The sequence below is a fragment of the Pseudoalteromonas sp. L23 genome, from assembly GCF_021728455.1.
Taxonomy (GTDB): domain Bacteria; phylum Pseudomonadota; class Gammaproteobacteria; order Enterobacterales; family Alteromonadaceae; genus Pseudoalteromonas.
Genome location: NZ_JAKKCW010000003.1, coordinates 57,672 through 115,342, shown reverse-complemented (window position 1 = coordinate 115,342; position 57,671 = coordinate 57,672). Strand labels below are relative to the sequence as shown.

Genomic DNA, 57,671 nt, shown 5'->3' with positions numbered 1-57,671 from the left:
GCAACCAGCCAAAATCTGCTTTACCTCTATCTTGTGCTTTTCGAATATATCGCATGTTTCGCTCCAAACGCATGTTGATGACCTTAGTCTATTGCCTGTTTGAAACGAATAAAATTTGATAATTTAATATCAACCATTCTACTCAACAGAATCTTCTAGCTGCATGCACTGATATCTTAACTCACCAATAAAAGCGCGCGCGGCGGGCCCAAGCCTGTCACCATCTTTAAAAATAAGATGAAGCTGTGCTTTACGCTGACTATGTTGCGAAAGTGGTAGTGGTTTCAAGACGCCAGAGTCTAGTTGCGTTTTAATAGCCGGAATAGGTAACCAAGCAAATCCTAAGCCTTGCGCTATCATATCTATCGAGGTCGTCATATGGCTCACCGTCCAACGTTGATGCGCCCCCAACCAACCTTCATCTTTTTTACGCGAGATTGCAGAGTCTCTCACTACGATTTGACGATGGGATTTTAAGTCTTCGAATGTAAGCGCGCGACCAAATTGATGTAATGCGTGATTGGGATTTGCCACTGCAACAAACTCGATTTGGCACAACTCTTCACTGAACCCGTCTTGTAAAGTAACCGGAGAAATGGCGATATCTACGTCGGTATTTTGTAAAAGTTCTGATGCGCCTGTTAATACTGACTCGACCAACTCGACACGCAATAAAGGGTATTGTGCAGATGTATTTTCTAGCACCTTATAGAGTACCTGCTGTGGGAAAATTTCATCGACCGCAATGCGCAATTGACTCTCAACTCCCTCGCCCAGCGTCTGCCCTACCGCTTCCACTTTTGCCGCTTCTTCCAAGAGATAATTGGCACGGCGCAGCATCATTTCACCCGCTTCGGTTAACAGGGTTCTTCGCCCTTCGACTCTAAAAAGCTTAACACCAAGGCATTCCTCAATTTTATGGACCGCAGTGTGGATACTTGACTGGCTTTTATGCACTTCTTTGGCAGCTTGATTAAAACCACCATATTCAACAACGGCTCTAAACATTCGCCACTGTTCTAATGTCACTCTCAACATACTGATTTAACCTAATATTTATGCGTTATTGTTCAATGGTTGATGGTTTATTTTCACAATCTTCACCATGGCAGGTATTAAGATCTTCTTGCGCTTTTTCGTCCGCCTGCAACACCTGTTTGAGGTCAGCCATACGCTGACGGATCGCAATACCATAGCTTTCATCGTCTCCCCACACATCGGCGAGCATATGCATAGATTCAACATCGTGTTTGGTAAAGAGGTAACCCGCTCGTGCGACATCTTCTTCACTATGGCCCAATAACTTGAGCGCCTGTTCACCTAACTTCACAGCAGAGACAAAGGTTTCTCGCTCAAACGCAGTGACACCCAATTTTATCAGTTGGTAGGCATGGCGACGGTCGGTCGCACGAACTACAAGTTTTAGGTTAGGGAAATGTTGCTGCGCCAACCTGACGATTTCGAGGGTTTTATCTGGCTCATCAATCGCCACGACCAGCATTTGCGCCTCGTGAGCCCCTGCGGCTTCGAGTAAATCTAATCGAGCACCATCGCCATAAAACACTTGATTGCCAAAGCGACGGAGTAATTCAATTTGGCTTGGGCTGTGATCCAAAATCGATAAATGATAACCCTGTGCATGAAGCAAACGCCCTATCACTTGGCCAAAACGCCCGTAGCCGACCACAATAACGTTTTGTGTCGCTTCCATCGTCTCTAAGCTATCTTGTTCTTGAGGAGTATTGGCCTGGCGTTCAACTATTTTGTCATAAAGAATAAAAATGAGGGGCGATCCGAGCATAGATACCGCAACAACCAGTGTAACTAACGCGACTTGATCTGGAGTTAAGATTGCTAAACTGCCAGTAACCGAAAGGAGTACAAACGCGAACTCACCGCCTTGACACAGGGCTGCGGTAAATAACCATGTCGCTCGCTTATGCAGTGAAAACGCCGTTGCCAACAAATATAAAATAACCGCCTTTAACCCCATTAATAGCACCACTGACGCTAAAATAAATAACCATTTTTGTGCCAATAAGGAAAAGTCGATTGATGCGCCTACTGTCATGAAAAAGAGGCCAAGTAGTAACCCTTTAAACGGTTCGATATCGGCTTCTAATTCATGGCGAAATTCACTTTCCGCGAGAACAACACCCGCGAGAAATGTTCCGAGCGCAGGGGATAAACCGATGCTTTGCATCAATAACGCGGTTGCGATAACGATAAATAGCGCCACCACGGTAAATAGTTCGCGCATTCGAGTGCTGGCAATATACCTAAATAACGGCGCGGCAACATAATGCCCAGCAGCGATAATAGCCAAAATGACAAAAACAGAGATAATCACTTGGAGATAAGTCGGAAAAGCGTGTAATAAATTGCCGTGGCCATCACTCACAGCCAAATCACTAAATGCTAACAACGGCATAATAGCGAGAATGGGGATCACGGCTATATCTTGAAATAACAACACCGAAAACGCATTTTGACCGCCAGATTGTTTAATTAAGCCTTTTTCATTTAAGGTTTGCAGTGCAATGGCGGTAGAAGACAGTGCCAACATTAACGCGATGGCTAATGATTGCTGCCACAAAAAACCAAGCGCTAAATCAATCGCGAAATAGAGTACAGCTGTTGTTATAACCACTTGTAAGCCACCGAGACCAACTATAGAGCGGCGCATCGTCCAGAGCCTTTTGGGCTGTAACTCAAGCCCGACTAAGAATAGCATCATCACTACACCAAACTCGGCAAAGTGCATGACGTCCGTTTGCTCCCCCACAAGATGAAGAAGGTGAGGACCAATTAGGATCCCTGCCAATAAGTATCCAAGCACAGAGCCAAGCCCTAGCCGTTTAGCGATTGGCACCGCCAATATCGCAGCAGCCAAATAGATAGTCGCGAGCAGTAACATAATAAAGACACCTGTTATTGTTATCGTCTTTATTATGTTCAGGGTAAGTGCATTTATCCAGTCTTCGTTCTAAAAAACAAAATATAAATGACCGAAATCCTGCAATTAATCTTGTAAATCCGAATATATAGTGGGGTGGCAGATCTGCATCAAAATGCTCGGATCTGGCACCGCTGCAAAGCCGAATTTTTCATATAGAGTATGCGCATCAAAAGTTGCCAGCATAAAGCGCCTTAAGCCTTGTAGCTCTGGATGTTCAACCACGGCTTGAACAATCGCTTTGCCTACCCCTTTACCTCTGGCACTTTCATCAACTATCACGTCAGCAAGATAGGCAAAGGTGGCATAATCAGTTATCACGCGACAAAAACCCTGAAACTCGCCTTTGTCATCCAAACACATGAAACTCAGGCTATTTTGAATGGCTTTTTCTAGCAATGCTTTAGGCATTTGTTTTGCCCAATAAGAATTAGAGATCAGTGCATGGATAGTATCAAGGTGGCGCAAAATAAGAGGAGTATCAGTGGTTATCATTATTGTCCCGGTTAACAGCAAGAGTAGAGCTAAAAATTAAGCGATTTTTAGCAAGAAGCAAAGTGAAATTTTCACAGTCATAAATCTTTCATTATTGCGTAACCCTTAGGTCAATAAAGCGGCGTAATCTCCTTTACGAAGACTCCCCTTGATTGATTTAGAGTTGTTGGCAGTGTTGACTCAGTTGACACTGCCTTTTTTTGCTTGATACCAAAAAATAATAAAAAACGGCGCTCTAAGCGCCGTAATTAACCAAACTTTTGAATAACTAACCTAAATTTATCTGATAGGTTGGTGGTTGGTTAAGTTTATTACCCAGTCTGGATAACCCTTTCCACCATGCAAATCCAAACAACAACATCGCTATAATCCAAAGTGAAGCACTCGTTGGCGAGGTGCTTAACTGACTAGCTTGGTAAACTAAAGTCGCCATAATATAAGCAATTGAAGTCGTCCAGCCAATAACAAGCCACATCCACTTACCGCCAGATTCACGCTTAATTGCACCTAATACCGCTACACAAGGAGTATAGAGTAAGATAAAGACAAGATAACTAAATGCACCGATTTGACCATTAAATTTCGCGGCCATTGCGGTGAGTAGCACAGTGCCACTTTCAGCACCTGATTCTAATTCGTTAAGTCCTAATGGATCACCAAGGTTTGCGATAAGATCTTTACTATTGTCTACTATGGTCATCAACGCTTCTTTTAACGAAGCCAACAATGAAAACTCTCCACCTTCCTCTTCGGCACCGGTATAAAGCGCATCTAAAGTACCGACGATGGCTTCTTTGGCAAACATACCAGTCACAACACCAACCGTAGCAGGCCAGTTTTCCTCTTTTAACCCAATTGGCTCAAAGATTGGCGTGACCACTTGTGCAGCCTTCGCCAAAAGTGACTTATCTGTATTCTCATTGCCAAACGAACCGTCGGTACCAACCGAGTTTAATGCACTGAGTAAAATAACCACCATGACAATTGTTTTGCCAGCACGTTTGATAAAGCCGCTCAGACGCTGCCAAGTGGTAATGAATATATTGCGCCAAATTGGCATATGATACGCTGGCATCTCGGTAAACGAGGGTAATTTTTGCGTTTTGAATACTTGCTTTCTAAATAAAAAGCCAGAACCTACCGCGACCACTATGCCAAGCAAATACAGACCAAAAACAACATTGGCTCCGTTCGTTGGAAAGAAAGCCGCTGCAAATAACGCATATACCGTCAAACGTGCGCCGCAGGACATAAATGGCGCCATAATAATCGTCAGTAATCTATCGGACTCTCGACCCATCGTTCTTGACGCCATAACCGCAGGCACATTACAGCCGAATCCAACGATCAAAGGTACAAAAGCATTGCCCGGTAGACCAATGGATGACATCAAACGGTCAATAACAAACGCGGCCCGAGAAAGATAACCACTGTCTTCCAAAATAGATAAGCACAGATACAGCACCGCAATAACAGGGATGAAGGTCGCCACTAATTGAATACCCGCACCAAAACCATCAGCCAATAACACACCCAGCCATTGAGGTGCGCCAATATCTGCCAGCAAGATTTTTACACCATCGATGAGTAAGGCGCCCACGGCGATGTCAAAAAAGTCGATAAATACAGCACCAACATTAACCGCAATGGTAAACATTAAATACATCATGGCTAAGAAAATAGGTACACCAAGCCAGCGGTTGAGCACGATTTTATCAAGCGTTTCTGTCGTATCTGCACGTTTTGGCGTAATGATACTTACGCCATCAGCCAATTTTTTCACTGCTTGGTGACGAGCAACCGCTTTTTCGAGGGGATCGCTGCTGGCACTTTCGGTGTTTGCCGTCACAGGTGCTTTTGGAAAACGCGTGATCTGTGCGAGTTGTTCCAACAACGCTTCTTGCCCTGTACCTTTAGCACCGTGGAATGGCACTACAGGTAACCCTAACTGTTCAGAGAGTCTTTTTAAATCTAACGTTCTTCCACGCTGTGTTGCGACATCAACCATATTTGCAACAACGAGAATAGGTTTGCCTAATTCTTTCAGCTGGGAAGTTAATACTAGATTTCGCTGTAAGTTTGCGGCATCCACGATGTTAATGATGACGTCAGCTTCATTTTGCTTTAGGAAGTCACACGCGATTTGCTCATCTTGGCTTGGCTCAATTTGCTCCATGCTATATAAGCCGGGCAAATCTACCAATTCTACGTTTGTGTTTTCTAAAGCAAAATAGCCGAATTTTTTCTCGACAGTTACCCCTGGCCAATTCCCTACTTTTTGTTTAGAGCCGGTCAGGCGGTTAAATAATGTGGTTTTCCCGCAGTTCGGGTTGCCCACTAACGCAATTTTCATACGTGAGCCCTTAATAACTTATAAAACTTCAATTTCAACGAACTGTGCGTCGGCCTTACGCACACTCACAAAGGTGTCACCAATTTTCACTTGCATCGGGCATCCAAGTGGGGCGACGTTAATGACTTCTATTTGCTCACCAGGAATAATTCCAAGTGCCATTATTCGACTCAGTAACGCAGTATCTGGATGGGTAAGAGAAGTGATGGTCGCTGCGCTATTTTTGGAAAGTTTATCTAATGTCATTGATTATGAGAACAATTTGCAATAAAAGTATGGCGCATCATACCTCATTGACTATTTTCTTTAAACTAGATTGCGACAATAATCTATTATTGCTTGTTATTTAAGGTGTTTACTAGTTAAGATGAACTAAACCATTGCCATATGCCTGACTGTATTAAGGGGTCCTGCCAATGAGTAACGACAAAAAAAAATGGACGCTCAAAAGCATTGCGGCGGAATTAGGTGTGTCAAATGCAACTGTATCGAATGCTTTTAACAGACCAGATCAACTCTCTAAATCCAAACGAGAAGAAATCCTAAAAGCCTGTAAAGAATTGGGTTATTTTGGACCTAACAAGGCAGCCCAATCGCTGCGTAAGGGCTCGTTTAACATTGTCGCGCTGGTACTACCCGATAGCGTTGAATATATGGTATCAGATCCCGTTGCAAGTAGCTTTATGCGAGGAGTTGCAAGCGTTTTAGAAGCTCAGCATATTAACCTACTCTTGTTCTCAGGCACCGCAGATAATGTCGGAGACATTGTCGATTTCGTCGACGGCTTAATTTGTTATGGCCGCCCGCGTAATCCCAAGTTAATTGAGCATCTTGCGAATGTTAGCAAACAGGTTGTGACGGTTGACTTTGATTTGCCCGCACATGCCAGTGTTAATATCGACAACCAACAAGCCGCCTTTGATGTAGCGAGTAAAGCATTAAACGACAATAGTGATGTTGCTATTTTTGGTTTGAGATTATTAGACACTGATTTGCTATGCCGCGTATATGAGCAGAACCTAACAGATATAGAGACCTCTATTGCGCATCAGCGTTATAGCGGATATCTCAAAGCCATTGAAGAGCGTGGGTTAACACTTGGCGAAGACAGAGTGTGGAATATTCCTGAAAGCAGCGAAAGGTTTGCAAATATCGCCGCAAAAGAACTACTTAACCTCTCACCAAGGCCTAATACCGTGCTGTGTATGAGTGACTTAATTGCACTACCGCTGTTAAGAGAAGCCAAAAAACTTGGTGTAAAGATACCGCAGGATCTTAAAGTCGTTGGTTTTGATGGCGTTGATGAAGCGCTACGCTTTAGTCCCAGCTTAACTACCATTCATCAAAATAGTGAAGAAAAAGGCCGAGAAGCAGCCAAACTCTTCTTAGATAAAAGCGATGATAAAGTTATGCTTGGCTATACCTTAAAAATGGGGCAGAGCTGTTAATTGCCCCCTATCAATTAGACTCGCCTGGGTAATCTGCAGGAAATGATCCCTGCCAACAACAACATCACACTTGATACCACTAAACAAGCCACCAAACCATACTCCAAAAAGATCCAACCTGATAGCACAGTACCGAGTAATCGCCCGATAGCGTTCGCCATATAATAGAAGCCCACATCAAGTGACACTCCATCACTATCGGCCAAACTCACAATAAGATAGCTATGAAGAGATGAATTGATAGCAAACACAAAAGCAAAGAGCAAAAGTCCACCTACTACGGCTAAGCTTGTCCAGAGCTGCGCTTGAAGTGAGATAGCAATCAACAGCGGAATAGCCGCTAAATACAACGCCCATCCACTGACTTTACTTGGTGTTGATGCAAACTCATCACGACTAATAAACCTAGGAGTTGTTGATTGCACGATGCCATAACCGATAACCCAAGTAGCCATAAAGCCACCAACCCACCAATGATCCCAACCGAACTGCTGCGATAAAAAGACTGGAAGCGCAACCACAAACCAAACATCCCGTGCGGCAAATAAAAACAATCGCGCGGCAGACAGCATATTAATTGCTCGGCTTTTTGAAAATACATCGCTAAATTTGGGTTTGCTTTTAGCCTTGCCTAAATCGCTTTTTAAGCTGATAAGGCTAAACAACCACACTAATAGCAACATGATTGCCATTAACCACATCGCGCCGGTAAAGCCAAGTAAGGTAAGCAGCAGCCCGCCAAGAAAAAATCCGACGCCTTTTAGCGCATTTTTAGAGCCGGTAAGTATTGCTACCCACTTAAACAAGGTCCCTTCTTCACCCGATTTTACGATGGCCTTTATCGCACTTTTGGCACTCATTTTATTGAGATCTTTGGCAATACCTGAGAGCGCCTGTGCTGCCATAACATAAGGCACGGTGAGCCAGTGCGTTGGTACTACCAACATCAATAATGCCACTATTTGTATGCCTAACCCAATATTCATGGTGCGGTTTAAGCCAATGCGTGCGCCAAGCCATCCTCCAATTAAATTGGTGACAACACCAAAAATTTCATAAAAGAGAAATAGCATGGCAATTTCAAGCGGGTTATAACCCAATTGATGAAAGTAAAGCACCACCAACATTCTGAGCGCACCATCCGTTAAGGTAAACGCCCAATAGTTGCCTGTCACAATGAGGTACTGCTTGATATTTTGAGGTATATTGCGCAGCTGCATAATGCTTTATTCGCCTAACGACAATCCGACTTTACGTACTAATTCCGCGGTACGATTTGCATAGCCCCACTCGTTGTCATACCACACGTACAACTTAACCTGAGTACCATTAACTACCATTGTAGATAACGCATCGACGATGCTAGAGCGAGGATCCGTTTTATAGTCAATAGAAACTAATGGTCTTGATTCATAGCCTAAAATTCCGTTAAGCTCAGTAGCAGCAGCTTGCGCCATCCAGTGGTTAATCTCTTCCACTGTAGTTGGCCGCTCAACCTCGAAAACGCAGTCTGTTAGTGAAGCATTCGCCAACGGAATACGAACAGCGTGACCATTTAGCCTACCTTTTAATTCTGGAAAGATATGGGTAATAGCAGTCGCTGAACCCGTTGTTGTCGGAATTAAACTCATGCCACAGGCCCGCGCGCGGCGTAAATCCTTATGTGGCGCATCCAAAATGGTTTGCGTATTGGTTATGTCATGAATAGTCGTCATCGAACCGTGCTTTATGCCGATATTTTGTTGCAGGACTTTTACCACGGGCGCTAAGCAGTTTGTGGTACAAGAAGCGGCTGTAACGATTTGGTGGGGCATATCGTCATATAGATGGTCATTCACTCCCATCACAATATTCAATACTCCTTCTTCTTTTACCGGTGCCGTAACAACAACACGCTTAACGCCTTGATCTAAATACTGTTGCAGCAAAGCTTTGGTTTTCATTTTGCCGGATGCTTCGATCACGACGTCACATTGAGACCAGTCGGTTTGCGCAATCTCTTTGTTTTGAGTCACCGACAACACTGTTTCACCTATTTGGATCTGTTCATCTTGAAAAGACACACTGTGATGCCATTTACCATGGACAGAATCAAACTCTAGCAAGTGTGCTAGGGTTTCTGCATTGCCCGCAGGATCGTTAATTTGTACAAACTCGATTTCAGGCCAGTCAAAGCTAGCGCGAAGCGCCAAACGCCCCATTCGACCAAAACCATTGATCCCTACTTTAATTGTCATAAGAACTCCAAAATCTAATTATTAGTTACAGCAAGTTGCCATGCGTATTGGCCGTTCGCCCATCGCATTTAGCCTCACTAACTCAGCTTTTATATAATCTGGTTGATGCATAACCGTGGCGTTTATCACCGCCTTCATCCATAGCGGTAGCGTTGGGTTTATAGAATAAAATACCCATTGTTTTTGCTTGCGATCACATAGAATTCCAGCCTTCTTTAGCTGCGCCAAATGCCGTGACACCTTGGGTTGGCTATCTTGTTCAAGCGCAGCCATTAGCTCGCAAACACATAGCTCACCTTCCACCATCAACATGGCAAGCGTTTTTAAGCGGATCTCATCCGCTAAGGATTTATAAAATTGCAAGGGTGTAAGTAGCGTATGTTGTGGCTTACCTTCGCGTAGTAGGGAAATAACTTGTTCATTGATGTCGAACAAGGTTTGCTCATAAGCATTATTGCGATTTCGCTCAGCTGGACTCGCAATATCCCACGCAAGGACATGTTCTCCTTGCAGTTTACCTTCGCATTCAGATTGCACTTCAGAGCATAAGGTTACCACCACATCAAAGTGTTCGTCCTTATACTCATTGAGGTGTTTACTGTACAGATTGTCCGTATTAATCCCTAAACGGCGTAGCATTGAAAGCGTAGTCGCATTCACGGTGCTCGGCTTAGTGCCTGCACTATAGGCATGAACATCCGAACCGCCATGAAAGTTAGTTAGCGCCTGCGCTAAAATTGACCGCGTTGAGTTTCCAGAACAAAGAAAAAGTATCTTCATCATTACATAACAAAATAATTATATAACTTTATTGTTATATAGATAATCCGCTATGTCAATTACGCTTTGTTGATATTTATCTATACATAGCAGCTCAACTAAGATTGCGAGCCGCTACCAAGGATAATCGATGTTGAGGAACTTAAAGCCAGCTTTCTACGCGCAACTTTGGCTCCTCGCTATGGTTAGAAAAGCAGCGATTGAATGTTATAGCTCTGCTCTGTTGCGTTTTCAGAAGTTTTAATCATGGCTTCATCTTTTGCGAGATCAACTCGCAACTCCGCTTTGGCATTATTGCCCTCCCAAGTTATAACCAGATTTGAGCCTTGGCATGTTACTGCAAAATTGCCATCAAATGCGCAGCAAGTATTACGCAGTTTAATTAGAGTTTGCAGACCCTTCACGACAGGTTTATCGAGTGCAGCTTCCACCATCACTACATCCAAATAAGGGCGGTTGATATCGCGCCCAACATTACTTTTTTCAAGGAGCGCCATGTCATTTTCCATCGCCAATAGACCACCGTAATAAACTTGTGGTACTCCAGGGCAAAAGAACTGAACTGCTCTTGCTACTAAATAATAAAAATCATGCTTCCCTAAGGCTTCATAATAACTGCAATTGACTTGATACAAGTCGACATTGCTCGCTGCAGCGCCGGTTGCCTTGCGGCTTTGACCATTACTGTTGCTATGGATCTGCTCAACCAAAGCATCAATTTGATTGGCATCGAGTAACCCTGGTTTATCCCCTTCAGGCCCTGCGTCAATAATGCCAATTCCGTCATGAGTATCCAGCACCGTTAGACAATTACGCGGCGCAATGTCCAACCACTTGGCTAAAGCCGAAAAATCTTTATTGAATAAACTGTGTAAAATAAGCGGAGGGAGCGCAAAATCATAAACACGGTCGACTTTGCTGGCAACCTCTACTTGAGTTTTGTAATAACTGTGAATTTCGGCAATGGTTTCCATGCCAAGTTCATTGGCGCGCTTAGATAATTGATTGATAAAAGCAAAGGCCTCATCAGTCATAAAACAGCTGGTATTTGCGCGTTTGATTGCATATCCTGCGGCATCTAGTCGAATAATTTTCACTCCACTGTCTGCAAACAATGTTAAGACTTTTTCTAAATAAGCGCGCCCCGCTTCTGACTCAACATTAATATCAATTTGGTTATCAGTAAAAGTGGTCCAAAAATCCACAACTTCGCCACTCACTAACACCTTTTTAGAAAAGCAACTTCCTGGCCTCGGACGATAAATTGCTTGCGCTTGTGCTTGCGTGATGCCATCAGGAAAGACATCTTCTTCTTTTAAAAACATCGACCAAAACTGTGACTCTTGGCCATGAGCCAACACATCTGCAAATTCTGCTGACTCTCCTGACACATGGTTAACGATAAGATCTGCCATTACCTCATAGTGCTCAGCAATCAACTTAATATGTTGCCAATCGCCCAATCGTTCGTCGACTTTGGCATGGTCAATCGGGTCGAAACCTGCGTCACTACCATCAATTGGATAGTAAAAAGGCAAAATGTGGACACCACCAAATAGTCCAGCTAACGGGCCCGTTAGTAACGTATTTAATTGTGCAAGGCCGCCGCCAGACAGGCGGTCAGCATACGTGATCAACTGAACTTGGTTTTTCATAATTTACTCATTAAAAAAGTTGAGACTTAATCGATTAAGCTATATCTTTAATCATGAACAAACAATAATCAAGTTTTATCGTAGCGTTCTACTAAAAATAATTCGCTTAATGCAGATTAGTATTACACTCAGTCTTATGTAAAGAAGTAGACCAGCTACATAACAAAGCCCTTCAAGAGGTGAACAATGAGCAGCAAGTCGAATCACACTCAGCTCAACACATTGCGCTGGTTAACTTATATGATGTTTTTGATGTTTGCGATGACATCAGACGCCGTTGGCGTGATCATTCCAACACTGATCAGCGAATATCAACTTAGCATGACCCAAGCCAGCGCCTTTCACTATGCGCCAATGATTTTAATTGCCTTTAGCGGCTTATGTTTAGGATTTTTGGCAGATAAAATAGGTCGTAAGCTCACGGTGTTAATTGGCCTCATGCTATTTTCATCCGCATGTTTCTTGTTCGCACTGGGTGAAACTTTCACCATATTTTTAATGCTTTTATGTGTGATTGGATTAGCCATTGGCCTATTTAAAACAGGGGCCCTCGCTCTTCTAGGCGACATTTCTGACGGCGCACAAGAACATACTCAAACCATGAATAAAGTCGAAGGCTTCTTTGCCATCGGCGCGATAATTGGCCCTGCAATTGTCAGTTATCTATTGATACAGGGGGTGAGTTGGACCTATCTTTATGTGCTTGCTGGTGGGCTGTGCTTAATACTCAGTATCGTGACTTTAAGCACTGAGTTTCCCAAGTTTAATACCGCTCATGCACAAAACAATGCGGGCCTCTCACACACAGCAGCGATGCTCAAGAACAAATATGCACTTGGCTTTTCCCTCGCCATAGCACTCTACGTTGCAACTGAAGTCGCAATTTATGTCTGGATGCCCACTTTATTACAGGATTACCAAGGTGATTTAACTTGGCTTGCAACTTATGCCCTCACCATCTTTTTTATTTTACGTGCAGTAGGTCGCTTTATGGCTGTATGGTTACTCGCTAAGTACCGTTGGCAAAGCGTAATGCTAGCGCTGAGCTTTGCTATATTTGTATGCTATTTTTTAACTTATCTTTATGGTGTTAATGCCGCTATCTATACGCTCCCGCTAAGTGGTTTATTTATGTCTATGATTTACCCAACATTAAACTCAAAAGGGATCTCTTGTTTTGACAAAGCTCAGCATGGCTCTGTTGCTGGTGTGATGTTGTTCTTCACCGCACTTTCTGCTGCGCTAGCACCACTTCTGATGGGTATGGTGAGCGATTACTTTGGCCATGTTAGCTATGGCTTTGTACTTGCGACCGGGTTTGCATTTTTACTCTTTGCGGCCATGCTGTACAACTGGTTAAAGGACCCTGCCCGCTTACTATTGAGCAAAAACGCTAAGTTGCAGCGAGTTTAACCCCTCCAACCACAAATTTTTCGCGGGTTAAAATTCATAAAAACCAAAGCATTAAAATTTTGTTTGAATTATTGATTAATTTTTAATTGCAACCAAATTAAATTGTGCTAAAAATAAACTTAATCGATTAAGTTTATTTTTAATAGACCGCACGAGTTTGACAACGATAACAAGAGGCAAATGATGACAACAATCAAAACCACCCTATTTACACTCAGCGCACTCACGCTTGCAATCTCTCACTCGGCGGCCGCTGAAGAAAAAGCACACACTACGCCTGCCGATGGCTTCGAGAAAATAGTCGTAACGGGTGTACCAAAGCGAACAACCATTATGGCATCGAGTGTTTCTGTTAGCAGCATAGGACTGGAACAAATCTCTGTTGCAACCCCCAGAACTACCGCTGAAGCATTCAAACTAATTCCTGGTGTAAGGTCTGAATCAACCGGTGGTGAAGGTAATGCAAATATCGCTGTACGTGGTCTTCCTGTCGCATCCGGTGGCGCTAAATTTTTGCAGTTACAAGAAGATGGCTTGCCTATTTTGCAGTTTGGTGACATTGCTTTTGGTAACGCCGATATTTTTATGCGCCTTGATAATACCGTGGAGTCAATCGAGTCTATTCGTGGTGGCTCGGCTTCGACTGCCGCCAGCGACGCTCCCGGAGGCATTATCAACTTGATTTCAAAAACGGGTGAAAATGAGTCAGGCAGTGTTGTCACCACGTTTGGTGTAGATTATGACGAGTTTAGAACTGATTTTGAGTATGGGAGTTATTTAAGTGACAACATAAAATTTCATATTGGTGGCTTTGTGCGTCAAGGTGAAGGCCCACGTGACACCGGCTATACCGCAAATAAAGGCGGCCAACTCAAAGCCAATATCACCAAGGAATTTGAAAGTGGCTACGTTCGTTTATATGTAAAACACCTTGATGATAAAACAGCAGGCTACCTTCCTATGCCAATGTATTCTAATGGCGACTCCATCAGCGGCTTTGATGTACTGTCAGATACACCTCACTCTGTTTATTTCACCGCCACGCAAGGCTTAGGTGGTAACAATCAAATTCGTCAAGGGGATATGCGAGACGGAATGCACCCTGTTGTTGATAGTATCGGCTTTGAAGCAAATTTCAAACTAGGTAATGATTGGCAAATCGAAAACAGGTCCAGAAAGTCGAGTATCTCAGGCACATTTATGTCGCCTTTCCCTGCTGAGGTCGCTAATAGCCAAGCAATTGCCGAGAGCATAGCCGATACCGGTGCAACACTCACCTTTGCCAACGGACCAAAAGCAGATCAAGCGTTCAATCAAGCACTACTAATGCGCGTTCATACCTTCGAAGTGGAAATGAATGATTTCGACAACATTATGAATGACCTAAAGCTCACCAAGTCATTTGGTACTGACACGTCACTCACCTTCGGCTACTTCATGTCATCGCAAAATATCAATATGTCTTGGTTATGGAATTCATACTTGCTCGAGGTTAAAGGAGATAACGCAGCGCTTGTCAACGTGGCCGCTGCGGATGGCACTGCATATTCTGAAAACGGATTATATGCCTACGGTACGCCCTATTGGGGAAATTGCTGCCAGCGCAACTACGACACTGAATACGATACTCGTGCCCCATATATCGCCTTTTCAACAAAGCTCGGCGATATTTCAGTTGATGCGAGTGTGCGTCATGATTCAGGTAAAGCGACAGGTACATTTGCAGGTGCTGTAACATCTCGTGTAGATATCAACCGTGATGGCACTATTTCGAAGCCAGAGGAGCAAGTTGCAGCCATCGATCTCGCTAACCCCAATGTAGTTAATTACGATTGGAGCTACACAAGTTACTCTGTCGGCGCAAACTACCAAATGACCTCAAGCAGCGCCATATTCGGCAGATTTAGTGAGGGCGGTCGTGCAAATGCAGACAGACTATTGTTCGGTAAAGTGAATATTGATGGCAGTGTTGCTGATGAAGACGCTGTGGATGAAGTGACACAATATGAATTTGGTATCAAACAAAAGTTTGAACAAGGTCGTCTATTTGCAACTTTATTTTACGCCGAAACAGAAGAGCAAAACTTTGAGGCAACCAGCCAAAAGTTCTTTGACAGGCAATACGAAGCACAAGGTATTGAACTTGAAGGTGTCTATTTTATTGGCTCCTTCGACTTACGAGGTAGCTTAACTTGGACCGATGCTGAAATCGCAAAAGATGCACTCACTCCCGAAGTCGAGGGTAACACGCCAAGACGGCAAGCTGACTTTGTTTATTCCTTATTGGGTAAATATAACTTCGATCAAGGTGCTATCGGTTTAAGCCTAATCGGCACCACTGACGCGTACGCACAAGACAACAACGAGTTAAAATTTGACGGTTACACTCAGGTCAACGCGTTTGCAAGTTATGATCTGACTGAACGCTTCAATATCGCGTTAAACGTAAACAATCTCTTTGATACCACTGGATTAACAGAAGCCGAGGAAGGTGTAATTCCAACTAACAATATTATTCGCGCTCGCAGTATTAACGGCAGAACTACGTCTGTCACTTTAAAATACCGTTTCTAATTAGGGGTAGTAGTTATGCAATTAACATGTTTTGGCGAGATGCTTATCGATTTGTTACCTACCGGCGACGGTAGCTTTAAACCTATTGCTGGCGGCGCTCCAGCGAATGTGGCGGTAGGCTTTGCTAAACTTGGTGGCAGTGCTCGGTTTGTGGGAGGTTTTGCTGAAGATCCCTTTTCGCTGCAATTAAAATCAACCTTGGCGCTATATGCTGTTGGAACCGAATATTGTGTATCCATAAAAGGAGCGCAAACCGCCTTGGCTATCGTCCACCTAGACGCTCAAGGAGAACGAAGCTTTTCGTTTTACCGCAACAGTACCGCTGATATTGCAATCCGCCCAAAAGACTTTGAGCATTTGCAATGGCCAGATCACGGGATATTTCATTTTTGCTCCAACACGCTTACCGATGCAGAAGTGACAAGTACCACCATGGCGTTATTAAAGTCTGCTGCGGCTCATAATCAATTAATTTCATTTGATGTTAACCTGCGCTTGAATCTATGGCAGGACTTATCTTGCTTATCCGAGCGTATAGAGGCTTGCTACCCCTATGTCGACATATTAAAAGTAAGTAAAGATGAGCTGAGATATCTTGCTGAAGAAAAGAACATGAGAGAGGCTAGCTATTTAGATTGGTTACTTAGTGTCGGCGTACAAGCGGTGATCTCAAGCGATGGGCCAAACCCTTGCAGTATATTAACAGCTAAAGACTTTTATTCCGTCGCCTCTCCTACTATTGATGCGGTTGATACAACCGGCGCTGGGGATAGCTTAATGGCAGGGTTTCTATTTCAACTCAGCCAACATGGGATCTCAAAAGATACACTAGTGCAAAACTTCCCAACCGTAAAAAAGGCACTTAGCTTTGCTGTGAAATGTGGTGCGTTTACTTGTGAACACAAAGGTGTCATGCCCTTTATGCCAACGCTTATAGATGTGTCTGAACGGTTTTCTTCCTTCAACCCTGAGGCTTTGTTAGGTTAATACCTAAAGCGGGAAAAGGCTTTCCCGCTGTTTTATTATAAAAGTCGAGACTTAGAACCCTGTTTCATAATCAATATGAGCAGAGTTTGTCGTCTCGTATGTACCATCAGTATAAAGAATAGTTGCAGTCGCATTGTACTGACGATAAGCACGAATGGTCATGTTACACGTCGTACCACCGCTGCAGTTCGCATCACCATTCCAAATTACTTTACTAATCGCTTTAGTGGCATTTGCGATATAGAACTTACCAGAAGTTGAATTACCGAAAGAAAAATCAATTCCAGAACAATAGCTAGTATTATTACCCCACACATTACCGCCTGATTTCACGTTCAAAGAGCATTTTAAATCTGCCGCTTGTGAACTAAAAGACAGACCACCTAGTACAACCAATACTGAAGCAATTAATGTTGATTTCATTATTATTTCCTTTGATTAAGAATAAGTTAAGTAATTTTTAGTGACCAGTTTCATACGAGATACGTGATACATTCGTTTCTTCGTATGTGCCATCTTTGTATAAAATAGTCGCCGTTGCTGCATGTGTTTGATACGCATAAACAGTAAGTGCACATTCAACACCTCCGGAGCAGTTTGCATCACCATTCCAAATCACTTTGTTAATCGGCTTGCTGATATTTGTTAAGTAAAATTTACCTGTAGTTGAGTTGCCAAATGAGAAGTCCATACCAAAGCAGGTTTGTCCGTTACCGATGACGTTGCCACCTCTTTTCACTTGTAGGTCGCAATTCAACTCTGTTGCGCCAACGCTGCAGGTACCAACTAGTGCAATAGCTGCAAGTATCTTAGTTATTTTTTGTTTCATCTTGCTCTCCTTATATTTATTATGTTAACAACCAAGAAACCTTGGTTAAAAAATAAACTACACAATAAAAATAAAAAATTCAATTATTTTAACCCAATAAAAACATAAAATTCACAACAAGTTCAGAAGGCCATGTTCATTCGACTTGATGGCAAGGGATTTAAACGCTGAGAGTCAGCTGTAGAGATTATCGAAATAATAGACTAAATAAAAAAAGGCCGCAGCGGCGGCCAAACACATCATAGGTAAAACAATGAAGGGATGTAAGTGTGAATACACAGGCCATTCTATGCGAATAACCATAAATTAAAATCACATTATAAAGATTGTTATCATCGCTTTTTTCGAACAGTCAATTTTCTACGACACTCGTGATACAATTGCGGGATTAAAAATTACAACTAATTAACCATGCCATTACTTTGGATTGTTACTTTACTTTGGGCGTTCTCGTTTTCTTTAATTGGTGTCTATTTGGCAGGCCAAGTCGATGCTTGGTTTAGCGCTTTATCTAGAACCTTGCTTGCTGCAATTGTGTTTATTCCATTTTTGAAATTGAACTCAGTGAATAAAGAGTTGATAATCAAGCTGATGGCAATCGGTGCAGTGCAGATTGGTCTGATGTATGGCTTTTACTATCATTCTTTTTTATACCTAAGCGTACCTGAAGTGTTGCTATTCACTGTGATGACACCCATCTATATTACTGCACTCAATGACTTACTAAACCGCTCGTTCAATGCCACCTTTTTGCTGTCTGCACTCATAGCTATCATTGGTGCAATCACCATTAGATTTACAGAGCTTACTAGCGATTACCTTTTTGGCTTGCTACTAGTGCAAGGCGCAAACCTTTGCTTTGCGATAGGCCAAGTAAGTTACAAACGCTTAAGTAACCATTACCAGCTGGTACACCATCAAAGTTTCGGTTTTTTCTTTATTGGTGCGTCCCTCGTGCTCGCCATTGGGTTTATGTTATTCGGCAATACCCAGCAACTCCCAAGTACTAATCTACAATGGGGAATACTGATTTATTTAGGCTTGATTGCTTCAGGCGTAGGATATTACGTCTGGAACTTAGGACTGACCCGCGTCTCGGTGGGTGAACTCGCGGTAATGAACAATGTGCTGATCCCAGCTGGGATCATTGTCAATTTGCTGATTTGGAACCGAGAAGCTGACCTCGTTCGCCTTGGTATTGGTAGTGCTATTATTTTTGCAGCCCTTCTGTACAGCAAACTCGGAACTAAAGGCGAAAAATGAGTAAAATAGTACAGCTCTTTCCAATCTGGGCCGTTATTTGCTCAATAGTTGCCTATCTTTTTCCAACTCTATTTAGCGCATTTAAAGGCGGTATTATTCCGTTATTAATGTTGATCATGCTTACAATGGGTTTAACCCTCACTACAAAAGACTTTTTACGCGTGCTCGACAACAAAAAAGCCATTTGCGTTAGTGTGCTACTTCAATTTACTGTGATGCCGAGTGTTGCTTACTTGATTGCAACCACAATGAACCTAGAAACCGACCTACTAATTGGTATGATTTTAGTTGGCACGGTTGCTGGCGGCACGGCAAGTAACGTTTTGTGTTATCTCGCCAAAGGAGATGTCGCGTTATCGATTTCTATGACCGCGATTAGTACTTTACTCGGCGTATTCTTAACCCCACTACTAACCACATTGATGATAGGCCAGGTGGTTGATATTCAGTTTTCTGATATGTTGACGAGCCTGCTAAAAATTGTGCTACTTCCGGTGGCTGTGGGCGTTACTTTCAATACATTGCTTGCCAAGCCACTGGCGCATTCTATTATCAAAACAACTCCGATACTGCCTTTACTTTCAATGCTTTCAATCGTTTTTATCATTGCAGTGATCGTTGCTCTTAATCAACCTAAACTTCAAAGCATCGGGCTCGTTATGCTGGTTGCCGTGATCCTGCACAATACTACAGGACTACTTTTGGGCTATTTCATTCCGAAACGGCTCGGTTTTGACGAGAAGGTATGTCGCACCATGGCCTTTGAGGTGGGTATGCAAAACTCGGGGCTTGCTGTTGCGCTTGCCATGAAGTTCTTTACTCCTACAGCGGCCGTAGCAGGTACCCTATTTTCTATTTGGCATAATGTCAGCGGCTCGATATTAGCTGGAATATGGCGACGAAGCGCCACTAGCTCATCTGGTAACAATAAAGCCTAATATCAAAGGTTAGGCTTTTTGTAATTGCTTATAAAAGTGAATTTTGCAATCCGATGAGCCGTTGATTTGTTCACAATTTACAATCTGGTAATCGCGGCTTATTAACATCAATAGCATGTTTTTGAATAGGTTTCTCGACTTTACTCTAATGGCGCTATAGCCTTGCGCTTTACACCAAGTTTCTTGCATCACCAACAACTGCTTGGCAATACCTTTGCCGCGATATTCGGGGATGACCGCGCCTAACCAGCTATAAAACTCGTTGTTTGGCAGTTCGCGACCTAGCTTATACCCTACAGGCTTGCCTTGAGCGTATGCCACCAGCAATAAATGTTGTTTATCTCGCAGTTTGTCTACGACTTCCTCACCCTTTCTTGGCGTGGCAAATTCAGGAATTTGGTTTTCTATCGCAAGAAGGTCATCTATCGAGCCGACTTTATATTCTAGATTCATATTAATGTCTGTGTAATTGAAAAGGTATCGCCAACAATCACTTCGGCATAAGCGCCGTTAATAAGCGTTAAATTCGGCGCTTGATGGCCTATATCCACATCGTATAGCACGGGGAAATCGCAACCAGTAAAGACTTTTTGCAATGCATCTACGTGCGTCCAGTCACTATCTTGTGCTAGCGGTTCTGGATTTCGACCAATCAAAACTCCAGCGACTTTCGAAAACCAACCTCGTAATTTAATACTTTGCAGCGCACGATAGTATGCCGCTGGCGGCATTTCGCCATTTTCAAAATATAAGATAATCGACTCATCAGGGTGCGCCTGTGAAAAAGCGTCCAGATCAAAATATTCCGTACCAGCCAATAACATGTGAATATCCAAACAGCCGCCTAATAATCGACCAGCAAACTGCTGCCGGTTATTGTCATTGGCCAAAATACGCCATTGAGTGCTCGCGGACAAGTTAAATCCAGCATCGGGAAAATCAACAAAATTGAGTGGCTCAGCTTCAAAATGTGTCGAGGGAAACTGCGTAAAAGAGTTCTTAGGCGCGCGCCTCAAATGGTTAAAAAGTCCAACCGTTAATGCGTCTTGTTGATGGACATTTAATTGCATAAGGTTAGTTGCATGCACACTTGCCCAGCCTAGTTTGCAAGTCACGGCGCTCAGCAAAGTGCTGACATCAGAGAAACCGATGAGCCATTTTGGCTGAGCATGCGCCAACTTTTCCCAATTCAGTAATGTCAGTAAATCCATTGCAATTGCACCGCCCCATGGCGGCATAATCGCGTCTATTGTGTCATCGAGTAAGTATCCCATAAGCTCATTAGCACGGATTTTGACATCCGCGCTAACGTAGTTGTGGTTGTCTCGCAGGCATTCACCAACCACGAGTTCAAAACCTTGTTGCGCGAGATAATCCAAAGCGTTGTCTAATCTCGCGTGCATAGCAGCAGGTACGCCCGCTGAGAATGCCGTGATCGCAATTTTACTGCCCGCTTTTAACGGTTTGGGATACTTCATCATGATTTCCGTTATTTTTTGCTTATCCTACCTGAATTTCCGCTTTTGCATACTTCAAATTCTCCCTTTTCGGGCGAGCGATCAAGTATAGAAAGGTTAACGGCCCCAAGCGTCCAATCAGCATTAAAAATATGATTACCGCTTCACCGGGTTCAGACAATGAGCCAGTGATCCCTCGAGACAAGCCAACCGTGCCCAATGCCGACACAGCTTCAAACGTGATATCCGTTAAATTTGCCTTCTCGGTGATCGTTAAAATAAGGGTTGCGAGCATCACGGTAAAAAAGTAAACCACGGTGAGACTAAGCGCCTTAAATACCGTTTCAGGCGAGATCTGTCTGTGTCCAATAGCGACTTGATCTCTGCGTCTCAAATAAGCGTAAGTTGCCATTAATAGCACCACCACTGTGGTTATTTTAAGACCACTGGCGGTACTCATAGAGCCGCCCCCTATTATCATTAACCAAATGGTCAACACGGTACTTTCGTCATTCACCAGCGCAAAGTCGATGCTGTTAAAACCCGCTGTACGTGGCGTTACCGCTTGCATCCAGGCGGTGATCACTTGCTCAGACACCGGCAAATTTCCAAGGGTCTCTGGGTTATTTGCTTCAAAAAGCCAAAATAAGCTAAATGCCAGCACATTTAACACCGCTGTTGCTATCAACACTAACTTAGTGGCAGATCCAAACCGGCTCCAACGGCGTCTTTTCACTACATCCATCAACACCACAAATCCAAGTCCGCCAATCACAAATAATCCCGATATCACAAGATTAACGACCCAATCACCACGAAAACTGGTTAGGCTGTCATCATGCAATGCAAAGCCGGCATTGTTAAAAGCCGAAATAGTGTAGAAGAAGCTTTGCATTATCGCATCACCAAGCGGTAGCGTTTGATACCAATGGGCAAGCAAAATGGTAAATCCTATAGATTCGATGATCAGTGCATAAACTAACACGCATTTGGCTGTATCAACCAACTGATCAAATCGAGCTATGCCAAAGCTTTCTTTTGCGATAAGTTGTTTACTAATGTCCATTTGCTGCCCCATCCCCCGCAGCACCACAACCGTAATGGTCATAAAGCCCAGTCCACCGATTTGAATAAGACTGGCAATAACGAGATGGCCAAAGGTCGTAAAATCATTTGGCGTACTCAATACCGCAAGTCCTGTTACCGTTACCGCGGAAGTTGCAGTAAATAACGCTTGCATCACTTTGATATCTTGGGTGTGTGCTATCGGTAGCAACAGCAACATAGTACCTAAAGCTATCAGCCCACAAAACCCAATAAACAGAACTGCTGGGGGGCTTACCCTCAGCGGCTTTTTGCGGGCTTTGGGCTGGCTACTTGGATAGGGATAATAATGGGGACTCCATGTTTTCATTACGCCCCCAGTTTTAGCGCGATAGAATTTAACGCTTTTAACTGACCGCTGAGGATCACTTTATCATCTTCGTTGATCAAAAATGACTCTGCCGGATTGCTATAACACGCTTTGCCGCGCTGCACTAACACAGCCTTGATTTCGCCCTTTGCACACTTTAATAGCGTTGCCAAAGACTGCCCGCAGCTTAATTTATTCACGATGACTTCCACCATATAAAAACCATGCCCCAATTGCATATATTGATTGACCATGGGGTAATTCAGTGTTTGTGCGACCCTGATCCCCATTTCTTCTTCAGGGCGGATCACGCGTGTTACGCCTAAGCGGGATAAAATTGTATGATGCGCTTCTGAGCTGGCCTTAACCCAAATTTGCTCAACGCCTAAGTTCTTTAACGACAGTACACATAAAATGCTCGATTCTAGGTTTTCACCTATGGCGACCAATACCGCTTTGCTTCTCGTAATATCTAGTTGGCGTAATGCCGTTTCATCGGTCGCGTCTAAAGAGGTGGCATAATCAATATGCTCAACAACTTGGTTCACCACACGTTCGCGACTATCTACCCCTATCACTTTGTTTCCAAGCCGCTTTAATTCCAAACAAGCCGCAAAACCAAATCGACCTAAACCAATAACTACAAATTGTGCCATAACAACCTCTATATACCCCGTTATGAGAAATGCTTATTGAGCGGTAAAAGTAAAAACCGATAACCAACCCCGGGCTCAGTTTCTATGATTTTTGGTGTAGCAGCATCGTCACTGAGTTTCTTACGTAACTGGCTGACCACAATCCGTAAATAGTGACTATCTTCCACATGGCTTTCGCCCCAAATTTGCTTTAATAAGGTTTGCTGACTGACTAATTCTTGTGCTCTTTGTGCAAGCATACTAAGTAGTGCAAATTCCTTTTTCGATAGTGCTAATGGTGCGTTATCCATAATGACTTGATGCTTTTGTAGATCTATCATCAACTTGCCGTAGTCAATGGCGAGCAAGCGTTTGTTTGGTACTAAATCTCGTAATAGTACTTTGACGCGCACCACCAGCTCTTTGATGCTAAAAGGCTTCGTCAGGTAGTCGTTTGCGCCGCCCTCCAGCAGTTTAATCTTCTCAGCCTCTTGATCTCGTGCAGTTAAGATCAATACAGGTAGCTTGCTGGTTTCTCGGATCTTCTTCAAAATGCTATATCCATCAAAATCTGGTAGCCCAAGATCTAAGATTACTAAGTCTGGAAGCTCACCTTTTAGCACCGACATGGCTTCCTTTCCGGTGCTGGCTTCCACATAATTCAGCCCTTCAGCTTTTAATGCTAAGCGGATAAAACGACGGATCTCTTCTTCATCGTCAATCAATAAAATGGTGTGAGTCATCAATGCGCCTCCTCTTTTGGCAAACTAACTTCCATTGTGCAGCCTTGCGTCGTCGGCAAAATGCGAATATCACCGCCATGCGCACGAATAATACCTCTCGCCACACTCAACCCTAAGCCACTGCCACCGTCTTTGCTGGCGCTTTGTCGAAACGAACTAAAGGCGGTAAAGACTTCTTTTTGCCGAGCAACGGGGATCCCTGGACCATTATCCTGAATAAATATCAACAACGCTTGCTGCGTTTCTCCAAAGGAAATCTCAACCCGCTCTCCATCGGGACTAAAGGTGACTGCATTTTCAATTAAGTTAAACAGGGCTTGTTCAATGAGTGCAGCTTGTATCGTGAGAATTGGACTCATATTCTGTGGCATTCTCGAGACGCATGGCGCGCCTAGCCGCAAAATCACGTTATCGATCAAGATATCAATAGACGTAGGTTGCTTCAAAAGCGAAAGCTCATCCCCTTGATGCTGTAACTTGGTGGCTTGCAAAATGTTTTCGATATAGCGAAACAAACGGTGGCTTTCTGATCGTGCGGACCCCAACAGCTCATTTTGCTCGTCTTGGTCTAACTTATCACGATAGGTTTCTAGCGTTTCGAGCGCGCCCATCACCGCAGCGAGCGGTGTGCGTAGATCATGAGAAACCGACAACAAGATATTGGAGCGCACATTCGCAACTAAAAGCTGCTGCTTTTGCTCTTTGATATAGCTCGATAAATAGCTGGTAGCTAATGCCACCGCGATAAATACCACTAAATTGACCACGTCTTCGGTGTTATTCATATGAAGCGTGTATCTGGGCTCTGTGATAAAAAAGTTGAACACTAGACTGCTAACAATCGCCACCCCCAGTGCCATCCAACGTTTTGCGATGAGAGAAACAACAACAACGCCCAACTGTAATACCAACAGTACACTGATCGCCGAATGCAACAGCGAGTCTAAGGCAACAGCAAAGGCGCTGGTTAACAGCAAAACCAGAAAACTAACGAGATACTCGTTCTTGGCAATAAATCCATTCTCGGAAAACATAGTGACTCCAACTTGCGCTATGTCTTTATTCTATCCTTGTCGAAATTCCGTTGCCGTATAATTTGCGTAAAATTTACTTAGCTTTAGGCTATTTAGCACAAGAGCCTGTTTATCTATCAAGTTGGTTTTTGCATGTTGATGATAAAAAGGCTAAGCGCATATCTGATAAAGCCATTGTGATACGCTGGCACAAGCTGTTCAAAAGCAACTGGATAACTTAGAAATTCATTGAAGAATGGCCGAGAGCGAGTACTGACCACTTATTGTAAAACACTCAAAAAACGACGGCGCACAAACCTAGCAAATTGTGAACGTTTACTGGCTGGACCAAATAAAGGCTTTAGCAATAACTCCTCAAGCTGCGCTAACCGTAGCCTCCCCCATGCCGTGCGCGATAAGCTTATTTTGACTTCGAGAAAAACGTAAACGCCAAAAACTCGCTTATTTTAGAAACACTTTTGATATGAGTGATGAACACTTGTTTGTAATTCTAAGTCGAAACATCCCCTTGAGTAGCGCAAGATTAAGGTTAACCGATGAATGTCTAGTGGCCCTAAACAATAAGTTGTATCGACTGATTTAGGCAGCGATGAGATCGCAATAAGAGATTACGGCGTAACGCCCCTATATGTGTTTGCCATAAACGATTTAACGGCTAACCGACATAACGAAGTTGAACAGGTTTAAGCGTTGCCAATACAAATTAGCTGCTTAAAAGCAGCTAAAAAGAATCGTTATGTTTACTTGACCGGCTAAGGTTCATATGTGTTAGGCATTTTCTATATGCGTCACGACGAATTTGATTCGATACTTTTCAGCAGCAAACCTCATAGCACCGTAAATTAATAACCCTACAGAACTACATATTGTTAGGTAGATCTTATGGTCTTCCTCTAAACTCAGTGAAGAAACATAAACACTGAGCAACGAAATTAGCATTCCTATTAAAATAAAAGTAGCTTTCAAATTTGAGTATTTTTTATTTAGATTTTTATTCTCTATATTCCATCTTCTTTCTAATTTATTAAATGCTTTTAGAGACCTTGCTCTTAGAGCACAATCAGTATGTTTACGATATGAAATACATGCTATCGGATAAAATGAACCAAAAAACACAGCTATACAGCCTACAACTGAAACTACTTGGTGATACATATAGTTGAAAGAAAGGTAATACGCCACTGCTCCACACAAAGTAACAAAATTAAAAACAAATAGAAGATAAGGCAAAAACTTAAGTAAGCCAGGCATTCTTATATCTCTTATTTCTTTAGGTAAGACGTATTGGTTTTCAGTTTGCTCACAACCAAGCTTCTTTAATCGAGATGATCTAATAACGCTCATATGTTTATATATGAGAATTAACATAGATATTTTATGTGAAACAATAGATAAAAAAATCCAACCTAGGAAAAAAACACAGATAGAAAATGTTATCCCTAAAAATAACTCACTGTTAGTCATTCCTTCTTTTGAAAAATAACTCGACAAGCTGAATAAACCTATAATAGCTACCATGTAGGATTGAAAATAATATTTAACTTGTTGATGTTGGTTATTGATATTCTTATAGCATTCATCCATTTCTTTGTTAAGAATTTCGACTTGCTCCATACGTACTCCCTAAATGCCTAACGCCTCGCTTAACCGGCGCAAAATAGCAGGCTAAAATTAGCGACGAAGGAGCGCAAGCCTGCTGTTTTGCGTCCTTTATGGTTAAAGCGTTTGTTAGTGGTATTATGCCCCAAGAGCTAAATCTGCTTTTGTTATTTCTTTACCGCAGTACCAAAGTGATAAACCACTATCAATTTGTTTTATAGCCCCTTTTAAGACAGGAGCGCTCCCCACCTTTGCATGAGCCAACTTATTTTTAATATGACGATTTAACTGACCAGATATAGATCTTAATTTTTTCCAATCAACTTCATCGGTTGGGTACATGCATTTCGCCTTTGCACCTGCTTCATTCCAGTGGCTTAAAGTAGAATTGAAAATACGATTGTTTTCAACCCGACCATGCTCTAACTGTATAACTCCAGCGCCTTCCAAACTTGTTCGGAATTTACCGATATTTGGGTTTAGTTTAATACTCTTAAACACAGGCTCGTTAGTCACACTCGGTGACCAAAAGCGTAATAGGAAAGATGAGTTTTTTCTTTCATTAGCTAAATCCACTAAGTCTTTAGTAGCCACTATTTGTCTAATATCGTGATCTATGCGTGAATAAGCTTCAAAAATTTTAAAATCAGTTTCGGTTAGCAACCAATCTACAAAATTGCTGAAATCATCATCGGATGCAAAGAAATCAACCTGAGCCATGAAATACCACTAACGCTTTGCTAATGGGCAATTACCACTTGGCTATACTTGCGCGAAGCGTCAAACTGACTGGTAATTGTCCCAGTGAGTTTACGAACGAATTTGAGCAACTTGTTAGTTGCCTACTACTGGCAAACCCTTTGAAACATGCAATACGTCAGCTACCCAAGAACCTCTTTCTTGACTGGATAGGTAGGTAGATGACGATTGCCCCTTTAACTCTAATACTTGGTGTGAATCATCAATAAAGACAAAACTGATATCTTGCCCTATTAAATTACGCCAAATTTTCCAGCTAGTGGTATCTACTGCATGATCTGGTTCGTTTGCGTTGAACCTTTCAGGCCTGAACCCAATGCAATATTGAACAGGTTCACTACACCAAGAAAAGTAGATCTTTTCACCACTTTCAAACTCTAAAAATATTTCACGATCTATTTCGTGAAAATCAGAATCTGCCTCACCTTCAAGCGAAACAAAATCAACTTCATATAATTCGTAAACTACACGCTTAAGTTTCATAGGCAACTAACGCCGCAATATGGGGCGTATAAATGCTTGGCTAAAATTAGCGAAGAATGAGCGCCAGCCAAGCGTTAGACGTCCCATTTATAATTGCCTTGTTAGCTATACTATGCACCAATATAAGAGTTGATTAAAACACCAGACATACCAACTACGATAAAACCGAAAAAGAAAATAACGACGGTTCGCTCTGGTATCGCATGCACAATTAAAGACGGCATTTGTTTAAAAATGACTAAAGGCGGAACAAACAATACAGAATGACATTCAAATTTTTGATATTGCTTCCATACTTTTAAAAGAAACAACTTTACGCCTGTTAAATACATTAATACAAAGGTAGAAGCACCCAGCACCTCGATTACAGCCATTAACTCCATGCCCATCATGATTTCAGGGCCAGCCATTAAGAAAACAATAACTATTGCTAGTGAATGCCAAATGCCTTTTGACATTAAATCTTTGATTCGTTCAAACACTAACCCCTCCTTGTATAGCTAACGCCGCAAGCAGCGGCGAGCGTTAGCGAGTCCAGCACCGAAGGTGCGTTGCTGACTTGCCTTGTTAGAAGTCATAGCCTCGCTCTTTTAATATAGCCAAGACTTCACCATGGCCATGCAAGTATGAGGATAAACGCACTTTTTTGCCGGACTTAAATTTAAGCGTATACCAATACATAGAAGCGTTGAATTTTGCTGAAACTAGGTCATCCCAATTTTCTTTTTTTGTTCCCGTCCACGGCGTATGAAACTCAATACCGCGCGAATCAAAGCGTCCTTTGACTTTGAAATACTCAGCGAAACACGCGATTGCTGCAATTCCAAAGCCCAAAAACAATCCTAAGACAGCGACAAATTCGCTAGTTTTTTCATGCACATCTTCATCATTGAAAAATGCCCAGACGGCAAATAATGAAAATGCTAAACAGGCGAGTGCAAGAATAAGAATAAGTAGGCCGTGTTTAAGCTCGCCGTTGGTTGCCCTCCCTCTGGCTGCATTGGTAAAGATTACTCCAATAACAACTGCAACCAATCCACCAATCAATCCCGAAGAAATCCATGACTCCAAAGCTTACTCCTTAACTTCTAACGCCGCAAACAAACGACAAAAATTAGTTGGCTAAACTTGTGAGGAACGAACAAAGCCAACTAGTTTTTGTCCGCCCTTTTAATTTGCTTTGTTAACTGGCTGTTGGCGATTTAGTGTTACTTACTTAAAAGGGTTTTTACCATACTTTGGCTTATATTTGTAAAATAAATACAGCTCGACAACCAAGTAAAAAATATAAATACTGAACCCAAAAAACAGACCTGCTTTTAAGTCTTTTGCCCAAACAATTACTGAACTTGTGAACAAAATGCTAACCAAAGCCCATAAAAGTTCATAGCGCTTCGTTCTTAAGAATTGACCCACAACTCCTCCCTTTGAAAGTTGGCAAATATTATGGAGACAGTTAACGCTTCAAGAAGAGGCGTGCTGAAAGCACGTCCTTCTTGCTTGACTTGTTAAATTGACGATTCTATCGAACGCCTAAAACCAGCAAATACAGGGGTATCAGTTGAACTAAAATGTATACCTAAATCTACTGCAAGCACACCAGCTGTAACTAAGAAATTAGGGGCAGAGCCCATCAACATGACTAGTGCCGCTTCAGCTCCAGTAGCTAGCACAGCCGCTCTGATAATAGCTATAACATTGGCGTTACGGTTACTATCGCTCTGAAGCTCTTGAATACGCCCACGTAATTTTGAAATTTTCTGACTTTTGGTTAACTTTTCTGAACAATTGACTAATAGCTCTATAAATGACATTCCTTCAAGATACTTAGACTTTTCGTATATAAGTTTATGAAGCAGCAACCTATCTTCACCTGATATCGACTTAACTGAGTTTTCAACTAGCTTTTTGGTATCCATAGTATTTATGGACTTAATTAATGGATTGTTTAGTAATTCCTTTTCGCCAAGCTCTTTCTTTAATGCCTCTACAAACAATTTTACGGCTTCTAACTCAAAATATTGATAAGAGTTGTTCTGATTTTTACTTTTTGCCATAAAGTGAGCTATTGTATCGTTTCTAATATCGCTAACCTTTCCGCCAAATGTCTCAGCAGTTGTTAAGTTTGTTGCAAGTGTTAAAGCTTCCTTTAACTGAACGATAAAGGCTTTTCGAAAATTTTCAGGAATTAAAAGTGACCAATCTTGATCTATTTTGGGATACAGATCAGATCGAGAAGCTACATTTATTTTTGTTGCTAAAAATGCCCCAATACTATTTTCCGCAATTTCATTTTCAGATAAATACTCTCTTGATATAGTCCAAATTGAAGCCCTGAACCTTTCGTTTAATCTTTGATTTCTTGTTGAGTCAGCTGTGGCATTTTGTATAGGTGCGTTTTTCCAACCGGACTTTTCCATTTTTTCCGCTCGGTCAAATGTTCTCCGTTTTACTTCCTCAATATCCTTTGCAGATCTTACTTCTTTTCCTCTGTCGAAAACTACTTCCTTGTTGAACCGCCAATTAGCTCTATCTTCAATTGACTTTTCTGCATCTAGTGCAAGAGATGCCATTCCGCAGTTCATTAACTCAAACAGAATTCCACCTTCTTTAACAGCGCTGTCAAAATAAAAATCCTCTCCCTCAAATAATTCTGCTGGCCTAATAACTAGATGACCACCTAGGAAGTGATTGGCAATGACTTTTTTATTGAAAGCTTTCTTTGATGAGGAAAGGTTTACTATGCCTTGAAAACTCGTATCCCAAAATAGAATTTGATCGACAAAATTGAATGACATACATACTCCCTTTGGTCAATTTAACGCCGCGTTAAGGTGTGAACAACGCCACCATCCAACCTAAACCATTATGCCGTAAACACTAAAGCTGATACAAACCGAAAATGCCAAGCGGTGAGAATCACTCTTAAACGCCTTGTTATGTGAATTGTCGATTGAAGCGCCGAACTTTTGTACGCATATTTTTCATAGGTGATGACGTATTAAACTGAATCATGCGCCCTAGAGTCCATTGCTCATACCATGCTACACCATACAACTCATAGTCACTTAAACTGGAAATAAGTAAAAGTATCTCGTTAACCGTAGACTCTAGCTCAACAAGCAGATCATCGTATTTCCAGTCACGATATTCTTCGTGGAAACTTTCGGCGAGTAACCCCAGTTGATTCCATTTATAACCAGTTTCAGGGAAATCCACATGCTGATTTTGAGATTTTAGCCGATACCATTTAAGAACGAGTTTTCCCCAACCAATCAAGTAAGCCACTGTATCACTAACGCTAACGATTGTACCTTTGACGTTTCCCTCGACGCCAGATTTACGAGCTTTGCTTTCTGGAATTGAGCGATAGTCAGCCATTAGTTTTGGAAATATTGACTTTATGGCTAGCTCTAATTCATCCTTATTTCTAGGTACGGAAGACATTTTGACCTCCATTCACATAACGCTCCAAGCAGCGGTGAGTGATATTGGCGGTTTTTTGCCCGCGCAGCGGGTGAGAAAAAAGCGCAACAATGTTACAAATCCGCCTGACTTGGCTTGTTAGCACTTTTCCAATCCATTTCGACTAAGCCGAACAACGTAATTTCAACGTGAGCTTTAACGCTACTCGGAGGAACTATTATTGGTTTGTTTTTATATTTTTTAATTGTAACAGTTCTAATTTCACTATACTTTTGCTTCAGCGGGTACTCTTCATCTAGTTCAATGCTTTGCTCGATGTTAAATAAAATATGTATTAACCCGTTATCCTCTACCTTGCTAAGATACTTAATATTTTCCGTGGTCGCACCAGGTAATGAACCAGTATAGAGTTGATAATAATCAACGAAAAAATATTTAACCAAATCTCCAATCAACCATTCAGATAGATCTTCCTCTGGGATTCCCATTTCAATAAATTTATTTTTGAATTCAGCCTTACTTTCTTTATTTAGTTGCCCTTTTTTAAAGCGCATTTCAATAAAATCAGATAGAGTCAACTCATGATTTTTTGTGTATGCAGAAACTTCAATAAACTTTTCTACATTCTCATAATCTTTTAAAAGAACAGCTTCCAAATACTCTTTTGCCAACTGGATAGATTCGTTATTTGCTTGCACTGCAAAACTCCCTACTAAAGCAAATATTAAAAACAACCTCTGAATCACGAGTGTTCCTTTTGAGTGCTAACGCTCGATTAACGGGTTAAAAATAGTGGGCTAAAATTGAGCGAAGCGAATAGCCCGCTGTTTTTAATCTCTGTTTAATTGCTTGTTATGTTGCGATCAGTGCAAGCGATAATGTTCATTTAACCTATCAATAATATGACAAGGATCCCAAGCGGAAGCCCGCTCTAATCCAACGCATTCTTCCTCAGTAGCCAAAGTGCTGTTAGCCCAAGTATGATCTAAGATATAAAACTTTCCGTTGATTTTATCTTGCTTAAAGTTAAGCGGGAAATTTTTAAATTTTTCAAGATACTCAACTTGACCAGCTAAGGGCCAACCATTCTTACCGATGGCATAAGTCATTACTACCAATTCGAACAGTATCGGTAACTCTGCAACTTGCTCCGGAGACAACTTCTCAATATTACAATAATCCATTATCGCTAATCTCTCTGTAATAGTAACGACACCATAGCAAAAACGATTACCTGATAAAGGGATTTCTACGTAATTTCCGGGAGTCCAATGTTTACGCTTAGGCATGATTCCTCTAGCAACATAACGCCGCAATATGAGGCGTATTAAGCTTGGCTAAAATTAGCGAAGAATGAGCGTCAGCCAAGCTTTAGACGTCCCACGCATAATTGCCTTGTTAGTTGTTTTTATTGCAATAAATGAAAACAGTATCACCTTGGGATTGAAATGGAACCTTTAAGCTTTGTAAGAGTTTAATAAATTCGACTTCACAAGAAATCACTTTTGCAGGGACTAACCGACCAACACTTTTTAGGTATTGTGGACGAACACAAAACCACTCAATTTTTGAATAAGGCTGCAAACAATGAGCAGACCAATCACCCAAATAATCTACATTTTCAGAGAATGTTAAAGGAAAAGGTGCTTCATCAAATTTTTTATATTGAAATGGAGGTGTAAAAGGCAACTCAGCATTTATTGAGTCAATTAAAACCTCTATCTGATTAGCATCCATACTTTTTGTTTACTCCAAACTATCGAAACAACTAACGCCCGCTTAAGTGGTGAGCAACACAATCCGATGTTTCCGCATACCACCTAAATCACTAAGCTTAACGCATGGTAAAAATGCCACGCGTTGCGAATCCGTCTTAAAGCGTTTGTTATGCATTATTTTTGTAAGCTTCCAAAAGCTCGCTTGCTGTAGGTGGAAAAACATCATACCAGTCAAATTCATATACCTCTTCCCTTGCAGCATCATATTCCTCTGGGTCTAGGGGAATATCTAATCCAGGAGTTCCTCTACTTTTTCCTACAACAATTGTTGTTAGAGGCGGCAAGTCGTTATCGGCACAATAGAAAGCAATATGACCTAGTGTTTTATCCAGCACACCCGCCGCATTTTTCTGAAACATTTTTTTAGACAATAATAAATATGTGAGGGTTTGTCTGTTCATAGCAGCACCGATTAATATTTGCCACGCTTGAAGTGCTCTTTCTTCTCGTTTTGAAGATGGATTAAAATACTTCAATTTGATACTCCTTACTCGAGATAATGCATAACAATTTAATATCGACCCAATGGGTCGTTTATCTACCGAGTCATGGGTCATTATTCTCATTGTACCAGTTTTATCACAATAACTAACTTGTTGCTACAGATATATTTTTCATCATTATGAAAAGGATGAAAACGACCCAGTGGGTCGTTTTCTTGACTATAGGAGAAATACGCCAACACTGTATATAAATACAGTTTCTTTTTAGAGCTAATTCAATGAGAACTCGTTCACCATTTCTAAACCACATCGCAGAGTTTATGCTGACTAAGCAATATTCGCTCAGAACAGTTGATACATATCTTAAGTGGATTTCTTCCTATATTCATTTTCATGATAAGCGTCACCCAGCTTCAATGGGCGATAACGAGGTTGTCGAATATCTCGACTACCTTGTGCTTAAACGTAATGTGTCGCCTAAAACACAAGCGACAGCGTTAAATGCATTATCTTTTCTGTATAAGCAAATAATTAAACAGGATTTGTGCCCCAATCTAACGTTTATCAGAAGCAAGCGCCAATCTAAGTTGCCAATTGTTATGACCCCCGAGGAGGTTAAACGTCTCATGTCGTTTTTAAGTAAACGATATTATTTAATTTCAGGCTTAATGTATGGTAGCGGCTTACGTGTAATGGAAGCTGTTCAACTACGAGTTCAGGACATTGACTTTGACTATAAGTGCATTCGGATCTGGAATGGAAAAGGGAATAAACATCGGGTGGTTACTCTCGCCACAGAACTTATACCTTTGCTAAGAAATCAAATTGCTCAGGCTGATGAATACTTAAAATTAGATTCCCAGAATGAACGATATGCAGGTGTTTGGATGCCAAACGCACTAGCAAGAAAATATCCTAGCGCCAATAAGTCAATTGCTTGGCAGTATCTATTTCCCTCATATAAGTTAAGTGCAGACCCTGAAACTGGGGAGATCTGCCGACATCATTTTCATCAAACAGGAGTACGTAAAGCGGTTAAAGAGGCAGCCAAAAAGCACAAATAACAAAACCTATAACGCCCCACACTTTTCGCCACTCTTTTGCTACACACCTGTTACAAAGTGGGGCAGATATTAGAACAGTACAAGCTCAGTTAGGCCATTCAGACGTTAAAACCACTCAGATTTATACCCATGTTTTACAGCTAGGCGCAAACGGTGTTGTAAGCCCTTTGAGCAAAATTTTGGGACATACATGAGTTAGTGGAACGTGCGCTTTGTAGAACAAAAGTAACGTTGACGACCGTCTTTTGTTCCACAAAGCGCATGTCAGGTAAAGTCTCGCCCCGTTCTTTTTAAACGGTTAGATTCGGGTATGGGCTACTACATTTTATACTTGGTAAAAAGTGTAAATCCCAGCAAACAATAATGATCACTGCAATCAAGTCGCGCCAGTTACTGGCATATCCGAATCAAAGCCAACACTGGTAAATAGGCTATCTAACTCAAGCTCAAAATCTTTGCGATTTACATCCAACGCTTTTAATGTTGTTCCACCAAGTAACGCCTCTTGGCCCTTCTCTAGGCGTGCATGTAAACTTGCAATTACCGCACGAATGCGATCTCTATCTTGCTGCGCCAATGCTTTTTGACTTTCAGTTTCATGGTCAAGCTTTGCTAACATTTCCAGCCGCTCAGAGAGCTCCTTGTACGCTAAAAAATCTAACTCTAAATTTTTAAACAGTAATTGCTGCGCTTGATCTTTACTACTGATATCAACCTTTACAGGCCATGTCATTATATCAGCCAACAACGCTCGGAGCTTTTCGTAAGCAGCCTCATCTTGAGAGTTGATGCTTGTAAGGTCGAATAGAACTTCGTGATCTGCAAATTGGAACTGCAGTAACGCTTCATTTTTGTCATGTTGCGACGTTTCGCTAGCCGAGCCATTGCTCATGGCATTCATAAAGTTTTGTTTAAAGGTGTGAGCACGACCCCCACCTGCAGTATGGTGATTGTCATTTACTGTAAGCTGATTATGAGCGCTCGGGATCACTAGTTTATCTCGCTCTAAGGGTGAAAAGTTCAGTGAAGTAGGCTCTATGAGCGCTACTTGATGTCCAGTTAAAAACGTTGGCATTGGGCAAGTCTAAAAAAACAATCTCGGTGAGGGATCTTTGCAAGCATTATTCCAAATAAATATTTTCAACAATCAGCCGATGAATTGATATCAATAGCCACTGAACACGGAAATATTTCATTTTCTTAAATAACACGTACAGCTTCATGGGCAATTCATTGCCGCTTAGGTACGTTAGATTGCCCTATTTGAAGGCTAAATGGCAACGAGTCTACTGCTGAACAAATTGCAAAGCCCGTACTTAAAAAAGAAACGCCGCAGTAGCAATCAAAGCGGAATTTGGTATAAACCTTGCTGTATAAATATCAACCACCCAATGGATGTGCTTAATCATGAAATTGACGAAGGAAGAATTACAATTCATTAACCGAACCCTAGCCGGTAATCGCGTTGCAGGTTCGCTATTGCCGGAAGCTAGGGATCAAAAGCAGCAAACTCACAGCGAGATTAAAAAGTTACTTGCGAGTATTTCAAATAGTTCTCAGTTTAGTCTCGTTGCCAAAAATGCCAACGAGCAGGTCGAGTTTCCACTTAGCGACCTATCGGCATTGATGGCGATTTTAGACAACAACTTAGAAGCACCTAATATCGTAGAAGCCGCTAACTCTAGTGCCCCACGTAGTTGGCGTACCTGCCCATCAACACCGGTCAGGTTTAGATTGTCTCCTCAAATGATGCCGTTTAACATGGTCTCCATATCCCAATCCGGTGGACTGATTAATACTTTTCCCTACCAAGCAAATGCAATCCAAATTAATGTGATCAGTCGGATAGCTAAATTATATCTTGCCGACCCTATTCCACTGTTTGCAAACGTCCACTCAATAAAAGTGGCAAGCCCACTGGAGCTCGCCGTATCCTTTGCAATGAATAAAACCGATAACGAAAAACTCAAAGCATTTATTCTTCATAACTACATACAGCGCAAGGGGTTAGATTAGTTCAGCTTGATGGGCACAAAGATAGAGCGCCTACCAAGAAGTGCTTACGATGGCTACAAGGATTGGTAAATCACTCGTATGGCGAGCAGTAAAAAGGCACAGCCAAGAATTTTATCAATCACAGCTCGCTTAGCCGTTAAATCGAATTTATCTCTTGCTGAAGCACTCAACATTGAGACAATAAAATACCACAACGCATCTATCGTTAGCACCGTGATACACATGATAAAACCTACCGTTAATGTCATCTTTTCTGGGTCGATAAACTGCGAAAAGAGCGCAACGAAGAAAATAGCTAACTTCGGATTCAAAAATGCAATTGCAAAACCATCCTGCGCAGCTTTGGCATACGACGTTGCCACTTGAGACTGTGATACCGCCAACCCTTGGCTCTTACTCATTAGGATTTTTATCCCCATCCATGCCAAGTAGGCAGCACCACCGTAAACCAAAAATTGGTATACAATCGGAAATTGATGAATAAGCCCTGACAACCCTAAAATTGCTAGACTGGCATAAATTCCAACTCCCAAACCATGCGCAAGGCTTGCGACAATACCGTGTTTGGCACTATGAAATAGGCTATAACGCAAGACAACCGCTAAACTTGGGCCAGGTGACATCGCACCAAAAGCACAAATAGCAGCAAGGCTTAACCAGGCTGTAAGCTCCATAATTTTTCCGTAGAGAATTGCAAAACGAGTAGGATAACAGATTTGAAAAAATAGATGGCACTTTGTAAGTAAAAAGGAACTACCAGCCCCTTTCTACGTGTTTTTATACAGACTGCGTTTGTAATTCACATTCTGTTTTATGCTGACCAATAAACCAAATGCTATTGGCTTCGCCATAGTAAGCCCTATGCTTTGTCTTATCTGCCATTCGCCAAAAAATAAAACCTAGGATCATAGCAGTTAACTCCAAACCAATAGAAGACCAAGCTGTCGCAGGCCAAATACCTAAACTTGGGATTGCAAACGCAATCATTGAAGTCAGTGGCAACGAGAAGCACAAAATGGCAATCGCCTTTTGTGACCAAATTGCCGTTTTACTCATACCGATAACGAATGCTGCAATCAAGGTAAAACCAAAACACAGATAATAGACCCACATATACACAACATTGATGTTTATTGTGGTCAAGGCGGCCCATTTTGTTACAGCAAACGCGGCAGCTACACCAAGTAATGAGCCCATTGCCACGCCAATAGTCAATTTACCCATCACTCGGGTTGATTTTGACTGCTCCGGCTGCTTTTGCTTACGGCGCTTCTCAAGCCACAATAAGTTACCCGTATAAAACAGCACTGCGCCTAAAATACCCATAATAAAATAAGCCCAACGACCAAACTCACCACCGTAACTCCCGAAGTGAAGACCGAATAACGTGGTCACTACCGCCCCCCATACCCCTTGCGCATCATCTGCAACACTGCTTGCCGATACTTCAAATGTGTAAGGGTTCATAAACAAATAGTCAGTTTTAGGTCCACGCATCAAGTGTTTATCACTTAACAGTTGAATTGACGCAGAAGGCATGGCGCTATTTAATCGACTCAGGGTTATACCTTTGACTTGGTAGTCAGGTGCGTAGTCTTTCGCTTTTTTCAAAATTACGTCGAGACTTGGCAAGTTTTCAACCTTGTATTCAACGGCTGAGGGGGCTTGACGTGAAAAAAGAGGTTTATCTCCATATAATTTACCTAACCCATCGTACAAAATATCGTGGAATGCGAATACAATCACAGTGATGGCGATAATAATATGAAACGGTAAGCTAGTGATCCCAATTAGGTTATGAGTATCAAGCCAAAAACGGCTCGCGCCTTTTTTATCTCTTAGGGCAAAAAAGCTTTTTACTAAGCTCGGCAATAAGAAAATAACGCCCGAAACAAGCGCAATAAAATACAAAATTGCCGCAATACCGAGTACATAAACCCCTGCCTGATCATGGCCAATTTCCCCCGCAATGCCTGCACTGCGGTGAAGATAATCCACTAGTGATGATAGTTCATTAATATAGCTGGTATGCGCATCAAGCTCCCCTGCTTCATTTAAAGTGCCGTGCCAGAGCGTTTTATCAAGGCTCAAGCCCCGAGCGCCACCTTGCTCATACCAATTAACTGGAGAATTGTCTGCTTCGAAACTAATATTGATACCACTTAGAGCTTCAGGATGTTGTTTAAATACACGGTGGATAAGCGCATCATATTGGCTGGCATCGACTTGAGGCAAATGGTGAGAAGGAGGCGTTGCCCACTTGTCGATGCTACCTGCAAACATGGTGATAGCGCCAGCAAAGAAACCGATAAACAGCAGTAGACCGGTCGTTAATCCCGTCCAAGTATGTACACTTTGATAAATCCTTAATATATCGGCGCGGATCTTCATGCCATCCCTCTTACAACAAATAAAATAACGTAAACAACTAAATTAGCGCCGCCAAGCCAAAGTACTGCTTGTTTTGAGTTTTTGAACATAAAAACAAAACTCAAAATGAGCAACCAGATAGGAGAAATCATCCACATACTAAATTGAGTCCGCCAACTTTGTCTCGCAGGAGTTAACGTCTCCATCAAACCATCACTGCCCACCCAAGCGAAAAGACCAACGATCCCAAAGCTTAGTGCCAAGCCAAGTATGACACCTGCAAGTGTCTTCCCCCACCAGTCAGGCTGGATTTTATCAGCATGTGACAACCTGCTCATTGTGATTTCCTAAAAAGTATTAAAATGGTGAAGGGAATAAGCGCGGTAAGTACCATGACACCGATAAGCCAACTAAATACGACCGCAGCACCAGTGAAAATTTGTATTGCAAAAATGAATGTAATTGCCAGAAGAATGTAGCCAGCAGTTCTAGCATTGTTTGGCAGTGGTCGCTTTAACAAGCGCTGATGCTTGTTTGTGCAGTAAATTAACGTAATTGCAAGGCTCAGAAGAGCGACAAAAAACACACTTAACAAGGTAAAACTCCGTTTTACAGTTAGATTGAGGATTAAGGTGAGGTTAAGATTATAGCGAATGTTTTATTTTCAGCAACACAAAATACAATTGATATGATAATCATTTCTATTACACACCAGGATATAACGAATAGCCTGGTACTTCTGGATGCAACGGCCAGCTAATAGCGGCCACATTGAATTGATTTATATATAAACGTAAAACAGTCATAATATGTTCTTTTGTTGCGCTTTTTCCAATCTATCATTACGCTTAGAGAAGGTAATTTAGGACAAACTTGCCGATGCGCATTATTTTTATTTTGCTACTAACTCTCTCCAGTATTTGTACTCAGGCAAAAACGGATAGTCGGGCGGTACACATTTGCTTTGAACGGTGGTGGCCTTACAGCTTTGTTAACGAGCAAAAACAAGTTCGGGGCATAGAGGTTGATATAATTAAATCAGCACTTATAGGTACTCCCTATCGAGTCACATTTCATGAACTTCCTTACCGTCGCTGTTTAGCAGGCGTTGCCGATGGTACATTTGATTTTACCTTACATGTGGATGAGGCCGATGGCTTTCCAATTATCGATGTGTCATTCACCACCTGGCTGCTTTCTCTTGCGGTAAAACAAGGTCGCTTCAGCAACCCTGATGACTTTTATCAACTTGCCGCCCCAAGAGTCATGATCTCAGAGGATTACAGCTACCCGGAAGCGGCTGTACAAGGGCTGAAAAAAATCAACGCAGCCATTGTCAGACGTTCGTTTTATGAGCAAAACCATGATGACGGAAAAAAGTTTTTTAGCGTACTCAATAACAACAGAGTTGATGCCATTTTAGTCGATAAAGTGTGGGCTTTAGAGATGATCCGCCGTCATCAACTCGAGGTCACTTTTCTACCGCGTCCCTTTCATGCTGAGCAGCAATTTATGGGATACAACATCGCGAACCAAACTATGGCGAGGCGTATCGAGTCGCTCTTAGAAAGGGTTCCAGATAAAACAATTAAAGCTATTGAGATTAAATACTTAGGCGATGATTTTTAATTCTCAACGCAATAATTTCATGTTCAAATAACAAACAAATAACCACACTACGATGATCTAGTCCTACACTTATAATATCCGTTTATCCATTTGCCTAGCACTCGAAGGAGCTCATATGAAATCCTTATTTTCTTGGCTCATCACATTATTATCTTTGATTGTTCTTGGCGCTTGTGGCTATTGGTTTTGGCTAACGAGTGAGCAAGAAGAAATTTACAGTGTAGAAAGAATAGCAAGCAGCGAAAGTAATCCTATTCTTGAGTTTTATCCGCATATTTCAAAAGTTGACAGGCCCGTCGATACCTTCGTATTTCCGATTGCGCTAGGAGATATTGGTCCGAATACCAACCTATACTCTGGCCCTAACCAATATCCTTTTTACTGTATGACTCTGGACTCTGGCCTTGGTCAACCAGAAATAGATAACCACTCGGGACTCGGTGTGCCGGTGATGGATGAGCAATCAAATCAAGTACTTGGTTTTAGTAAAGATTGCATGGCAAAAACGCGTTTACGCTACTTTGCGATAACTTCTGACAACCAAATCAAGCCGCTAGACGAAAGAAATAAAGCGATAGACACAAACTTACTGTTACGCGTTGAGCAAGGCACCATCAATCGCTTCATTTACACTATCGTTATGCCAATTACAGTTGACGAAGTGGGTGATAGACAGGCTAAGTCTCAATGGAATAACCGGCTTATCTACCAATTTAATGGCGGTTCAGGGATTGGCTTTAGACAAGGTAGGCAAAAACCGGAGCGTGTAATAGATAGACAGCTAGAGCAGTTAAAGCTTGGCTACGCAGTTATAAGCTCTAGTGGCAATAAAACCAGCTACACCTACAATATGTTACTGGCCGAAGACACTGCAAGACGGGTGAAAAAGCAATTTACTAGTTTATACGGAGAGCCACTCTATACAGTTGGGATTGGAGGCTCTGGCGGTGGGCTCGCTCAATATTTGATTGCACAAAATAGCCAAGGGATCTTAGATGGCCTTATCCCACTTTATAGTTACCCTGATATGATCACCCAAACCACTTACGCGTTAGATTGTGATTTACTGAATAATTACTTCACCTTTAGAGCCAATGACAGAAAAGCATGGCGTGATTGGACCCGCCGCCGCCATATTGAAGGCATGAATGCAATCAACGACTTTCCGCAACGAGCTGGTTTTTTACAACCACTCAACCAATTAATGTCCGGGTTTGTGCCCTCCTTTCCTGACGGCAATAGTGAATGCATCAATGGTTACTTTGGATTATCTACTTTTATTAATAATCCGAGGCAAGGGTTTTTAAGGGCCTTTTTTGAGGATGAGGTAGTAGAGAGAACAAACTGGAGTTACTGGCAAGACATGGCCAACGTATTTGGCACGGATCAATCAGGCTTAGGATTAAGCACTTGGGATAACGAAGGCGTTCAATATGGACTAGAAGCATTAAAGGCTCAGCAGATCACGATGGCTGAATTTATTGATCTCAACAAAAAAATAGGCGGATGGAAGCCCCAAAACCAAATGCAACAAGAAGAAATTGTATTACCGTTTGGCCACAAAGTACCTATTTGGCTCACTCTTTGGGGTAATCATAATATCACCACGCCAGATGATAATGGTATAGCACCAAGGCACAGCGGCAGCCTTGCGGCGATGGAAAAAGCGTATCGCTCTGGACAGGTATTTATTGGCAAGGTTGATATCCCTATTATTGATGCCAGACATTATCTTGAGAACGAGTTAGATATGCATCATATGTCTGCTTCATTTTATACTCGATTGAGAATGTCCGCCGCTGATTCAACCCCAGAGAATCAAGTGATTTGGGTTGCACATCAAGCGTTTAATCCAACTCAACTCGCATTTGAAAAAATGGATGAATGGTTACTCAACCTCAAAGCGCAGCCGAATTTATCCGTTACAGACGCAAAACCGAAGACACTTGCTGATACGTGTTTCGACGAACAAGGTAAAGTCATCGCCAGCGGCAACGCAGTGTTTAATGGTATCTGGAATAACCAGCCGCAAGGAACTTGTACCGCCAGATATCCAATGTTTTCTACCAGCAGAATTCAAGCTGGTGCAAACTGGGCTGGTGATATATTTAAGTGTCATAAAATTTCGATTGAAGCGGCGCTCGCGCAAGGGATCTACGGGGATGTAGATATCTCAACACAACTCACCACACTTAAACAAATTTACCCTAAGGGCGTATGCGATTATAGCCAGTCCGATATGGGTAGACCGCAAGATCTTGATTGACCATGAAAATGTCGCAGCTTAGACTTAAAACTTACAGGAGAGCAACGGATTAGAATTAAGTGATGCAAGCATTATTTTCGTACGGCACACTGCAGCAGGAGCAAGTGCAACTTGATACATTCGGCAGACGATTAGAAGGCGAAAAAGCGGTACTTTGTGGATTTAAAATTGGCCAAGTTAAAATAACAGATCCCGCTGTTATTGCCAGTAGCCAAAAGGACATTCATCCCATTTTAATCACGACAGGTGATGCAGAGGATAAGGTAGAGGGCACTGTATTTTTAATCACGGAAGCTGAATTAGCTCATGCAGATGGGTACGAAGTGGATGAATATCAGCGCATTTCGGCAACGCTAAGATCGGGAAAAATCTGCTGGATTTACTCGGCGGCTCCTAATGCCCAATTAATTTAGTTCCCAACTAATCCTCGAGTTATTCGTTGTGAATAACTCCGCTTTTCCTTTGCTTGCTATTCAGAGCCACTCTCAAATGTAGATTTTACGTCCCACGAATAAAATACAAATATGCCCTGTGTCTTAATTCTTCCTGTGTCTTAATTCTTTAAACTTTTATTAATTGAACGTTCAATAAAAATGGCCTGAATTGTCATAAAAGCTCCCCATACTTGCGCCGACTCTTTCAGCGATCACAATTAACCTAGAAGTTGGAACAATTATGAAAACGCAGCGCAAGCTAAATCTGATCACTACCGCACTACTATCCACCCTAGCAATTAACGCCTATGCTAACGATGACAAGACTAAAGACGATAAAGTCATTGAAGAAGTTACGGTTGTTGGACAAAGTGTTTCCTTTGCAAATAACGCAACAAGTGACGAAATGAGCAAGCAACAGTCTGCTATGACATCGGCTTTGGCTGTTATCGATAATTTACCTGGTGTACTCATCAACGAAGGGGATACTTTTGGTTCTGACGACTGGTCAACCACCGTTTCTATTCGTGGCTTTCAGCTGAGTTTAGACGAGCAGCAAATCGGTATTACGGTTGATGGCATTGCCAATGGTAATTCAAACTATGGTGGTGGTGCGAAAGCAAACCGCTACATTGATACTGAAAACTTGGGTGCAGTGCAAGTATCTCAAGGTACCGCTGATATTGCCTCACGCTCCAATGAGGCATTAGGTGGTACACTTAACTTCACTACCATTGACCCCACTGAAAAGAAAGGTTTAACGCTGTCTATCACCAGTGGTGACTTTGAAGCGCAAAAGTACTTCGCTCGTTATGAAACCGGTGAAATAATTGAGAATACCTATGCTTGGATCAGCGTTTCTAGCTCAAGCAACTCAGACTGGATCCAACAAGTCGCGAATAATGAACGCGACCATTTAGCCGCTAAAATAAAACACCAAAAAGGCCCGCTGACGGTAAAAGCTTATGCATCTTATGACGATGTGGTTGAAGCAAACTACCAACGTGTAAGCCAAGAACAATTTGAAGCAGATCCAGCATGGGATAGACTAACGGATACTATCACCGGCATTCCACATATAGACCAAGTATACCGCAATGGCTGGCGTACGCACCGCGAAAACATTTTCGGCTACATAGAAGCAACCTATGAACAAACTAATTGGGCACTAACGAGTAATGTCTACTATCACACCAATGAAGGTCGTGGTGATTGGGTTCCTCCCTATTTAGTTGATATCAACAACGACGGATTAAATCAGCCTCATTCAGAAGTAACAGGTACTGCGCCTTATACTGGCGGTAGTCCTATCGGACGCATTTACTTCGTTGATAGCGAAGGTAAAGCACTAAAACCAAATGCAAAATGTACCTCAAGCCTGACTTTCCCATACGGTGGTGCTGACGAAGAGTATGACCCAGCATGTTATGGTGCAGGCGCCATTCCGGTAGGCTCTTACCGACATACGCACTACGGTAAAGACCGTCTCGGGATCAATGCTGATTTTACTTTCTACGGCAAAATTGCCGATATGGATAACACCATTCGCGCAGGGTTTTGGTATGAAGACTACCAACGTGAAGAATGGCGAGATTGGCACAAGCGTATTGATGCTCGAGTCTCTGCTAATTTTGATCATACGCCATATTGGATCCAATATAGCCGTGAGTTTAATGTCGATACAACCATGCTCTACATTGAGGATGAATTAGACTTTGGCCTAGCTCGACTGCGTGTTGGCGCTAAGAAATTCTTGGTCGAGTTAGAAGGTGTCGACAAGTTTAGTGGTCAAAAAGTGGCGCTAGACTCAGACTCTGACGCATTACTAAGCGCAGGGATCGTCGCCCCCATGCCAATTGAAGGCCTAGAATTATTTGCAGGCTATGCCGAAAACTTTGCAGCTATAAAAGACAACGTACTAGAACGCGAAGCCTCTGCACTTGAACAAATCGAGCCTGAAACTGCTGAAAACATTGATTTAGGTTTTAGGTATTCATCTACCGAATTTAATGCCAGCCTGACCTATTATGATGTAACGTTTGATAACCGAATTAGTTTTATAGCTCCAGATTCACCAGATGGTATTGATTATCTGATTGGCACAAATGGTTCATACGTGAATGTTGGCGGTATCGAGTCGAACGGTTTTGAAGCTTCTGCAACTTGGTATGTAACCAACAGCTGGGGTATTTATGCATCATATACATATAACGACTCCATCTACACGGGTGGTTTGAATGACTTCCCGGCGGGTAACACAGTATTTGGCTCCGCAGAAGATTTAGCCGTTATTTCTATTGATTGGGCTGAGGGGCCATATTTCGTGGGTCTTTCAACGAAATGGGTGGGCGAACGTTACATAGATGCAAAGAATACTCAAAGAGTCGATAGCTATATGACTTCAGATTTTTATGCCGGTGTTGCGATTGATTCACCACTATCTGGTGTTGAAAATATGGAGCTAAGGTTAACTATCAATAACCTAACCGATGAAAGTTATATGGGTGGTATTGCTGGTCAATCTGCATGGATAGGTGCTCCACGCACCGCTGCTGTGAACTTTAAGCTCACTTTTTAATAATAAAGCCAAGTAAATAAGGGCACTTCGGTGCTCTTTTAACACCGATACGCCCTAATGTGGATTGGGAGATAAAATGAAGCGTGCAATGTGGTTATTCATACTCACTTTTAGTGTATTTACTCAAGCAAAGCAAAGTGATCCGAACCTTATTCTGGTTACAATAGATGGTGTTAGATGGCAAGAAGTTTTTTACGGATTGGATAATCAGTTAGTTACCGATAAAGAATCAACAAGCGATCCAAAAGCGCTAAATACACTTTTTCAAGGACACAACGCTCAACAAAGCCGTGAAAAGCTAATGCCATTCTTATGGCAATACGTGGTCGAAAATGGCGTCATTCTCGGCGATAGAAAACAAAACTCAACAATGCGAGTTTCCAATCCATGGTATTTTTCATACCCGGGTTACAACGAAGTAATTACTGGTATTGCCGATCCCAATATTGACTCTAATGACAAAAACCCGAACCCAAATATATCGTTTCTAGAATGGCTGCAATCTCAGCCTAGTTTCGAGCCAAATCTTGCCGTGTTTGGTAGCTGGGACGTGTTCCCTGCGATTTTTAATCGTGAAAGGAGCAAATTGCACATAAACGCTGGATTTGAAATTGCAAAACACACAACTAATCCCAAGCTGCAATTTTTAAATGAATTACAAGAGCAAGTTCCGAGCCCTTGGTCCTCTGTGCGCTTAGATGCCTTTACGTATCAATATGCAAAAGCCTATCTTCAAACCCAAAAACCAAGAGTGATGATGCTAGCACTGGGCGAGCCAGACGATTATGCGCACGGTGGAAACTACGACGAGTACATCAAAAGTATTCACCGTGCTGATAAAATATTGGCCGACTTATGGCAAACCTTACAAGCAATTCCGCAATACAAAAACAACACCTACCTACTCATTACTACCGATCACGGCCGAGGCATGGATCGTGAGGATTGGAGACATCATTCATCAAAAGCAGCGATTGAAAAGAACTACCCCAGCATGCTTGAGAAGCAGCCTGCGGGGATCGTAGGTTCTGAGCAAGTTTGGTTTGCAGCAATCGGACCCAAGATAAAAGCCAAAGGATTAGTGATCCCAAAGCAAGAGCAAACCTTGTCGCAAGTTACCGCGACTGCACTTCAATTACTTGGGCAAAGTCCTTCTACCTTTAACCCCAAGATAGCACCACCGCTTGAAGGCATAGCGCAATGACCAAACTAAAACGACCTAAACTCTCTGAGCGCAAGCGTTTCACTTGCCTAATGTTATTTCCTTTAATGGCGTTTGTTGCAATGAACGTGTATGCAAACAAGCAAGCCCCTTTGTCAACAATTCTCTTTGGTTCATGTTCTCATCAAGATAAGCCTATACCTATATTAGCGGCAATTAATAAAGAGAACCCAGAGCTATTTATCTTTCTCGGAGACAATATCTATGGTGACACCACGGATATGGATGTGCTTAAGAAGAAATATGAAAAGCTTAACGCAAACGCGGGTATACAAGAACTAAGGCAACAATCTCAAGTTATCGCCATTTGGGACGACCATGACTACGGTGAAAATGACGCAGGTTTGGAATATTCTCAAAAAGAAGCCTCACGAAAGATCATGTTAAACTTTTGGCGTGAACCTGCAAACTCTTTGCGACGCACTAGAGACTCCGGAATTTATACCTCGTATGAATACGGCCAAGGAAATCAGCTAATTCGCGTCATTATGCCCGACTTGAGATGGAACCGACCGGCGTTAACGTCAGTATCAAAATCAGATTACGACAACAAACGTAAGCCAAAAAATAGGGAACCGTATAGCCCGGTTCTAGATGCGAGTATGCTGGGTGAGCAACAGTGGCAATGGCTTGAGTCTGAGTTAAAAAAACCTGCCGCTATTCGAATTATTGCCTCTAGTCTACAAATATTACCCGAGTTTACTGGGTGGGAAGCTTGGGCCAACTACCCTACTGATAGAGCACGCCTTCTGAACTTCATCACGCGCGAAAAACTTGGTGGCGTTATCATGATTAGCGGTGATACACACTGGGGTGAAATTTCGAAGGTAGTACATCAAGGCTACCCGTTTTGGGAAGTCACCAGCTCGGGGCTTACAGAAGAGTGGAAACAAGTCAGCCCAAATCGGCACCGAGTGTCTGGGTTTACTCATGATGTGAACTATGGGTTCATCGATATTGATTGGTCTCAATCAGATCCCACAATCACAATCGGCTTAAAAATGTGGAAGGTAAAGAAGTGATGTCAAATATGCTTAAGCTATCTGATATTCAATAAATGCCGCCAGTTAAGTCGTATACCTCCATTGTTTCTTCATATTTACGCAGTAATATGACAGCGTTTTTATCTAGGAACATGGAGGTTCCCTTTCTACTTTGCATCACAACAAATTGTTATAAATTGTTAAACCCTATTCTAGAAACATTAAAATAGCGCTACACTCTTTTTGCACATATTGAAGAAAAGGAAATATTCGTGAAACGAGCCAGTGTTTTATCGAGCTGCATTGCTTTAGCATCACTAATTGGTTGTTCAACTGAATCAACACAATCAGATGTAGTAAAAACAGAAGGGATTTGGGCGGATATTCGTGTTACTTCAAATGGTGAAGGCTCCGTAGTTGTTACTGAGTTCAATTTAAACAACAGTTCCGGCGCAAACATCATTCTTTCTGAAGGTGATAGTGTGGTTGCCGAACTAGGAAACGAAAAGAAGCAATTAGAAAAAGATGACGACTTATTTGATGTCGATTATCAAGGCTATTTTACAGCGACCGAAAAAGACACTGAGTTAACTCTTGAGTTTCTTCGAGATAAAGAAGATGAAACGCTAACCTCCAAAGTTAGACTTCCTACTCCAATTAAACTTTACTCTCCTGTTTCTGAACAGTTTAATCGTAATGATGATCTTTTAGTCGAGTGGAAACCGGAAAGTGACATAAATACCACGTTACTTATCAGCTTAAACTCAACTTGTATAGCGAATAATGGCGCTTCACATTTTGTTAATTTTGAGTCTGAAATCTCTGAGTCTAGCGGCCAATATAAAATCCTGTTGGGTGAATTAACTGGCTTTGATAACGAAGCACTGGATAAAACTAAACCGTGTGAGACAACAGTTAAGTTGTTCCGTATCCGAAAAGGTACTATTGATAGCAAGTTTAAACCCGGTAGTCGAATTAATGCGATTCAAGAAAAAGAATCTGAAGAATTCAAAATTACTTTAAATTAGTTTATTAGCGTAACTTACCCCTCTTCTAAAAGTTCGTTCGAATAACTAGTCTAGAGTAAACATAGCCCAAAAGCTCTCGCAAGAGAGCTTTTTCTTTAATGTGTATCCCACTTCTTATCCGCACTTTCCGATTCAAAGCAGCTGAAGATTTCCAAATAAGCTATTGAAGAGACTTACCTCGTATCAAAATGGCTCCATCATGAAACAAGCTGCACCGAGTGACAGCCAATATAAAAAGGCCTCAACATTTAGTTGAGGCCTTTTCAATGCTAAAACTGCAGTTAAGCTTAAAAACGATAGCTCAAATTAAGAGCTAGGTCATTTACATCATTTGCTGAAATGAAATAATGGCTATAATCGACTCCAAGTGATAATGATTCACTTAACTGATAGTGAACACCACCACCTATGTAACCGCTAGTACCGCTGTCTTCATAACGAGTGGAAAATTGACCATCCCGAACGCTGTTAATCTTGTAATCCCAATTAAATGCGCCCAAGAACATCTTCCCTACAAATTTGTCTGCAAATGGTTTTGAATAATTGAACTGCAACGCAAGACCCTCAGGCAAGACAGGAGCAACTCGTGCCAAAGTCATTTGGCTTTGTTCAGGATCAGCACTTAAGCCCGAAAACTCAACGCGACCTTGGCCAAGATCGATATAACGAAGTCCAATATGCCAATTGGGTATTAATTCGTAAAATGCGCCTATCGACCAACTGCTACTTTCCTCATCTAAGTTGACAACGTTTAGCTCAGTAGAATTGATTTCACTGTCTGCATTTGACTGCCCAAATGTCGCCTCTAACTCCCAATTACTTGCCTGTGCCTGTGTTGTTAATAAACAACTACTACTCACCAATGCAAAGGCAGGTAAGAGTGATTTTCTGCGGCGAATCACCACCGCGCTGATTAATAGTATCAACATTCCTCCCATAGTCCCTGAGGACTTGTTAGTTATTGATGTAACTTGTTTCACCGCTACAGTGACATTTACTTGGCCTTCAGCCGTCGCACCAAACTCATCTTTAACAACATAGTTAATTGTATCTGTACCTTCAAATCCCGTTTTTGGTGTGTAGCTCAACGTACCATCGATATTGACGGCCACAGAACCTTGGCCTGCTGTTGCAGAAACAATGCTTAGCACGCCACCTTCAGGGTCACTATCATTTGCAAGTACATCAATGATAATTTTTGAGCCATTTGAGGTTGCCGTATCGTTCGCAACTTGTGGTGGTTGATTAGCAATAATAGAAACCGTTGCGGTACTATTACTCGATCCCCCCTGACCATCAGTGACACTATATTGGATAGTAGCATTACCCATAAATGCAGCTGGTGGTGTGTAATTTAATTGATTATTTTCTATACTAACCACACCAAAATCAACGCTTGCACCAGTTATGGTGAGTGCATCATTATCACTGTCCGTATCGTTTGCAAGTACGTCAATAACAATAGTTTGCCCCGAAGCAATTGTCACACTGTCGGCGTTAGCTATGGGTTGTGCGTTATCCGTAATTGGTACTGCAACTCCACCAGGATCAACAATACTGCCATTGGCAATACCATCGTCATCGTTTGGACCACCATCAACTATACGTAGTTGCACACACCAGTCACCATCGCTAAGACCAGCAGTCCATTCGTTACTTCCAGGAGGTGGACAGAAGCCAGGTTCACCTTGAGTTGAAAGCAACTCGTTCCCCTCTCCAATCACAAAGTCTTGCCACTCACCACCAATTAGCTTGCGATACATCGCATTGAATGGAATTGGTTTACGCTGAGGTAAAACGATACTATACACATCACCAGGCTGTGGTAACCCCGTCGCAATAAAGTCAAACAAACCACCTGCATTATTTGCATCCGGATCTGAAGGTAACTCAGACTCTAACAGCTGTAAGCCACCCGTATTGTTCTGCGGTACAGTTGCACCTTTACGTAAGCAGACACCAGGGTCACCTTCCACCAAGAACTGATTTGATTCTAATGCTTGTTCTTGCACCACATTACAATCGGTGATCGCATCCATGAAGTCAGGAATACCATCACCATCCTGATCGACATAGCCTTCTTGATCATCAGGAATTAAATCCCCATCAGTATCTTCTCCGGACAATAACCCTAATGACGGAACAACCTCAATAAACACGGTTCGAGATGTCGACAAACTTGGGCTAGCATTATCTTCTGCCGTAACCCCTACTTTATAAATACCCGTAGGTACATTTTCAGGGTTAAACTCAAAGATAAATGGATCATCCGATGTATTGACTAACACTGCATCTGGCTGCCAACTGACACTCACTTGATCATTTGGATTAGGATCAGCAACCAAAGCTTCTATGGTAACCACATCATTAGAGGCGGTAATTAGGCTACGCTCTTCACCACTTTGCTGCACGACTGCCGTTAAGCTTGGTGCCACATTCTGCTCAACAATTGTTACTGTTGAAGTGGATTTAGCGCCTATGTTAACTGAGTCACTCAAGGAAATCACAATGGTTTCGTTATCTTCACTTATACCATCAGCAAAGATATTAAAGGTGATGGTAGCACTAGTACCTGCGTTTATTACCACTTCACCCGACTGCAAATCGTGATCACTACTATCGGCTGTACCAGTTACGGTATAAGGCACCGTTACTGGGTAACTTGGTGCTGTGCCATTTAGATACACCTTCACAGAATGACTACGATCTTCGGCAACTCGACTATCTTTTTGCAGCGAGATCAGAGGATTGACGTTTAGATTTTGGCTCGCAGTCGCTTGTTGTCCTTGATTATCAGTTGTCTGCCAATAAACAATATGTTTACCAGGTGCAAAGATAGGAGTACCTCTAACCAAAGATACTGGCAGTGGGTTTCCTGAGCTATCTGTAGCGACAGCAATACCAAGGTTCACTTTTGTGAATAACCCAGTTGCATCCACTGTTAAATCACTTGGCGTAGTGATTGAAGGAGCATTGCCGGTGCTTGTATTATTAATCGTAATACTTGCATTAGCCTTTGCTCTGGCTTTACCTTCATCTTCAATCATATAAGTAACAACAATTGGCCCTTGTGTATTTTGCACAGCTTGGTAAGTCAAGGTGTTATTTGAAATAAACACAGAGCCTATCGATGCTTTTGCACCTATAATTCTTAGCGTTCCGCCATCTGGATCACTATCGTTGCTCAAGACTGGCAGAACATACTGATTAGAAGCCACAGCATCGAAGGTGAAACTGTCATCAACGGCAATAGGTGCATCATTTACGGAAGTTACTGTCATCGTGACTGAAGCCGTATTTGACTTAAATTCACCGTCTGACACAGTGTAAGTAAATACATCGGAACCATTAAAGTTTGGCAATGGTGTATAACTAAACACGGTGCCTTGAATTTGAACTGCACCATTTTGTGGCTGCGACACTAACTCCATTGTTAATGCATCACCATCTGGATCGCTAACATCTGCTGAGAAGCTTGTCGTTCCATCTTCAAGCACGCTTCTTTGCATATTGTTTGCAATCGGCGCTGCATTAACTGCCTCAACATTGATTTCAAATGCAGGTAAGCTTGCTTGCAAGGCACCATCGCTTACACTAACGACAATATTGCTATAAGTACCTACATCTTCTCTAGTCGGCGTCCCCGCAATATTACCAGAGGACGTATCAAAACTTGCCCAAGCTGGTAAGTTGGTCACAGCAAACGTCAATGTTTGAGAATCTACATCAGATGCCGTCGGCGTAAAGCTATATGCTTCGTCTTGTTTAACACTTGTTGATGGCGTACCTGAGATAACTGGAGCGTCATTCACAGCGTTTACCACTATGCTGAACGCAGGCAACGATACATCAGCTTGGCCATCTGACACCGTAATAACAATACCGCTATATGTGCCATCTTGTCCTTCAGTAGGCGTACCTGTAATAGCCCCTGTTAAATCGTTGAAATTTGCCCAAACTGGAAGGTTTGTGACGCTAAACGTTAAACTATCACCATCTGTATCCGTCGCCGTCGGTGTAAAGCTGTATGCATCATCTTCATTGACAGAAGTTGAAGGCGTTCCTGAAATAACAGGCGCATCATTTACTGATGTCACGGTGAGATTCACTGTAGCCGCGTTTGAAACTAGCCCTTCAGTATCTTGTACCGTATAAGTAAAGCTATCATTGCCGAAGAAATTAGCATTTGGTGTATAAACAATATTACCTGTTGTGAGTACTTGTAGTGAACCGCCTTGAGGCTGACTAACAATAGCAACACTTGCGACATTGAGCTGGCTATCTACATCCGTATCGTTACCCAATACGTTGATTTCAATGTTGCCATCTTCAAGTAATTGAGCCGTATTGTTAACAGCAACTGGCGCATCATTAACTGCTGTGATATTGACTGTAACCGTCGCCGGATCAGAACGCAGCCCTTCACTATCTTCTACGGTATAAGTGAAGGTCAATATACCATTTTGGTCTTGTTTTGGAGTGATCGCGAGCACACCATCCGAACCAACTGTAACGGTTGCAAGGTCGTAGTTACCTGCACCATCGCCTTTATCTTCAAGCGCAATATCCGAACCATTAAAACCTTGGTCTTCAACATCAGAGTCATTTGCAAGAATTGCCAATGTTGTCGCGGTATCTTCGTTTGTTGTTACCGTGTCATTACCCGCTATAGGTCGGTCGTTTACAGCGCCAATATTGACGGAAATAGTCGCAATATTTGACTTCCCACCCTCACTGTCAAGAATCGAGTAAGTAAAGCTATCACTCCCCGTCTCATTGGCATTTGGTGTATAGGTAATAGTGCCATTATTCAAGTCTATTGCCGCTTGACCTTTACTGGGCTGAGACTCAAGTGCAATAGTACCAGTTGGGTTGGTATCTTCGACATCCGTTGCATTTGCTCTGACGGGCAATGCTGAAGTTGGCGTGTCTTCGTCTATATTCGGTGTAAAGTTAGCCGCGATTGGTAAATCATTTACAGGTGTAATGGTTATACTAACCGTTGCCTCATTAGATTCAGCCAGAGTCGAGTCTTTAACCGTATAAGTAAATGAATCCGAACCATTTTCATTCGCGGTTGGCGTAAAGGTCACTACCCCATTAGTAACGCTTAACTGTCCCTTAGTCGGTTGAGTTTTGATAGTAACCGATGAGGCAACCATGTTGTTTTCAGGGTCACTATCATTAGCAAGCACATTCACTGAGTTTGAGGCATCTTCAAGCGTAGTCAGCGTATCATTCACAGCCGTTGGTGCGTCTTCAATCGCGTTCATATTGATTGTTACGGTGTACACCGGTGAGCTGGCATTAGCACTGTCTTCAACATGATAAGTGAAGCTATCGGTATGATTCTCACTCCCCCCATGAACATAACTAAAACTACCATCGGCATTCAGGGTTAACGTACCGTATTGCGGATCTGTGTCTTTTACTATCGTTAGACTATCGTTGGAATCGAGATCATCGTCACTCGCAAGCGACAGTAAGCCATTGTTGAAGTCCCGCGTTAATGTTGCGCCTTCATCTATAGTGAAGCTAGTGCTTTGCCCCGTTGGCGCATCATTGGTATTAACTACTTCAATATTAAATGCTGTGAGTGTATCGCTATCCGTTCCATCGCTCACCGAAATTTCAATATTAGAAGTCGTGCCAACATGAGAGTCATCTGGAGTACCTGAAAGTTTACCCGTTTGCGTATCAAATGTTGCCCAACTTGGTTTATTCGTAATACTAAAGGTATGAGTATCGGCTGTGTCAGAATCAGTCAAGGTCGGCGTAAAGTCGTATTCACTGTCTTCATTGACGCTCGTTGCCGGTGTGCCTGTAAGCACAGGGGCAACATTATACTTTTTAGTGACGGTGTCAGTTACTGCACTCGATTCATTCCCAGCGTTATCAGTTACAGTAACAGATAACGTCAATGTTCCTTCGTTTAATGAGGTGACATTAATTCCAGTCTCTTGGTGGGTAGTACCCGTTATAGATATTGCACTTGAGCTAGTTACTGAACTGCTACCGTCTGAGATTTCATAAGTAAAACTACCCGCTGATTCCAAGCCCGTTAATGTGAAGCTAAATGCAGTTTCATTACCTGCATTGATTAAATCTTGGTCAATCTCAGCTGAAATCCCACTTGGTGCAGAGTTGTCTAGCGTGACTGTCGTGCTCGCTGCGCTTGAGGTATTGCCTGCAGCATCACTTTGCGATGCCGTTACCGTCAATGTGCCATTGTTAAACGTACTAACATCAAATTCTGAGCCACTTATTGTCCATTCGCCGGAACTATCAGCAGTGACAGTACGATCCAAACTATTCGCACCATCATTGATAGTGACAACTACGCTATTTCCAGCTTCCGCTCCCGTTCCTACTATCAAAACATCATCATCTTCTGATGCATTTATTAAATCATCGCCTTCTATAGGCGTTGTGATCGCAGGTGCTGAAGGTGCTGAGTTATCCAATGTGATCGTGGTGCTAGCTGCACTTGAGGTATTACCTGCTGCGTCACTTTGAGTAGCTGAGACAGTCAATGTGCCATTGTTAAACGTACTGACATCAAATTCCGAGCCACTTATAGTCCAGGCCCCTGAGCCGTCCGCAGTGACCGTTCGATTAAAACTATTTGCACCGTCATGAATAGTAACGGTTACACTATTACCCGCTTCAGCGCCCGTTCCTACAATCAGCACATCATTATCTTCCGCCGCATTTACTCGGCCATCACCTTCAATTGGTGTCGTAATTGCCGGTGCTGAAGGTGCTATATTATCGAGTGTAACAGTGGTACTTGCTGCACCAGAGATATTTCCTGCTGAATCTGTTTGCGTCGCCGATACAGTTAATTCGCCATTACTAAATCCGCTAACATTGAACTCACTGCCACTGATAGTCCAGTTCCCGCTACCATCGGAAGTTACATTTTGATTCAGCGTTGCTGAACCGTCAGTAATACTCACGCTAACAGTCACGTTAGCATCGGCACCAGAGCCAGCAATCAAGACATCATTGTCTTCAGCGGCATTAATTTGACCATCCCCCTCAATTGGAGTCGTAATACTAGGCACTGAAACACTCGTATCAATGACTATTGATAAGCTATTGCTATTGGTAATATTACCGGCGGTGTCCGTTGATCGCGCTGTGATTGCGTGCGTACCACTGGTCATCGCCGAACTAGGAGTAATAGTCCATGCACCTCCCGCAGCTGTGGCTGAACCAACAACGCCATCAAGATCAGAAATTAGTGTCACTGTGTCGCCCGTAGATGCACTTCCTGTGAATGTGGGCGTTGTATCATTAGTAATGTTATCTGCATTTGAGGAGCCGGTATCACTCCCAGCGGTCAGATCTGGCGTGCTTGGCGCGGTAGGGGCTGTATTATCGATCGTTACGCTTAAAGCACTAGAGCTACTACTTACGTTCGTGCTCGCATCCGTGGCGGTCGCAAAAATCGAATGTGATAACCCAGCAGTCAACGGATCCGTTGTAATTTGCCAATTACCACCAGTTGCTGTGCCAGTACCAATGACCGTGGTACCTCCGCCTACCTGATCACTATATAATTTAACCGTCGCCCCGCTCTCAGCAGTACCACTGAAGGTTGGAGTAGTGTCATTGGTAATGTTGTCTGAGCTTGAAGCCCCAGAGTCTGAAGCCGCATCCAAGTCTGGTGTCGATGGCGCATTTGGGGCCACGTCATCGTTGACTGTTATCGTGAATGACTCTTGATAACTTGCGGTTCCATCACTCGTTTGAATACAAATAACATAGTCACCCGGAGATGTTGATGCTTGCGTTTGTAACGTAGCTCCTGAAAATTGGAAACTGCCGTTACCCGTATTTGCGCTACATGTACCACCATCGCTACTGCCAGCCGTAACCAAGCTATAGGTATGACTGTCACCACTTTCCACATCTGTGGTGCTGGCTGTCGCCACGGTCGCAGCAGTTCCGGTATTCGATTGGTCTATGCTTGTTGCTGTCAATGCAATATCGGTAGGGGCATCATTTACAGGAGTAATAGTAACTGCGGCCTGATTTGTACCAGTACTGTCTGCCGTACCATCATTAAAGGTATAGTTAAGTGTTACAGATGAGCTTGGATCCTCAGAGCTGTTACCATAGCCAATTGATTGCAATACATTATCCACTAGAGCAGAAGTAGCACTGCTGTTGAAAGTGAGTACCAGTGTGCCTGCAGAGTTAGTTGTTACTGTACCGACCTCAGTGCTATCGTAACTTAACGTGCCTCCCTGAGTCAGCGTACCAAGCAACCCTGTGTTACTAAAGATATCTTGACTGTTAGCGCCACCTGAGCGTGAGATTGTTAGCGACGCACCATCATAGTTACCATTTCCGCTATTAAGTGCGTCAAGTTCA

Annotated in this window: 47 protein-coding genes and 3 pseudogenes (2 of these 50 cut by a window edge); 16 read left to right on the top strand and 34 right to left on the bottom strand. The window is 42.4% G+C overall.

The window, feature by feature from the left end; translation table 11 throughout:
• From L3V43_RS07130 to L3V43_RS07105, 6 genes are all read right to left on the bottom strand, one after another.
• Positions 1-55, bottom strand: partial view of a pirin family protein gene (locus L3V43_RS07130; protein WP_237116340.1) — the start only. 635 nt of this gene lie to the left of the window's left edge; the window shows 55 of its 690 coding nt (coding positions 1-55); it begins with the start codon at positions 53-55; its stop codon lies beyond the left edge, outside the window.
• Between the two features lie 83 nt (positions 56-138).
• Complete coding sequence (locus tag L3V43_RS07125) at positions 139-1,038, bottom strand: LysR family transcriptional regulator (RefSeq protein WP_237116341.1); 900 nt, start codon at positions 1,036-1,038, stop codon at positions 139-141.
• Positions 1,039-1,063: 25 nt separating this feature from the next.
• Positions 1,064-2,917, bottom strand: a complete 1,854-nt coding sequence (locus tag L3V43_RS07120) for a monovalent cation:proton antiporter-2 (CPA2) family protein (RefSeq protein ID WP_102057975.1) — start codon at positions 2,915-2,917, stop codon at positions 1,064-1,066.
• Between the two features lie 105 nt (positions 2,918-3,022).
• On the bottom strand, positions 3,023-3,451 hold the full coding sequence (locus L3V43_RS07115) for a GNAT family N-acetyltransferase (protein WP_237116342.1): 429 nt from the start codon (positions 3,449-3,451) through the stop codon (positions 3,023-3,025).
• A 268-nt stretch (positions 3,452-3,719) separates the two neighbouring features.
• Positions 3,720-5,804, bottom strand: a complete 2,085-nt coding sequence (feoB, locus tag L3V43_RS07110) for a ferrous iron transport protein B (RefSeq protein ID WP_237116343.1) — start codon at positions 5,802-5,804, stop codon at positions 3,720-3,722.
• A gap of 18 nt (positions 5,805-5,822) precedes the next feature.
• Positions 5,823-6,050 carry a FeoA family protein gene (locus L3V43_RS07105; RefSeq protein WP_010605304.1) on the bottom strand — a complete coding sequence of 76 codons (228 nt, stop codon included), beginning with the start codon at positions 6,048-6,050 and terminating at the stop codon, positions 5,823-5,825.
• A 170-nt stretch (positions 6,051-6,220) separates the two neighbouring features.
• On the opposite strand from L3V43_RS07105, the gene L3V43_RS07100 reads away from it, so the two are divergent.
• Complete coding sequence (locus L3V43_RS07100) at positions 6,221-7,252, top strand: LacI family DNA-binding transcriptional regulator (protein WP_237116344.1); 1,032 nt, start codon at positions 6,221-6,223, stop codon at positions 7,250-7,252.
• 14 nt (positions 7,253-7,266) lie between these two features.
• On the opposite strand, the gene arsJ is transcribed toward L3V43_RS07100, so the two are convergent.
• From arsJ to gtfA, 4 genes are all read right to left on the bottom strand, one after another.
• Positions 7,267-8,472, bottom strand: coding sequence for an organoarsenical effux MFS transporter ArsJ (gene arsJ, locus L3V43_RS07095; protein ID WP_237116345.1), 1,206 nt, complete (start codon positions 8,470-8,472; stop codon positions 7,267-7,269).
• Positions 8,473-8,478: 6 nt separating this feature from the next.
• Entirely contained in the window at positions 8,479-9,489 is a 1,011-nt protein-coding gene (locus L3V43_RS07090) for an ArsJ-associated glyceraldehyde-3-phosphate dehydrogenase (RefSeq protein WP_237116346.1), read from the bottom strand.
• Positions 9,490-9,510: 21 nt separating this feature from the next.
• Positions 9,511-10,272 carry a metalloregulator ArsR/SmtB family transcription factor gene (locus L3V43_RS07085; protein ID WP_237116347.1) on the bottom strand — a complete coding sequence of 254 codons (762 nt, stop codon included), beginning with the start codon at positions 10,270-10,272 and terminating at the stop codon, positions 9,511-9,513.
• Between the two features lie 182 nt (positions 10,273-10,454).
• Entirely contained in the window at positions 10,455-11,924 is a 1,470-nt protein-coding gene (gene gtfA / locus L3V43_RS07080) for a sucrose phosphorylase (protein ID WP_237116348.1), read from the bottom strand.
• A 186-nt stretch (positions 11,925-12,110) separates the two neighbouring features.
• Here gtfA and L3V43_RS07075 point away from each other — a divergent pair, with 186 nt between their 5' ends.
• From L3V43_RS07075 to L3V43_RS07065, 3 genes are all read left to right on the top strand, one after another.
• Complete coding sequence (locus L3V43_RS07075) at positions 12,111-13,337, top strand: MFS transporter (RefSeq protein WP_237116349.1); 1,227 nt, start codon at positions 12,111-12,113, stop codon at positions 13,335-13,337.
• 183 nt (positions 13,338-13,520) lie between these two features.
• Positions 13,521-15,911 (top strand): TonB-dependent receptor, encoded by a 2,391-nt coding sequence (locus L3V43_RS07070; protein ID WP_237116397.1) that lies wholly within the window; start codon positions 13,521-13,523, stop codon positions 15,909-15,911.
• Between the two features lie 15 nt (positions 15,912-15,926).
• Positions 15,927-16,898: a carbohydrate kinase gene (locus L3V43_RS07065; RefSeq protein ID WP_235367403.1), complete on the top strand. Its 972-nt coding sequence runs from the start codon at positions 15,927-15,929 to the stop codon at positions 16,896-16,898.
• 51 nt (positions 16,899-16,949) lie between these two features.
• Here L3V43_RS07065 and L3V43_RS07060 read toward each other — a convergent pair whose 3' ends face one another.
• Entirely contained in the window at positions 16,950-17,321 is a 372-nt protein-coding gene (locus L3V43_RS07060) for a hypothetical protein (protein ID WP_174169317.1), read from the bottom strand.
• A gap of 37 nt (positions 17,322-17,358) precedes the next feature.
• Entirely contained in the window at positions 17,359-17,727 is a 369-nt protein-coding gene (locus L3V43_RS07055) for a hypothetical protein (protein WP_237116350.1), read from the bottom strand.
• Between the two features lie 411 nt (positions 17,728-18,138).
• Between L3V43_RS07055 and L3V43_RS07050 the strand changes: the two genes are divergently transcribed.
• Together L3V43_RS07050 and L3V43_RS07045 are read left to right on the top strand one after the other, a co-directional pair.
• Complete coding sequence (locus L3V43_RS07050; RefSeq protein WP_235367404.1) at positions 18,139-18,990, top strand: EamA family transporter; 852 nt, start codon at positions 18,139-18,141, stop codon at positions 18,988-18,990.
• Complete coding sequence (locus tag L3V43_RS07045; RefSeq protein WP_237116351.1) at positions 18,987-19,928, top strand: bile acid:sodium symporter family protein; 942 nt, start codon at positions 18,987-18,989, stop codon at positions 19,926-19,928. Before L3V43_RS07050 ends, L3V43_RS07045 begins: the two co-directional genes overlap by 4 nt.
• 9 nt (positions 19,929-19,937) lie before the next feature.
• Here L3V43_RS07045 and L3V43_RS07040 read toward each other — a convergent pair whose 3' ends face one another.
• Genes L3V43_RS07040 through L3V43_RS07015 form a run of 6 tightly spaced genes read right to left on the bottom strand, consistent with a single transcriptional unit; the run spans position 19,938 to position 25,211 of the window.
• Positions 19,938-20,381, bottom strand: a complete 444-nt coding sequence (locus L3V43_RS07040) for a GNAT family N-acetyltransferase (RefSeq protein WP_237116352.1) — start codon at positions 20,379-20,381, stop codon at positions 19,938-19,940.
• On the bottom strand, positions 20,378-21,409 hold the full coding sequence (locus L3V43_RS07035) for a S66 peptidase family protein (protein WP_237116353.1): 1,032 nt from the start codon (positions 21,407-21,409) through the stop codon (positions 20,378-20,380). Before L3V43_RS07035 ends, L3V43_RS07040 begins: the two co-directional genes overlap by 4 nt.
• Positions 21,410-21,428: 19 nt before the next feature.
• On the bottom strand, positions 21,429-22,799 hold the full coding sequence (locus tag L3V43_RS07030) for a TrkH family potassium uptake protein (RefSeq protein WP_237116354.1): 1,371 nt from the start codon (positions 22,797-22,799) through the stop codon (positions 21,429-21,431).
• Complete coding sequence (locus L3V43_RS07025; RefSeq protein WP_237116355.1) at positions 22,799-23,455, bottom strand: TrkA family potassium uptake protein; 657 nt, start codon at positions 23,453-23,455, stop codon at positions 22,799-22,801. The genes L3V43_RS07030 and L3V43_RS07025 overlap by 1 nt, the downstream gene beginning before the upstream one ends.
• Before the next feature lie 20 nt (positions 23,456-23,475).
• A complete protein-coding gene (locus tag L3V43_RS07020; RefSeq protein WP_010373790.1) occupies positions 23,476-24,177 on the bottom strand; it encodes a response regulator transcription factor in 702 nt (233 codons plus the stop codon).
• On the bottom strand, positions 24,177-25,211 hold the full coding sequence (locus L3V43_RS07015; protein ID WP_237116356.1) for an ATP-binding protein: 1,035 nt from the start codon (positions 25,209-25,211) through the stop codon (positions 24,177-24,179). Before L3V43_RS07015 ends, L3V43_RS07020 begins: the two co-directional genes overlap by 1 nt.
• A 128-nt stretch (positions 25,212-25,339) precedes the next feature.
• On the opposite strand from L3V43_RS07015, the pseudogene L3V43_RS07010 reads away from it, so the two are divergent.
• A pseudogene (locus L3V43_RS07010) lies at positions 25,340-25,429 on the top strand (transposase); the annotation flags it as partial.
• A gap of 550 nt (positions 25,430-25,979) precedes the next feature.
• On the opposite strand, the gene L3V43_RS07005 reads toward L3V43_RS07010, so the two are convergent.
• From L3V43_RS07005 to L3V43_RS06955, 11 genes are all read right to left on the bottom strand, one after another.
• Positions 25,980-26,825: a hypothetical protein gene (locus L3V43_RS07005; RefSeq protein ID WP_237116357.1), complete on the bottom strand. Its 846-nt coding sequence runs from the start codon at positions 26,823-26,825 to the stop codon at positions 25,980-25,982.
• 123 nt (positions 26,826-26,948) lie between these two features.
• Positions 26,949-27,530: a hypothetical protein gene (locus L3V43_RS07000; RefSeq protein WP_102058330.1), complete on the bottom strand. Its 582-nt coding sequence runs from the start codon at positions 27,528-27,530 to the stop codon at positions 26,949-26,951.
• A 114-nt stretch (positions 27,531-27,644) separates the two neighbouring features.
• Positions 27,645-28,052 carry a hypothetical protein gene (locus tag L3V43_RS06995; protein WP_237116358.1) on the bottom strand — a complete coding sequence of 136 codons (408 nt, stop codon included), beginning with the start codon at positions 28,050-28,052 and terminating at the stop codon, positions 27,645-27,647.
• Positions 28,053-28,162: 110 nt separating this feature from the next.
• On the bottom strand, positions 28,163-28,534 hold the full coding sequence (locus L3V43_RS06990) for a hypothetical protein (RefSeq protein WP_237116359.1): 372 nt from the start codon (positions 28,532-28,534) through the stop codon (positions 28,163-28,165).
• An 85-nt stretch (positions 28,535-28,619) separates the two neighbouring features.
• Positions 28,620-29,123 carry a hypothetical protein gene (locus L3V43_RS06985; RefSeq protein WP_237116360.1) on the bottom strand — a complete coding sequence of 168 codons (504 nt, stop codon included), beginning with the start codon at positions 29,121-29,123 and terminating at the stop codon, positions 28,620-28,622.
• A gap of 437 nt (positions 29,124-29,560) precedes the next feature.
• Positions 29,561-30,850: a hypothetical protein gene (locus tag L3V43_RS06980; protein WP_237116361.1), complete on the bottom strand. Its 1,290-nt coding sequence runs from the start codon at positions 30,848-30,850 to the stop codon at positions 29,561-29,563.
• 139 nt (positions 30,851-30,989) lie between these two features.
• The gene (locus tag L3V43_RS06975; protein WP_206472592.1) at positions 30,990-31,499 is read right to left on the bottom strand and encodes a ClbS/DfsB family four-helix bundle protein; all 510 of its coding nucleotides are present in this window, start codon (positions 31,497-31,499) and stop codon (positions 30,990-30,992) included.
• Between the two features lie 92 nt (positions 31,500-31,591).
• The gene (locus L3V43_RS06970; protein ID WP_237123928.1) at positions 31,592-32,224 is read right to left on the bottom strand and encodes a hypothetical protein; all 633 of its coding nucleotides are present in this window, start codon (positions 32,222-32,224) and stop codon (positions 31,592-31,594) included.
• A 117-nt stretch (positions 32,225-32,341) separates the two neighbouring features.
• Positions 32,342-32,767 carry an Imm26 family immunity protein gene (locus tag L3V43_RS06965; RefSeq protein ID WP_237116363.1) on the bottom strand — a complete coding sequence of 142 codons (426 nt, stop codon included), beginning with the start codon at positions 32,765-32,767 and terminating at the stop codon, positions 32,342-32,344.
• 109 nt (positions 32,768-32,876) lie between these two features.
• Positions 32,877-33,215, bottom strand: coding sequence for a DUF6678 family protein (locus L3V43_RS06960; RefSeq protein ID WP_237116364.1), 339 nt, complete (start codon positions 33,213-33,215; stop codon positions 32,877-32,879).
• 148 nt (positions 33,216-33,363) lie between these two features.
• A complete protein-coding gene (locus L3V43_RS06955; RefSeq protein WP_237116365.1) occupies positions 33,364-33,732 on the bottom strand; it encodes a hypothetical protein in 369 nt (122 codons plus the stop codon).
• A 245-nt stretch (positions 33,733-33,977) separates the two neighbouring features.
• Between L3V43_RS06955 and L3V43_RS06950 the strand changes: the two are divergent.
• Positions 33,978-34,957 (top strand): annotated as a pseudogene (locus L3V43_RS06950) (integron integrase).
• A gap of 182 nt (positions 34,958-35,139) precedes the next feature.
• On the opposite strand, the gene L3V43_RS06945 reads toward L3V43_RS06950, so the two are convergent.
• Entirely contained in the window at positions 35,140-35,838 is a 699-nt protein-coding gene (locus L3V43_RS06945; RefSeq protein ID WP_237116366.1) for a hypothetical protein, read from the bottom strand.
• A 332-nt stretch (positions 35,839-36,170) separates the two neighbouring features.
• Between L3V43_RS06945 and L3V43_RS06940 the strand changes: the two genes are divergently transcribed.
• Positions 36,171-36,779: a hypothetical protein gene (locus L3V43_RS06940; protein ID WP_237116367.1), complete on the top strand. Its 609-nt coding sequence runs from the start codon at positions 36,171-36,173 to the stop codon at positions 36,777-36,779.
• Between the two features lie 53 nt (positions 36,780-36,832).
• On the opposite strand, the gene L3V43_RS06935 is transcribed toward L3V43_RS06940, so the two are convergent.
• The 3 genes from L3V43_RS06935 to L3V43_RS06925 form a co-directional block, all read right to left on the bottom strand.
• On the bottom strand, positions 36,833-37,453 hold the full coding sequence (locus tag L3V43_RS06935) for a LysE family translocator (protein WP_237116368.1): 621 nt from the start codon (positions 37,451-37,453) through the stop codon (positions 36,833-36,835).
• A 103-nt stretch (positions 37,454-37,556) separates the two neighbouring features.
• Positions 37,557-39,170, bottom strand: coding sequence for a PepSY-associated TM helix domain-containing protein (locus tag L3V43_RS06930; RefSeq protein WP_237116369.1), 1,614 nt, complete (start codon positions 39,168-39,170; stop codon positions 37,557-37,559).
• On the bottom strand, positions 39,167-39,487 hold the full coding sequence (locus L3V43_RS06925) for a hypothetical protein (protein WP_102057945.1): 321 nt from the start codon (positions 39,485-39,487) through the stop codon (positions 39,167-39,169). Before L3V43_RS06925 ends, L3V43_RS06930 begins: the two co-directional genes overlap by 4 nt.
• A 541-nt stretch (positions 39,488-40,028) precedes the next feature.
• Here L3V43_RS06925 and L3V43_RS06920 point away from each other — a divergent pair.
• The 7 genes and pseudogenes from L3V43_RS06920 to L3V43_RS06890 all read left to right on the top strand — a co-directional run bounded on the left by L3V43_RS06920 (position 40,029) and on the right by L3V43_RS06890 (position 49,289).
• Complete coding sequence (locus L3V43_RS06920; RefSeq protein ID WP_237116370.1) at positions 40,029-40,778, top strand: transporter substrate-binding domain-containing protein; 750 nt, start codon at positions 40,029-40,031, stop codon at positions 40,776-40,778.
• A 115-nt stretch (positions 40,779-40,893) separates the two neighbouring features.
• The gene (locus tag L3V43_RS06915; protein ID WP_237116371.1) at positions 40,894-43,044 is read left to right on the top strand and encodes a DUF6351 family protein; all 2,151 of its coding nucleotides are present in this window, start codon (positions 40,894-40,896) and stop codon (positions 43,042-43,044) included.
• A gap of 62 nt (positions 43,045-43,106) precedes the next feature.
• Positions 43,107-43,457 (top strand): gamma-glutamylcyclotransferase family protein, encoded by a 351-nt coding sequence (locus L3V43_RS06910; protein ID WP_199539716.1) that lies wholly within the window; start codon positions 43,107-43,109, stop codon positions 43,455-43,457.
• 262 nt (positions 43,458-43,719) lie between these two features.
• Positions 43,720-46,056 (top strand): TonB-dependent receptor, encoded by a 2,337-nt coding sequence (locus L3V43_RS06905; RefSeq protein WP_102057941.1) that lies wholly within the window; start codon positions 43,720-43,722, stop codon positions 46,054-46,056.
• Positions 46,057-46,132: 76 nt separating this feature from the next.
• Entirely contained in the window at positions 46,133-47,260 is a 1,128-nt protein-coding gene (locus L3V43_RS06900; protein ID WP_237116372.1) for an alkaline phosphatase family protein, read from the top strand.
• Positions 47,257-48,335 (top strand): annotated as a pseudogene (locus tag L3V43_RS06895) (alkaline phosphatase D family protein). Before L3V43_RS06900 ends, L3V43_RS06895 begins: the two are co-directional and overlap by 4 nt.
• Positions 48,336-48,533: 198 nt before the next feature.
• Positions 48,534-49,289: a hypothetical protein gene (locus tag L3V43_RS06890; protein WP_237116373.1), complete on the top strand. Its 756-nt coding sequence runs from the start codon at positions 48,534-48,536 to the stop codon at positions 49,287-49,289.
• A gap of 287 nt (positions 49,290-49,576) precedes the next feature.
• On the opposite strand, the gene L3V43_RS06885 is transcribed toward L3V43_RS06890, so the two are convergent.
• On the bottom strand, positions 49,577-57,671 hold the 3' portion of the coding sequence (locus tag L3V43_RS06885) for an Ig-like domain-containing protein (RefSeq protein ID WP_237116374.1). It continues 3,881 nt past the right edge of the window; the window shows 8,095 of its 11,976 coding nt (coding positions 3,882-11,976); the start codon falls outside the window, past its right edge; its stop codon occupies positions 49,577-49,579.

What these genes read in the sequence shown, in the direction of transcription:
- L3V43_RS07005 (WP_237116357.1), bottom strand. Translation starts at nt 26,825, where the DNA reads ATGGAGCAAGTCGAAATTCTTAACAAAGAAATGGATGAATGCTATAAG.
- L3V43_RS06980 (WP_237116361.1), bottom strand. Translation starts at nt 30,850, where the DNA reads ATGTCATTCAATTTTGTCGATCAAATTCTATTTTGGGATACGAGTTTT.
- L3V43_RS06975 (WP_206472592.1), bottom strand. Translation starts at nt 31,499, where the DNA reads ATGTCTTCCGTACCTAGAAATAAGGATGAATTAGAGCTAGCCATAAAG.
- L3V43_RS07025 (WP_237116355.1), bottom strand. Translation starts at nt 23,455, where the DNA reads ATGGCACAATTTGTAGTTATTGGTTTAGGTCGATTTGGTTTTGCGGCT.
- L3V43_RS06945 (WP_237116366.1), bottom strand. Translation starts at nt 35,838, where the DNA reads ATGCCAACGTTTTTAACTGGACATCAAGTAGCGCTCATAGAGCCTACT.
- L3V43_RS06915 (WP_237116371.1), top strand. Translation starts at nt 40,894, where the DNA reads ATGAAATCCTTATTTTCTTGGCTCATCACATTATTATCTTTGATTGTT.
- L3V43_RS07100 (WP_237116344.1), top strand. Translation starts at nt 6,221, where the DNA reads ATGAGTAACGACAAAAAAAAATGGACGCTCAAAAGCATTGCGGCGGAA.
- gtfA (WP_237116348.1), bottom strand. Translation starts at nt 11,924, where the DNA reads ATGAAAAACCAAGTTCAGTTGATCACGTATGCTGACCGCCTGTCTGGC.
- L3V43_RS07090 (WP_237116346.1), bottom strand. Translation starts at nt 9,489, where the DNA reads ATGACAATTAAAGTAGGGATCAATGGTTTTGGTCGAATGGGGCGTTTG.
- L3V43_RS07065 (WP_235367403.1), top strand. Translation starts at nt 15,927, where the DNA reads ATGCAATTAACATGTTTTGGCGAGATGCTTATCGATTTGTTACCTACC.
- L3V43_RS07035 (WP_237116353.1), bottom strand. Translation starts at nt 21,409, where the DNA reads ATGATGAAGTATCCCAAACCGTTAAAAGCGGGCAGTAAAATTGCGATC.
- L3V43_RS07115 (WP_237116342.1), bottom strand. Translation starts at nt 3,451, where the DNA reads ATGATAACCACTGATACTCCTCTTATTTTGCGCCACCTTGATACTATC.
- L3V43_RS07045 (WP_237116351.1), top strand. Translation starts at nt 18,987, where the DNA reads ATGAGTAAAATAGTACAGCTCTTTCCAATCTGGGCCGTTATTTGCTCA.
- L3V43_RS07040 (WP_237116352.1), bottom strand. Translation starts at nt 20,381, where the DNA reads ATGAATCTAGAATATAAAGTCGGCTCGATAGATGACCTTCTTGCGATA.
- L3V43_RS06940 (WP_237116367.1), top strand. Translation starts at nt 36,171, where the DNA reads ATGAAATTGACGAAGGAAGAATTACAATTCATTAACCGAACCCTAGCC.
- L3V43_RS06995 (WP_237116358.1), bottom strand. Translation starts at nt 28,052, where the DNA reads ATGAAACTTAAGCGTGTAGTTTACGAATTATATGAAGTTGATTTTGTT.
- L3V43_RS07015 (WP_237116356.1), bottom strand. Translation starts at nt 25,211, where the DNA reads ATGTTTTCCGAGAATGGATTTATTGCCAAGAACGAGTATCTCGTTAGT.
- L3V43_RS06925 (WP_102057945.1), bottom strand. Translation starts at nt 39,487, where the DNA reads ATGAGCAGGTTGTCACATGCTGATAAAATCCAGCCTGACTGGTGGGGG.
- L3V43_RS07000 (WP_102058330.1), bottom strand. Translation starts at nt 27,530, where the DNA reads ATGGCTCAGGTTGATTTCTTTGCATCCGATGATGATTTCAGCAATTTT.
- L3V43_RS06920 (WP_237116370.1), top strand. Translation starts at nt 40,029, where the DNA reads ATGCGCATTATTTTTATTTTGCTACTAACTCTCTCCAGTATTTGTACT.
- L3V43_RS06900 (WP_237116372.1), top strand. Translation starts at nt 46,133, where the DNA reads ATGAAGCGTGCAATGTGGTTATTCATACTCACTTTTAGTGTATTTACT.
- L3V43_RS06905 (WP_102057941.1), top strand. Translation starts at nt 43,720, where the DNA reads ATGAAAACGCAGCGCAAGCTAAATCTGATCACTACCGCACTACTATCC.
- L3V43_RS07120 (WP_102057975.1), bottom strand. Translation starts at nt 2,917, where the DNA reads ATGTTACTGCTCGCGACTATCTATTTGGCTGCTGCGATATTGGCGGTG.
- L3V43_RS06930 (WP_237116369.1), bottom strand. Translation starts at nt 39,170, where the DNA reads ATGAAGATCCGCGCCGATATATTAAGGATTTATCAAAGTGTACATACT.
- L3V43_RS07055 (WP_237116350.1), bottom strand. Translation starts at nt 17,727, where the DNA reads ATGAAACAAAAAATAACTAAGATACTTGCAGCTATTGCACTAGTTGGT.
- L3V43_RS07060 (WP_174169317.1), bottom strand. Translation starts at nt 17,321, where the DNA reads ATGAAATCAACATTAATTGCTTCAGTATTGGTTGTACTAGGTGGTCTG.
- L3V43_RS07125 (WP_237116341.1), bottom strand. Translation starts at nt 1,038, where the DNA reads ATGTTGAGAGTGACATTAGAACAGTGGCGAATGTTTAGAGCCGTTGTT.
- L3V43_RS07030 (WP_237116354.1), bottom strand. Translation starts at nt 22,799, where the DNA reads ATGAAAACATGGAGTCCCCATTATTATCCCTATCCAAGTAGCCAGCCC.
- L3V43_RS06910 (WP_199539716.1), top strand. Translation starts at nt 43,107, where the DNA reads ATGCAAGCATTATTTTCGTACGGCACACTGCAGCAGGAGCAAGTGCAA.
- L3V43_RS06960 (WP_237116364.1), bottom strand. Translation starts at nt 33,215, where the DNA reads ATGGATGCTAATCAGATAGAGGTTTTAATTGACTCAATAAATGCTGAG.
- L3V43_RS07070 (WP_237116397.1), top strand. Translation starts at nt 13,521, where the DNA reads ATGACAACAATCAAAACCACCCTATTTACACTCAGCGCACTCACGCTT.
- L3V43_RS06935 (WP_237116368.1), bottom strand. Translation starts at nt 37,453, where the DNA reads ATGGAGCTTACAGCCTGGTTAAGCCTTGCTGCTATTTGTGCTTTTGGT.
- L3V43_RS07075 (WP_237116349.1), top strand. Translation starts at nt 12,111, where the DNA reads ATGAGCAGCAAGTCGAATCACACTCAGCTCAACACATTGCGCTGGTTA.
- L3V43_RS07020 (WP_010373790.1), bottom strand. Translation starts at nt 24,177, where the DNA reads ATGACTCACACCATTTTATTGATTGACGATGAAGAAGAGATCCGTCGT.
- feoB (WP_237116343.1), bottom strand. Translation starts at nt 5,804, where the DNA reads ATGAAAATTGCGTTAGTGGGCAACCCGAACTGCGGGAAAACCACATTA.
- arsJ (WP_237116345.1), bottom strand. Translation starts at nt 8,472, where the DNA reads ATGCAGCTGCGCAATATACCTCAAAATATCAAGCAGTACCTCATTGTG.
- L3V43_RS07105 (WP_010605304.1), bottom strand. Translation starts at nt 6,050, where the DNA reads ATGACATTAGATAAACTTTCCAAAAATAGCGCAGCGACCATCACTTCT.
- L3V43_RS07050 (WP_235367404.1), top strand. Translation starts at nt 18,139, where the DNA reads ATGCCATTACTTTGGATTGTTACTTTACTTTGGGCGTTCTCGTTTTCT.
- L3V43_RS06965 (WP_237116363.1), bottom strand. Translation starts at nt 32,767, where the DNA reads ATGCCTAAGCGTAAACATTGGACTCCCGGAAATTACGTAGAAATCCCT.
- L3V43_RS07085 (WP_237116347.1), bottom strand. Translation starts at nt 10,272, where the DNA reads ATGATGAAGATACTTTTTCTTTGTTCTGGAAACTCAACGCGGTCAATT.